The organism is Rathayibacter sp. AY1A7, assembly GCF_002930845.1.
In the GTDB taxonomy this organism is placed as follows: domain Bacteria; phylum Actinomycetota; class Actinomycetes; order Actinomycetales; family Microbacteriaceae; genus Rathayibacter.
In genome coordinates, this window is the sequence record NZ_PSTL01000001.1 from 1 (window position 1) to 56,844 (window position 56,844).

Consider the following 56,844-nt stretch of genomic DNA (forward strand, 5'->3'; position numbering starts at 1 on the left):
TCTCGTCGCAGAAGACGCGCAGCCGCACCTCGGCCGAGGATTCGGCCTCCAGGCGGCTCCGCATCCGCTCGCGGAAGCGCTCCTCGACCCGGGCCATCGCGCCGGCCAGCAGCGCCTGCTTCGTCGGGAAGTGGTGCTGGACGGCCCCCACCGAGACGCCGGCCTCGGCCGCGACGGTGCGGATGCTGAGGTGCTCCGCCCCGCGGGTCGAGAGGACGGCGACGACCGCCGAGAGGATGTCGCTCCTGCTCTCGCGCCGATCCGGCATGGCGTCCCTCTCGTTCGACTGCTCGAGCAGGCTACGCTCTCGGACATGACCAATACGACCGTATTGCCGCCCCGTGCCGAAGCCGGCCGCCGCATCGCGACCCTGGACGTCGTCCGCGGTGTCGCGATCATCGGGACCCTCGGCACGAACATCTGGATCTTCTCCCACCCCTGGGGGATGCTCGGACTGCTCTCCGTTCCGGTGACGCCCGAGACCTCCTCCTCCGCCGGGACTGCGCAGCTCCTGCTGATGGCGCTGGCGCAGGGCAAGTTCCTCGCCCTCCTCTCCCTCGCCTTCGGGGTGGGCCTCGCGATCCAGCACGCCTCCGCGGTCCGGCGCGGGACGCGCTGGCCGGGCCGCTACCTCTGGCGCGCGACGCTCCTCCTCCTGGACGGCGCGGTCAACTACGTGCTGATCGCGGAGTTCGACGTCCTCATGGGATACGCCGTCACCGGAGCGGTCGTCGCCTGGCTGCTGCTCACCCGGCCGACGACGCAGCGCCGCGTGATCCTCGTCTGCGGCGCTCTGCACGTCGTCCTGATCTCGGCGCTCGTGGCGCTCGTGGCGGCGAGCCCGGACGGTGCCGGGCAGGGGCCGGCCGGCCGGAGCCCCTACGCGGACGCGTCGTTCCTCGGCCTCGCCCTCTTCCGGCTGCAGAACGCGGGCGTCTTCCGTGCGGAGCCGGTGCTCATCGGGCTCCTCAGCCTCGCGATGTTCCTCCTCGGCGCGCGCCTCCATCGGGCGGGGGTCCTCGCCGCCGAGGGCGCGTCACTCCGCCGCCGCCTGATGGTCCTCGGCGCCCTCGCCCTCCCCGTCGACCTCGCGCTGGGCATCGGGGGGAGCGCCGCCGGTCTGCTCGCCGAGCGCTACCTCGTCGCGCCCCTGGTCGGGCTCGGCCTGCTCGCGGCCCTCGCCGAGGCCTGCCTCCGCCGGGGCGCCGAGGGCTGGGCGGCACGACGGGCGCGGGAGGTCGGCCGGGTCGCCCTGAGCGCCTACCTCCTGCAGAACCTGCTCGGCGGCGCCCTCTTCTACGGCTGGGGACTCGGGCTGGCGGTGACCGCCGCGCAGTGGCGCGTCCCGGCGACCGTCGGAGCGTTCCTGCTCATCGCGGCGGTCGTCGTGCTCGCGGCGCACCTGTGGCTGCGCCGGTTCGAGCTCGGTCCGGTGGAGTGGCTCTGGAAGCGGGGCGAGCGGATCGGTGTCCGCGCGCCCCGCTGACCGGAGGGGGACCTACGCGAGGAGCTCCGCGACGCCGGTGCGCAGGGCGGCGAGGCGGGACGAGACGGCCGACCGGCGGGCGTCGGCGTCGGAGTCGTGCGACCAGGCGTCGAGGTAGAGCTTGACCTTCGGCTCCGTGCCGCTCGGGCGCGCGATGAGACGGGCACCGTCCAGGGAGAAGCGGAGCGCGTCGGTCGGGGGCAGCGCGCCGCCCTCGGCGAGCAGGTCCTCGCTCCGCTCGACGGCGAGCCCGCCGATCGCGGTCGGAGGCGTCGCGCGCAGTCCGGCCATGATCCGGCCGATCTCGGAGAGGTCGGTGACGCGGAGCGAGATCTGCTCCGATCCGAAGAGCCCGAACCGCTCGGCGAACGACTCCAGCTCGTCGTCGATCGTGCGCTCCTCGGCGGCGAGCGCGCTCGCGAGGGAGAGGAAGGCGAGCGCGGCCGAGACGCCGTCCTTGTCGCGGACCGTCCCGGGGTTCACCAGGTAGCCGAGTGCCTCCTCGTAGCCGAAGACGAGGTCGGGGACGCGCGAGATCCACTTGAAGCCCGTGAGCGTCTCGGCGAAGTCGAGGCCGTAGTCGGCCGCCACGGCACCGAGGGCGGGGGAGGACACGATCGAGCAGGCGAGCGCTCCTCCGGTGCGGCCCTCGCGGCGGACCTGCTCGGCGGCGCGCCAGCCGAGCAGCGCTCCGACCTCGTTGCCGGTGAGGCGCCGGAAGCCCTCCGGGGCGGAGGCGTCGGGCACGGCGGCGGCGAAGCGGTCGGCGTCTGGGTCGTTGGCCACGATCAGCTGCGCGCGACCGGAGCGCGCGGTCGAGAAGGCGAGGTCGAGGGCGCCCGCCTCCTCCGGGTTGGGGAACGCGACCGTGGGGAACGCCGCGTCGGGCTCGATCTGCTCGACCACGACGGCCGGCTCGTCGAATCCCGCCGCGGAGAGCACCCGGTGCGCCGTCTCCCAGCCGACCCCGTGCATCGCCGTGTAGACGATGCGCAGCGGAGCGGACTGGCGGCCGACGGCTGCCGTCGCCTCGATGTAGGCGGCGACCACGGACTCGTCCGCGAGCCGGTACTCGCCGCGCGGCAGCTCCGGAACGCGCCGGTCCCGCGCGACCGCGAGGATCCGCTCGGCGATCTCGGAGTCGACCGGCGGCACGATCTGCGAGCCCTCGTCGGCGCCGCCGAGGTACACCTTGTAGCCGTTGTCCTGCGGCGGGTTGTGGCTCGCCGTGACCATCACTCCGGCGTCGGCGCCGAGGTGGCGCACGGCGAAGGCCAGCACGGGGGTGGGCAGGAGCCGGGGCAGCAGCACCGCGTCCACGCCGGCGCCCGCCATCAGCGCGGCGGAGTCCTCGGCGAAGACGCGCGAGTTCTTCCGGCCGTCGTAGCCGATCACGACCACGGGCCGCTGGACGCCCTGCGCCAGCAGGAAGTCGGCCAGGCCCACGGCGGCCTGCGAGACCAGCACGCGGTTCATCCGGTTGGATCCCGCCGCGATGGCGCCGCGCAGGCCCGCGGTGCCGAACGCCAGGCGGGCGCCGAAGCGGTCCTCGAGCTCGGCGCGGGCGGAGGCGTCCCCCGAGTCGGAGGCGGTTAGCAGGCCGACCAGCTCCTCCCGCGTCTCCGGGTCGGGGTCCTGGGCGAGCCAGGCCTCGGCGAGCTCCCGGACGTCGGCGCTCACAGGGCGCCCGTGATCCCGGCGAGCAGGCGGGCGAGGTCGTCCTCGGCGTCGCGGCCGGCCTCGAGCACCTCCTCGTGGCTGAGGGGGGTCTTCTGGATGCCGGCGGCGAGGTTCGTGATGAGCGACATGCCCAGCACCTCCATGCCCGCCTCGCGCGCGGCGATGGCCTCGAGGGCGGTCGACATGCCGACGATGTGGCCGCCGATGATCCTCGCCATCTGCACCTCGGCCGGGCTCTCGTAGTGCGGCCCGCGGAACTGCACGTACACGCCCTCGTCCAGCTCAGGACGCGTCCCCCGGGCGAGGTCGCGCAGGCGCGAGGAGTAGAGGTCGGTGAGGTCGACGAACGTCGCGCCCTCGAGCGGCGAGTCGGCGGTGAGGTTGATGTGGTCGCTGATCAGCACGGGGGTCCCGGGCGTCCAGTGCTCCTTGATGCCGCCCGCGCCGTTGGTGAGGATCATCACCGTCGCGCCCGTCGCGGCGGCGGCGCGGACGCTGTGCGCGACGCGGCGCACGCCGTAGCCCTCGTAGTAGTGGGTGCGGGCGCCGATGATCAGCGCGCGCCTGCCGGTGGGGAGCAGGACGGAGCGCAGGGTGCCGCCGTGCCCGTGCACGGCCGGCTTGGAGAAGCCGAGGATCTCGGTGGCCTCCACCGTCGCGGTCGTCTCGCCGATCGCGTCGGCGGCCTTGCCCCAGCCGCTGCCGAGGGTGAGGGCGATGTCGTGCTTCTCGACCCCTGTCGCCTCGGCGATCTGAGCGGCCGCGCGGGCCGCGATCTCGAAGGGATCGGCGTCGGGGGCCTCGAGGGGGTGCAGGGTCTGGTCGGACATCCTCCCACCCTACCGACGGGCTGCGCGGCGGCGGAGGGCGACTCCCGCGGCCGATCCGACACCCCGCGATTGGGCGAACACTCAGTGAGAGAGGACAATGGGAAGCATGGCTTACGAGTTCGAGCGCGCGCAGAGGATCGCTGTACTCGGAGGGGGGCCGGGCGGCTACGAAGCCGCCATCGCGGGAGCGCAGCTCGGCGCTGAGGTCACCCTGGTCGAGCGGGTCGGAGTGGGCGGCTCGGCCGTCATCACCGACGTCGTCCCGTCGAAGTCGCTCATCGCGACGGCGGAGGCCACCAACGCCATCGGCGAGGCCGCCGACCTGGGCGTGCAGTTCTTCACCCGCTCGGAGCAGAACAAGCCGGTGCGCCCGGACGTGGCGGTCAACCTGGCGACGGTGAACAAGCGCCTGCTCGGGCTCGCGCGCCAGCAGTCCGAGGACATGCGCGCGAACCTGGTGCACCACGGCGTGCGCATCGTCCAGGGGGACGGGCGCCTGGACGGCTCGAACGCCTTGATCGTCTCCACGGCGGCCGGCGGCGAGGGCATGGACTTCGACCGCATCGAGGCGGACACGATCGTGGTCTCGGTGGGCGCCAGCCCCCGTGTGCTCCCGACCGCGGCTCCCGACGGCGAGCGCATCCTCAGCTGGACCCAGCTCTACAACCTCAAGTCCGTCCCCGAGCACCTGATCGTGGTGGGCTCCGGCGTGACCGGCGCGGAGTTCGCCTCCGCCTACCGTGCGCTCGGCGCCCGCGTGACCCTCATCTCCTCCCGCGACCAGGTGCTGCCCGGCGAGGACGCCGACGCGGCCGCCGTGATCGAGAACGTCTTCAAGCGCAACGGCATGGTCGTGCTCTCGAAGTCGCGCGCCGACCGCGTCGAGCGGACCGAGAAGGGCGTGCAGGCCGTGCTCTCGGACGGACGTGTCGTCGAGGGCTCGCACTGCCTGATGGCCGTCGGCTCCGTGCCGAACACGGCGGGCATCGGCCTCGAGGACGCGGGGGTGCAGCTGACGGAGTCGGGGCACATCCGCGTCAACCGCGTCGCCCGCACCAGCGTCCCCTCGATCTACGCGGCCGGGGACTGCACCACGTTCCTCCCGCTCGCCTCCGTCGCCGCCATGCAGGGCCGCACCGGCGTGTTCCACGCCATGGGCGACGCCGTGAACCCGACCGAGGTGCGCAACGTCGCGGCGAACATCTTCACGCAGCCCGAGATCGCGACCGTCGGGTGGAGCCAGCGCGAGATCGAGGAGGGCATCGCGCAGGGCGAGATCTACAAGCTCCCGCTCGCCGCGAACCCGCGGGCAAAGATGATGGGCATCCGCGACGGCTTCGTCAAGCTGTTCGCGCGCACCGGCTCCGGCACCGTCATCGGAGGCGTCATCGTCGCTCCGAAGGCGAGCGAGCTGATCTTCCCGCTCGCCCTCGCCGTGGAGCACCGCCTGACCGTCGACCAGGTCGCGCGGGCTTTCACCGTCTACCCGAGCCTCACCGGCTCGATCTCGGACGCCGCGCGCGCCATGCACATCGTCACCTGACGCGCCCCTCCGCCGGGCCGCGCAGGGTGCGGTCCTTCATCGGCAGAGCGCGCGACCGGGTATTGCGTGCGAAGCGATTGTCGGCAGCGCGATGCGACCCGCTCGGCGGTACCCCTCACGTCGAGGAGCCGACCGCGCCGGGCCGCGCGGGGAGCGGCTTTTCATCGGCAGAGCGCGCGACCGGGAATCGCGTGCGAAGCGATTCACGGCAGCGCGACACGACCCGCTCTGCGGTATCCCTCACGTCGAGGAGCCGACCGCGCCGGGCCGCGCGGGGAGCGGCCCGGAACAACCTCAGACGATCTGGAGGAGCACGTGTCCCGCGGGGACGGTCGCTCCGGCCGTCGCGTCGAGGCCCTTCACGACGCCGTCCTTGTGGGCGGTGAGCGGCTGCTCCATCTTCATCGCCTCGAGGACGACGACCAGGTCGCCGGTGACGACCGTGTCGCCCTCGGCGACGGCGACCTTGACGATGGTGGCCTGCATGGGCGAGGCGACGGAGTCGCCCGTGACGGTGCTGACGGAGGAGGAGCCGCGGCGCTTCGGGGAGGCGGCAGCGGCCCCGCGGGCGGGTCCCGAGCCGACCAGGTCGCCGGGGAGAGTGACCTCGACGCGGCGCCCGTCGACCTCGACGACCACGTTCCGGCGGGCCGCCGGCTCGTCGGTCGCTCCGGGCTCGCCGCTCCAGGCCGGGATCGTGTTCTCGAACTCGGTCTCGATCCAGCGGGTGTAGATCGTGAAGGGCGCGCCGCCCTCGGGGGCGAAGGCCGGGTCCTCGACGATCGCGCGGTGGAAGGGGAGGACGGTCGGCAGTCCGGTGACCTCGAACTCGGCGAGGGCGCGGCGCGAGCGCTCCAGCGCCTGCTCGCGGCTGTCGCCGGTGACGATCAGCTTCGCGAGGAGCGAGTCGAAGGAGCCGGAGATCACGTCGCCGGCGACGACGCCGGAGTCGACGCGGACGCCGGGTCCGCCGGGGGCCTTGAAGACGTGCACCGGGCCCGGAGCGGGGAGGAAGCCGCGGCCCGCGTCCTCGCCGTTGATGCGGAACTCGAAGGAGTGGCCGCGGGGCTCCGGGTCGTCGTAGTCGAGCACGCCGCCCTCGGCGAGGCGGAACTGCTCGCGCACGAGGTCGATGCCGGTGATCTCCTCCGACACGGGGTGCTCGACCTGGAGGCGGGTGTTCACCTCGAGGAAGGACACCGTGCCGTCCTTGCCGATCAGGAACTCGCAGGTCCCGGCGCCGAGGTAGCCGACCTCCTGCAGGATCGCCTTCGAGGCGCGGTAGAGCTCGGTGTTCTGCGCGTCCGTCAGGAACGGCGCGGGCGCCTCCTCGACGAGCTTCTGGTGGCGGCGCTGGAGGGAGCAGTCGCGGGTGGAGACCACGACGACGTTGCCGTGCGCGTCGGCCAGGCACTGGGTCTCGACGTGGCGCGGCTGGTCGAGGTACTTCTCGACGAAGCACTCGCCGCGGCCGAAGGCGGCGACGGCCTCGCGCGTGGCGGAGGCGAACAGCTCCTCGACCTCGTCGCGCTCGCGGGCGACCTTGAGGCCGCGACCGCCGCCGCCGAAGGCCGCCTTGATCGCGACGGGGAGGCCGTACTGGTCCACGAACTCGAGCACCTCGGCGGCGCCGGAGACGGGGTTGAGGGTTCCCGGGGCGAGCGGCGCGCCGACCTTCTCGGCGACGTGGCGGGCCGAGACCTTGTCGCCGAGGCGCTCGATGGCCTCGGGGCCGGGGCCGATCCAGATCAGGCCGGCGTCGATGACGGCGCGGGCGAAGTCGGCGTTCTCGGCGAGGAAGCCGTAGCCGGGGTGCACGGCGTCGGCACCGGAGCGGCGCGCCACCGAGAGCAGCTTGTCGATGACGAGGTAGGTCTCGGCGCTGGTCGTCCCGCCGAGGGCGTAGGCCTCGTCGGCGAGGCGGCTGTGCACGGCGTCGCGGTCCTGGTCGGCGTAGACGGCCACGGAGGCGATCCCGCTGTCGCGGGCGGCGCGGATGACTCGGACGGCGATCTCGCCCCGGTTGGCGACGAGCACCTTCGTAATCTTCGGCATGGTCCCCAACCCTAGGGGGCGGCTCCGCCCGGCCCGGCGCGGCTCACCACAAAGAAGCGGAGGGCCTTCGTCGGTTCCTCACAAGGGCGGGACGGGCCTCAGCGGTTCCAGAGCGCGGTCCAGTCGACGCCGAGGCTCCGCACCAGAGTGCGGAGGGTCGGCACCGACATCCCGATCACCGTCGAGGGGTCGCCCTCGATCGCCGTGATGAAGCCGGCGCCGCGGCCGTCGATGGTGAAGGCTCCGGCCACCTCGAGGGGCTCGCCGGTGGCGACGTAGGCGTCGATCTCGGCGTCGTCGATGTCGTCGGCGAACGTGACGGCGGCGGAGGTGACCGCTCCGGCCTCGGCGACGATCCTCCCGCCGCGGTGGTCGACGAGCCAGTGGCCGGAGTGGAGGCGGCCGGTGCGTCCGCGCTGGGCGCGCCAGCGCTCCCGGGCCCGCTCGGGCTCGTGCGGCTTGCCGTGGACGACGCCGTCGAGGACGAACGCGGAGTCGCCGCCGAGCACCAGACCGTCGATGTCCGGGCGCAGGACGGCGTGCGCCTTGGCGCGGGCGAGCAGCGAGACGGTGGCGTCCGCGTCCAGCGCCGCGCCCCGCTCCTGCTCGGCCCGGGCGACGGCCGCGGGCTCGTCCACCTCGGAGGGGACGACGACGGGCTCGATCCCGGAGGCCCGCAGCAGCGCGAGGCGCGCGGGGGAGGTGGAGGCGAGGTAGAGGCGCACGAGGGCTCCCTGCGGCCGGGCCCACGCTGTGGGATGCTCGACGGATGGCACAGACCCCGTCCCGAGCATCCGCCCGCCCCGACGGGGCCGACGACGCACTCGGGACCGAGATCGAGCTCGACATTAGCAACGTCGCCCACGGCGGCGTGTTCGTCGCCCGGCACGAGGGCCGCGTCGTCTTCGTCCCGGACGTCCTCCCCGGCGAGCGCGTGCGGGCGCGGATCAGCGAGGTCCGGCACGACAGCTTCTGGCGTGCCGAGGCGCTCGAGGTGCTCGAGGCGTCCGAGCACCGGGTGGAGCACGTCTGGCCCGAGGCCGCCCTCGACCGCCGCCCGGAGGAGCGCGTCGGCGGCGCCGAGCTCGGCCACGCCGACCTGGCCTACCAGCGCGAGCTGAAGCGCCTCGTGCTCGTCGACTCCTTCTCCCGCTTCGCCCGTCGCGAGATCGAGGTGGAGGTCGCGCCGATCGGCGGGGACGACGCGTCCGGCGGCCTCGGCTGGCGCACGCGGAACCGCCTCCACGTCGACGACGACGGACGGGTCGGCCCCTACGCGGCACGCAGCCACCACGTCGTCACCGTGGAGTCGCTGCCCCTCGCGACCGCCGACTCCTCCCTGGCCGCACCGCTCGGCGAGCGCCTCGCTCCCGGCTCGGTGGTCGACCTCGTCGACGCGGCCGGGTCCGAGGGAGCCGCGGTGCTCGTGCACGACCCCTCCGACAAGCGCGCCCGCCGCGACCGCACGGTGGTGAGCGAGTTCGTCGCCGACCGCACCTTCTGGGTCGACCGCACCGGCTTCTGGCAGGTGCACCGCGGAGCCGCCGCGGCGCTCTTCGAGGCCGTGCAGGCCGCCGTCGACGCGGATGCGGCGGACCCGTCGGCCGCCAACCACGACCTCTACGGCGGGGTGGGCCTGCTCGCCGCGGCGCTGGCCGACCGCCTCGGCGCCGGAGTGCGCGTGACCAGCGTCGAGAGCGACTCCCGCGCCACCGAGCACGCGCTCGAGAACCTGGCCGACCAGGTCGGCGCCCGCGCGGTGACCGCCCGCGTCGACCGCTACCTCCGCGAGGTCGTCGCCCAGGCCGATGCGCGCGAGCGGGCGCGGTGGCGCGCGGCGACCGTGGTCCTCGACCCGCCGCGCTCGGGCGCCGGCCGAGCGGTCACCGACGCTCTGGCGGAGCTGCGGCCGGCGCAGCTCGTCTACGTCGCCTGCGACCCGGTCGCGCTCGCCCGCGACGTGGGCGCCCTGACCGGGGCCGGCTACGAGCTGGAGCGCCTCGAGGGCTTCGACCTCTTCCCGCACACCTCCCACGTGGAGGCCGTTGCGCGACTGGTCCGCCGAGAGGACTGACCGCGGGCCCGCGCCTGCGTACCATGGGCGGGATGGAGCCCCACGTCGACGCAGCCGAGGCCCCGCGCGTGCGCGTGGCGATCGTGGACGACCACGAGTCGGTGCGCCTGGGCGTGGCCGCCGCCGTCGAGAGCGCGGGGATGCAGGTGGTCGCCGCCGCCGAGACCGTCCAGGCCCTCGAGAGCACGATCGGCGGCGCCGAGATCGAGGTGCTCGTCCTCGACCTGTCCCTGAACGACGGCTCGAGCATCACCAGCAACGTCAAGTGGGGGCAGGTGCGCGGCTCCGCCGTCCTCGTCCACAGCATCGCCGACCGCGTCGTGGCCGTGCGGGAGGCGCTCGCCGCGGGAGCGGCCGGCGTCATCCCGAAGTCCTCGCCCATGTCGACGGTCGTCGCCGCGATCCGCACGGTCGCCCGCGGCGAGGTCCTCAACAATCTGGAGTGGGCCTCGGCCATCGACGCCGACGACGACTTCGCGCGGGCCGTGCTCGGTCGTCGCGAGCGCGACGTCCTGCACCTCTACGCCTCGGGGCTGCCGCTGAAGCTGGTGGCCGAGCGGCTGCAGATCTCGGTGTCGACGGCGAAGGAGTACCTCGACCGGATCCGCGACAAGTACGTCGAGATCGGCCGTCCCGCCCCGACGAAGGTCGATCTGCTGAGGCGCGCGGTGGAGGACGGCATCCTGCCGGGCATCGACCCGGACGACGGCGATGGCGGGCGCTGAGGCGCCGATCGCCCGCCGCAACACCGGGCGCGAGCGGATCGACCGGATCATCAGCACGGTCGTGTCGTTCTTCGGCTTCGGCTTCGGTGTGCAGACCGTCCCGCCGATCCTCGCCCAGCTGCCCCTGCTGCGCCCCGAGGTGGCCTGGCCGGTGCTGGTGCTGGTCTTCGGATCGCTCACCGCCGCCGTGGTCACCGCCGTGCTGCGGCGGGGCACGCGGATCACGGCCTTCCTGGTCGCGGTCGGCGTCCTCGTCGCCCTCCTGACCTGGCCGGCCGCCGTCGCCACCGGGGGCGCGGACCGCGAGACCCCGTGGATCTGGTATCTGCTGACCATCGGCACCGCCTTCTGCACGATCGCGGCTCCCCTCCGGATCGCGATCGCGTACGTGTCGGTGACGACCGTGCTGTTCGGGCTGCTGCGCGTCCTCCCCTCCGGCGGCGGGGCGGAGCCGACCCGCGCGATCCTCGACGCCGCCTACGTGGGCATCGTCGGCTTCGTGATGCTGGTGCTGATCACCGTGCTCCGGCAGTCGGCCGACCAGATCGATCGCGCGCAGACGACGGCCATGGAGCAGTACGAGGCGGCGATGCGCCAGCACGCCGGCGAGGTGGAGCGGGTCGAGGTCGACGCCCTGGTGCACGACAACGTGCTCGCGACGCTGCTCTCCGCCGCCTCCGCCGAGTCGCCGGCCGAGCGTGCGCTGGTCTCCTCGATGGCGCAGCGCACCCTCGCCGTGCTGCTGCCCGACCACGAGCCGGAGCCGCCCGAGGGGCTGGTCCCGCTCGAGCTCCTGCAACGCCAGCTCGCCCACGCGGCGTCCACCTTCGGGACCGAGATCGCAGTCGCGACGGCCGACGGAGTGGATCCGCGCGCGACGACGCTGCCGCGCCCGGTGGCCGAGGCGCTGCTCGGCGCGGTCTGGCAGGCGCTCGCCAACAGCGTTCAGCACGCGGGTCCGAGCGGCAGCGTCCACCGCGCCGTGCACGGGCTGCTGGGCGACGGCGCGGTGGAGGTCGTGGTGGAGGACGACGGCCGCGGCTTCCGGCTCGCCGACGTCCCGCGCGAGCGGCTGGGCATCCGGCTCTCCATCCTCGAGCGGGTGCACAACGCGCGGGGATCGGCGCGGGTCGACTCGACTCCGGGCGAGGGCACCCGTGTCGTCCTCTCCTGGCGGGCGGACGCGGGAGGAGGGCCGTGATCGCCTACCCGCGCCCCCTGCTCCAGGCGCTCGGCGCCGGCTTCTCGCTGTACCACGTGGTGCTCGCCTTCTTCTCCTTCCGCATCTCCCCGGCCACGCCGGCCGACCTCGTCGCGGTCGCGCTGTACGTCGCGGCGACCGTCGTCGCCCTCTGGCCGGGAGCGACGACCCGGCTCGCCCTGCCCGTCGCGGTCGGGATGACCGCGGTCGCCGTCGCTCTGCCGCTGCTGGTCGCGCCCTCGCTCGATCCGGGTGCCTCCAACGGCTACTCCACCTGGTACATCGCCGCGGTCGGCACCCTCATGACGATCGTGTGCGCCCGCCGGCGCGCGGCCTGCGCCTGGGTCGGCGTCGGCTTCCTGATCGTGCACACCGTGTTCTGGGCCGGCCCGGCCGCGCTGGCCACTCTCGGCGTCGTCGGGGGGATCGCCTGGGTCGCGATCGCGCAGCTGCTCATCGTCGAGCTCGGGCGCGCGGGCTCCGAGGCGCGCGTGCTCGAGGCGGCCGAGCGCGCGGCCGCGTCGTGGCGGGCCGCGGAGGAGGCGCACCTCACGGAGCGCGAGGTCCGGCTGGAGCAGACCCGCGCCCTCGCCGCCGACATGCTGCTGCGCATCGCCGAGCCGGGACCGGGCCTCACCGACGAGGAGCGGCGCGAGTGCCGGCTGCTCGAGGCGGCCGTGCGCGACGAGATCCGCGGCCGGCGGCTGCTGGACGACGAGGTGCGGCGTCTCGTGCTCGACGCGCGGCGGCGGGGGGTGACCGTCTCGGTGCTCGACGACGGCGGCCTCGACCGCACCTCCGAGGGCGAGAGCCGACGGGTGCTGGGGGAGCTCGCCCAGGCTCTGAGCGGGATCCGCGAGGAGGTCGACCGCGTGGTGGTGCGCACCGCGTCGGCCGACTCGGCGTCAGCCGTCACGGTCGTGGGCCTGCGGACGGCCGGCGACGGCAGCGCGGGCGCCCTCGGCTCCGACGACGCGGGGGACGAGGTCGACGCCTGGGTCGAGATCCGGCGCGACGGCGTCGGCGGACGGGACGTCTGAGCGGCGGAGCGCGCGCGGGACGGCGCGGCCGTCCGCCTGCGCAGCGACCGGCGGCGACCCGCCCCGGAGGGCGTGCGGATGTCGGATCGGTGCCGCGGGCGGTACGCTCCGGCTCTCAGCACAGCTCAGGTCTCGGCGCGCCCGGTCTCTCGGAGCGGACCGATCGTCGGCGCGGCACGAGCGTGAGCAGAGCCGTCATGGGCAGAGCCCGTTGAGCGCAGAGCGCGTCAGGACGAAAGCCCGTTAACGGAGTGCGGCGGGCCGTCCACTCCTCCGAAGAGGGGGCCCGGCCCGCCGTCAAACCCCGAGTGAGGGTAACAACCCGAATATTACCCTCACTCGCCCCCAACACACCCGCCTGCTTACCCTGGTCGGCGAGTGATTGGCGGTGCCCCTTCCGAAGGAGGAGCACCGTACGTCCACTAGTGTGCTCGCTCCGCCAGGAGGCGCATAGTCAGCACTTTAGGGGACTAATCGGGGGACAAATTTCACGTTCCGCGTCGCGAATCGCTCGTTCCCCGACGGGCTGCGTCTGCGAATCCGCTCAGCCGGAGAAGGAGCGCCACGCTCCCGGTGCCGGCCGCAGCGGCCCGCGGACCGCCGCGGCGCGGTCGTTCCAGCCCCCGCTGAGCTCCTGCGGGGTCTCCGGCTCGGCCTCGGTGCGAGAGGTCAGTGCGGTGACGACGGCCGTGACGGCGGCGATCTCGGCGGCGTCGAGGCCGGGGGTGGAGATGACGACGGCGGGTGCGGAGTCGGAGGCGGTCATCCCGCGACGCTATCGCATGCCGTTCACGGCGCCGGTCGGCGGGGCATGGCTATGCTGACGCCGGATGCCGCCGGAGCGTCGTCCGTCCGTTGCGAACAGGAGCGTCCCCGCATGCCGACGTGGTTCCCGAGGAGCGGTGCCGCGGCGCTGCGCCCCCTGCGTCTGCTGGTCCGGAGGTCGCCGGCGGCCGTCTCGGTCGTCCTGGTCCTCCTGGCCGCGAGCGCGATCACGGGGACGCTCGTCGCCCCCGCGGGAGCCGAGACGACGGCCTGGTGGGCGGCGGGCCCGATGACGACCCTCGACGGCCGTCCGTGGACGGCGGCGACCGCCCTCCTGATCGCGGCGGACCCGCTGCAGCTGCTCCTGGACGTCGTGCTGGTGCTCCCGATGCTCCTCGCCGCGGAGCGCCGCCTCGGCTCGGCCCGCACCCTCCTCGCCTTCCTCGTGACAGGCGCCGTCGGGATCGTCGTCGGGTCCTCCGTGCAGTCGATCGGCGCTCTCGTCGGGGAGTGGTGGGCGGGCGACACCGTCGGCGACCACACCTTCGACCCGCTGATCGGCGCGGTCGGCGCCCTCATCGCCTCGACCGCCTTCATGGGCGCTCTGTGGCGTCGCCGGCTCCGGGTGACCGTCTTCGCCGTCGTGCTGATGTTCGTGCTCTACGCGGGCGACTCCGCCGACGCGTACCGGCTCCTCGCGGGCGGCGCGGGGCTCGTGCTCGGCGCGGTGCTCGCGCGGGGAGCGTCGGGGCTGCGTCCGCAGCGTCCGGCGCCGAGCTCGCACCGCGAGTCCCGGGGGCTGCTGGCGGCGGTCGTCGTCGTCACCGCGATCGGTCCGCTCGTCGCCGTCCTCTCCGACTCGGGCTACGGTCCGTTCTCGTTCCTCGGCCGACTGCTGCAGAGCGCCTTCACGGGGACGACGGACCTCGAGGATCCGTGCAGCCGCGCCCTCCGGCACTGCGCGCACCACGTGAAGCTGAGCCTGGTCGCCCCCGGGCCGATCCTGCTGACGTTCGTCCCGCTCGTCCTCCTGCTCGTCGCCGCCTACGGCCTGCGCTCCGGGCGCCGCTTGGGCCTGCTGCTGGCGGTCGGGGTGAACATCGCGATCGCGATCCTGGAGGTCTTCTCCCTCCAGCGCGCCGCCCGTCACCCCGAGTTCCTGTACTACGCCGAGTACCTGCTCTGGGTGGCGACGACGGTGCTGGTGCCGCTGGCCGTCGTGGCGATGCTCGTGATCGGGAGGAGGCACTTCCGCATCCGCGCGCCCCGTGCCGCCGCGAGGCTCTGGACGCGGGTCGTCGCCATCGCCTTCGTCGTGTCCCTCGGCGGCTACCTGGCTCTCTCGGCCGGCGTGCGCACGAGCTTCGAGCCGCTCCTGGGCCTCGGGAGGCTCCTCCTGGACGGGCTGCTGCGCTTCGTCCCGGTGAGCTTCCTCGGCGGCGCCGGACTGCTCGCCGTGCCGCGGGAGCCCGTTGCGCGGATCGTCTTCGAGTGGGTCGGCCCGGTGTTCTGGCTCGTGGTCGTCGTGGCGGTGGTCGCTCTGCTCCGGGCCACCGACGTGCAGCGGAACCGCGGCGACGAGGCGCGGTACCGCGCGCTCCTGTCCCTGCACGGCGCCGGCAGCCTCGGCCACCAGGGGACCTGGGAGGGCAACGCGCACTGGATCTCGGCCGACGGGACCGGCGGAGTCGCCTACCGGGTGATCGGCGGCGTGGCGATCACCCTCTCCGACCCCGCCTGCGCTCCCGAGCGGCGGGAGGACGTCGTGGCCGAGTTCGTGCGGTTCTGCGACGAGCGCAGCTGGACGCCCGTGTTCTACAGCATCCACGACGAGCTGCTCCCCGTCTTCGACCGGCTCGGCTGGTCGCGCCTCTCGGTCGGCGAGGAGACGATCATCGAGCTCTCCTCCTTCGAGCTCACCGGCAAGCGGTGGCAGAAGGTGCGCTACCCGCTCACGCGCGGCATCAAGCTGGGCATCGAGGCGCAGTGGACCAGCTGGCCCGAGCTCTCCCTCGGCATGGCCAACCAGATCGTCGACCTGTCGGAGCGCTGGGTCGCCGAGAAGGCGCTGCCCGAGATGGGCTTCACCCTCGGTGGCATCGACGAGGTCCGCGACCCCGACGTCGCCCTCCTGCTCGCGGTCGGACCGGACGGCGTGCTGCAGGGGGTGACGAGCTGGCTGCCCGTGCACCGGGAGGGTCGCGTGGTCGGCTGGACCCTCGACTTCATGCGCCGCTCCGACGACTCGATGCCCGGCATCATGGAGTTCCTGATCGCCTCCGCGGCGCTGCGCGTCAAGGAGGAGGGTGCCGAGTTCCTCTCGCTCTCGGGCGCACCGCTCGCCACCGCACCGGTCGAGGAGGGGGAGGAGCCTCCGGAGCCGACGGTCCTCTCGCGCCTGCTCGAGTTCCTCTCGCGGACGCTCGAGCCGGCCTACGGCTTCACGTCGCTGTTCCGCTTCAAGGCCAAGTTCCACCCGCGCTACGCGGGCCTCTGGATGACCTACCCCGACGCGCTGCAGCTGCCCCGGATCGGAGCCGCGCTGGGTCGCGCCTATCTGCCCGACCTCTCCGCCGCGCAGGCGCTGGCGTTCGCGCGGGTGGTCGGGGCGAAGCCGGAGGAGAAGCCGTCCGAGGCGTCCGCGGCGAAGCCGGATGCTCCGGCCGCGAAGGCAGGCGCTCCATCGGTGAAGGCGGGTGCTCCGACAGCCGAGCCGGACGGTCCTGGGGTGAAGGCGGGTGGTCCTGCGGTGAAGGCGGGTGCTCCGGCTGCGAGGGCGGATGCCCGGGAAGCGGAGCCCGATTCCGCGACAGGGAAGCCGGACGCTCCGGCCGCGGAGCCGGACGCTCCCGTCGTGCGGCCCGATGCTCCCGCGGAGTCCGCTGCCCGACAGACCGGCCCCGGCTCCTCCGACTGATCGTTCCGCCCCTCCGCCCCGTGAGGAGGTGGGCGCAGCGGAACGCCGCGGCACGGACGGTCTCCCGTCTCCTGCCGCGGCGTCCGAGCGAGCCGGGTCAGAGCGGGATGTTGCCGTGCTTCTTCGCGGGCAGGTTGGCGCGCTTGGTGCGCAGCGCACGCAGCGCCTTGATGACGGAGACACGCGTCGCCGAGGGCTCGATCACGCCGTCGAGCTCGCCGCGCTCGGCCGCGAGGAACGGGCTCGCGACGTTGTAGGTGTACTCGTTCGCCAGGCGCGTCCGGACGGCTGCGACGTCCTCGCCGGCCTCCTCCGCCTTGCGGATCTCGTTGCGGTAGAGGATGTTCACCGCGCCCTGGCCGCCCATGACGGCGATCTCGGCGGTCGGCCACGCGAGGTTGATGTCGGCTCCCAGCTGCTTGGACCCCATCACGATGTACGCGCCGCCGTAGGCCTTGCGCAGGATGACCGTGACCAGCGGCACGGTCGCCTCGGCGTAGGCGTAGAGCAGCTTCGCGCCGCGGCGGATGACGCCGGTCCACTCCTGGTCGGTGCCGGGCAGGTAGCCCGGGACGTCGACCAGGGTCAGGATCGGCAGCGAGAACGCGTCGCAGAAGCGGACGAAGCGGGACGCCTTCTCGCCCGCCTCGATGTTCAGCGTGCCCGCCATGGCGCTCGGCTGGTTCGCGATGATGCCGACGGAGCGGCCCTCGACGCGGCCGAAGCCGATCACGATGTTCGGCGCGAACAGCGGCTGCACCTCGAGGAAGTCGCCCTCGTCGACGATGTGCTCGATGACGGCGCGCATGTCGTACGGCTGGTTCGGGCTGTCCGGGATGACCGTGTCGAGGAAGCGGTCCGCGTCGGTCGTCTCGAGGTCGACCTCGGTCTCGAAGACGGGGACCGGCGACAGGTTGTTGTCCGGGAGGAAGGAGAGGAGCGTTCGCGCGTAGTCGAGCGCGTCGTTCTCGTCGCTCGCGAGGTAGTGCGAGACGCCCGAGATCTTGTTGTGGGTCAGCGCACCGCCGAGCTCCTCCATGCCGACGTCCTCGCCGGTGACGGTCTTGATCACGTCGGGCCCGGTGACGAACATCTGGCTGGTCTTGTCGACCATGATCACGAAGTCGGTCAGGGCGGGGGAGTAGACCGCGCCTCCCGCGGCCGGGCCGCAGATGATCGAGATCTGGGGGATCACGCCGCTCGCCGCGGTGTTGCGGCGGAAGATCTCGCCGTACTTGCCGAGGGCGACCACGCCCTCCTGGATCCGTGCTCCGCCGGAGTCGAGGATGCCGATGATCGGGACGCCGGTCTTCAGGGCGAGGTCCATCACCTTGATGATCTTCTCGCCGGCCACCTCGCCGAGCGAGCCGCCGAAGATCGTGAAGTCCTGCGAGTACACGGCGACCTGGCGGCCGTGGATGGTGCCGGTCCCGGTGACGACGGCGTCGCCGTAGGGGCGCTTCTTCTCCATGCCGAAGGCGTGGGTGCGGTGGCGCACGAACTCGTCCAGCTCGACGAACGAGCCCGGGTCGAGGAGGGTGTCGATCCGCTCCCGTGCGGTCATCTTGCCCTTGGCGTGCTGCTTCTCGATCGCCGCCTCGCCACTGGCCGTGACGGCCTCGTGGTAGCGGTTCCTGAGGTCCGCGATCTTCCCCGCGGTCGTGTACAGATCGGGCGCGGGACGTTCGGTGTTCGCGGTCACCCGCTCACCCTACCGGCGGGGCGGACGCCTCCTCTTGTCGCACTCGCACAGGGAGGGCCGCTCCCGACGGGAGGATCCGGACAAGGGCGGGCCGTCGCGCGCGGCGCTCGGAGCGGCCTCGCGGGAGCCGCCGCTACCGTGGCGGCATGCTCCTCCCGCTCTCCTCCGCCGTCTCCCCCCGCGTCCTCGCGCTCGAGTCGGCGGGGTCGACGAACGACGAGCTCCGCGAGCGGGCGGCCGCCGACCCCGCCGCGTGGCCGCACCTCTCCGTCGTCGCCACCGGCGACCAGCGAGCCGGGCGCGGCCGGCTGGGGCGCGTCTGGCAGGCGCCCGCGGGCCGCACGCTCGCGGCCTCGACTCTGGTCGACGCCTCCGCCCTCGGCGCCGAGGCCTCCGGCTGGCTGCCGCTCGTGGCCGGCGCCGCTCTCGCCCGGGCCCTCGCACCCCTCGTCGACGGGGACGTCGCCGTCAAGTGGCCCAACGACGTCCTGATCGACGGCCGGAAGGTCGCGGGGATCCTCGCCGAGCGACTGCCGGACGGACGGGTCGTCGTCGGCACCGGCGTGAACCTGCTGCTGACGGAGGCGGAGCTGCCGGTCCCGACCGCCACCTCGCTCGCCCTCGCCGGAGCGCGGACGACGAGCGCCGACGAGGTGCTCGCCGCATTCCTGACCGAATTCCAGGGGCTGCTGGCTCCGCTGCTCGCCCAGGGCGACGCCGAGGCCTCCGGAGCGGCCGTCGCCGTCCGCGCCTCTTGCGGCACCCTCGGCACGCGCGTCCGTCTCGAACTGCCCGACGGCACGCAGGAGGAGGGGACCGCCTCCGCACTCGCCCCGGACGGCTCGCTCCTGCTCGAGCAGGGCGGTGCGCTGCGCTCGTTCCCGGCCGGCGACGTCACGCACCTGCGCTCCTGATGGCCAGGACCGACCCCGCCGACCGCGAGCTGGCGCGGCTGACTCCGCGCGCCCGCCGGGCGGTCGCACCGGTCGTCGGCCTCCTCCTGCTCACCTGGACGGGCTTCTACTTCGCCGCGCAGTTCGAGCTCGCCCTGCAGCGCTGGATCATCGGGCTCGGCACCGCACTTCTGGTGCTTCTCCTCTGCGCTCCCGGGATCGCGGGCTGGGCGAGCGTGCGCTACCGCGTCACCGCCTCCGGCCTCAGCGCGCGCCGGGGCGTGGCGTCGATCCGGCGGGCCGAGGTGGTCTTCGATCGGAGGATGGAGGTCGCGGTCGAGCGCTCCCTCGGCCAGCGCCTCGCCCGGTGCGGGGACGTCCGGATCCTGCAGGCGGGAGCCGAGGTGTTCGTGCTGCGGGACCTGCCGGATCCGGAGCTCACGGCCGACCTGCTGCGGGAGGCGATCGGCGCGGCTCCCGTTCTCGAGCCGGAGTGGCCGCCGCCCGCGTGAGCGCGTCGGGGCCTCGGTAGCATGGAGCCGCCCCGCGCCAGCGGGCGGAGACGGAGGAGCGCCATGCGCGTCGGCGTGATCGGGGGCGGCCAGCTCGCCCGGATGATGATCCCCGCGGCGGTGGAGCTCGGCATCGAGATCGCCGTGCTCGCCGAGAGCGAGGGCGCCCCGGCGGGGCTCGCCGCGACACGGGTCGGCGACTACCGCGACGAGGCGACCGTGCTCGCCTTCGCCGAGACCGTGGACGTGGTGACGTTCGACCACGAGCACGTTCCCCAGCCGATCCTCCGCGAGCTCGTCGCCCGCGGCGTCGCCGTGCACCCCGGCCCCGACGCCCTGCTGTTCGCCCAGGACAAGCTGATGATGCGACGCCGCCTGACCGAGCTCGGCGTGCCCGTGCCCGAGTGGGCCGAGGTCTCCTCCGCCGAGGAGCTGGGGGCGTTCCTGGCCGAGCACGGCGGCAGCGCCGTGGTGAAGACCGCGCGCGGCGGCTACGACGGCAAGGGCGTTCGCGTGGTGCGCGGCGCCCACGAGGCGGACGACTGGTTCACCGCCCTCGCCGAGGACGGCCGGGGCGGCTCGCTCCTGGTCGAGGAGCTGGTGGGCTTCCGCCGCGAGCTCGCGCAGCTCGTCGCCCGGCGTCCCTCCGGCGAGAGCATCCTCTGGCCGGTGGTGGAGTCCGTGCAGCGCGACGGCGTCTGCGCCGAGGTGATCGCTCCGGCCCCCGCGTCCGCCGGCCGGCTCGCAGCCGCCGCGGCCGAGATCGCGCAGACGATCGCCGACAGCCTGGGGGTCACCGGCGTCCTGGCCGTCGAGCTGTTCGAGACGACGGACGACCGGATCCTGGTCAACGAGCTGGCCATGCGCCCGCACAACAGCGGCCACTGGACGATGGACGGATCGACCACGTCGCAGTTCGAGCAGCACCTGCGCGCGGTCCTCGACCTGCCGCTCGGCGCGACGGGCTGCCGCGACCCGTGGACCGTGATGGTCAACGTGCTCGGCGGCCCGGTGGGGGAGTCGCTGACCGACCGCTACCCGCGGGTGCTCGCCGATCACCCGGGTGTGAAGGTGCACAACTACGGCAAGGAGCCGCGACCGGGCCGCAAGGTCGGGCACGTGAACGCCGGCGGCGACGACCTCGACCTCGTGGTCTACGAGGCTCGCGCGGCGGCGGCCGTTCTCACGGACTGACCCGTACGATGGTCGCCGTGACGAGCCTGCCGACCTCCCCGACCCCTGCCGGAGCCCTCTCGTGAGCGCGGACGCGCTCGTGAACGGGCCCGCGCCGCTCGTCGGCGTCGTGATGGGGTCGGACTCGGACTGGTCCGTCATGCAGGCGGCGTCCACCGTCCTCGCCGAGTTCGGCGTGGCGCACGAGGTCCGGGTCGTCTCCGCGCACCGCACCCCGGAGGCGATGATCGCGTACGGCCGCGAGGCCCGCGGCCGCGGCCTGAAGGTCGTCATCGCCGGGGCGGGCGGAGCCGCCCACCTCCCCGGCATGCTCGCCGCCGTGACCTCGCTCCCCGTCGTCGGAGTGCCGGTCCCGCTCGCCCGACTCGACGGGCTCGACTCCCTCCTCTCGATCGTACAGATGCCCGCGGGCGTCCCCGTCGCCACCGTCTCCATCGGCGGAGCGCGGAACGCCGGACTGCTCGCGGTGAAGATCCTCGCGACCGCGGACGACGCCCTCTCCGCAGCGCTCGACGCCTTCGCCGCCGACCTCGAGGTGCAGGTCGCCGCGAAGAACGACGCCCTGGTGGCGGGTCTGTGACGGCCGTCGCCCTGCCGCTGCGGCACCCGGACGTCGCCTCCCGCGCCTTCATGACGCGGCGGGCGTGGTGGCTGCTGATCGTCAACCTCCTGGTGCCCGGGTCCGCTCAGGTCCTGGCGGGCAACCGCCGGCTCGGGCGCCTGGGGCTCGGCTTCACCCTCGGGCTCTGGGTCGCCCTCCTGGTCGCGGTGCTCCTCTACTTCGTCTTCCCGACCGGCCTCTACACGCTCGCGACCTTCGACCTCTCGATGCTCGCGCTCCAGGCCGCGCTCGTCGTCTACGGGGTGGTCTGGGCCGTGCTGACGCTCGACACCCTCCGCCTGATCCGCGTCGTCCGGGTGCGCCCGCGGATGCGCGGCGTGCTCGCTTTCGCGACGATCGCGCTGATGGCGGTCTCGGTCGGCACCACCGCCTACGGCACCTACCTGCTCGGCGTGACACGGGGGACGCTGTCGTCGATCTTCGGCGGCGGAGCGATAGAGCAGCCGATCGACGGCCGCTACAACGTGATGCTCCTCGGCGGCGACGCGGGGGAGGACCGCGACGGTCTGCGCCCCGACAGCATCTCGGTGGTCAGCATCGACGCGTCGAGCGGCAAGGCCTCGATCATCGGCGTCTCGCGCGAGTTCGTCGACTTCCCGTTCCCCGAGACCAGCCCGATGCACGAGCTCTATCCCGACGGCTACGACACCGACAACTGCGCCGTCGACGTCTGCAAGCTCAACTCGGTCTACACCGAGGTCGAGCTGAAGCATCCGGAGCTCTACCCCGACGCCGTCGACCACGGCAGCGAGCCCGGCATCGAGGCGATGCGCGACGCGGTCGAGGGCATCCTCGATCTGAGGATCCAGTACTACGCGCTGATCGACATGGAGGGCTTCGCCCAGCTGATCGACGCGCTCGGCGGCATCGACATCGACTACGTGGCCGACGAGCCGCTGCCCCTGGGCGGGCTGCCCGACTCCGACGGCGTGATGCAGGGCGTGAACCAGTGGATCGATCCCGGGCACTGGCACTTCAACGGCGAGCAGGCCCTCGCCTACGCCCGCTCGCGCTACACCACGAGCGACTACGACCGGATGGCGCGCCAGCGGCAGGTGCAGGAGGCGCTGCTCGCCCAGTTCGAGCCGGGCAACGTCCTCGCCAAGTTCCAGGACGTCGCGTCCGCCGGGTCCCAGGTCATCAAGACGGACGTCCCGCAGGGGATGCTCGGCTACTTCGTGCAGCTGGGGCTCAAGACGAAGTCGCAGCCAGTGGATCCGATCGAGCTGGTCCCGCCGGCCGTCGACCCGGAGGACCCGGACTATGACGTCGTGCACTCGCTGGTGAGTGCCGGACTGTCGGGCGACTCCTCGCCGTAGACGGCCGGGTGCCGCACGCCTCAGAGGTCGGCGTGCAGCGCCCAGACGCGCTCCGCGGAGTCGCGCCAGCTGAAGGCGCGGGAGCGGTCGCGGCCGGCCACCGACATCCGCTCGCGCAGACCGGTGTCGGCGAGCACGCTGCTCATCGCGAGGGCGAGGCGGTCCGGATAGTCCTTCGCGTCGCCGCGCTCGACGGCGACGCCGGCGTCCGCGGCGACCTCCATCAGCGCGGGGTCGTCGGAGTGCACCACCGGCACTCCGAAGTGCATCGCCTCGAGCACGGGCAGGCCGAAGCCCTCGGCGATGCTCGGGTAGACGAAGAGGGTGGCCCGGGAGAGGACGACGGCGAGGTCGGCGTCGCTGAGGACTCCCAGGGCGCGCACGCGCGTCTCGTCGAGGCCCTGCTCGTCGGCGACGGAGGCCACGTCCAGGTCGCCCCAGCCGGTCGGGCCGACCAGGAGCAGCGGGATCGCCGGCTCGGACGCTCCTCCGAAGGCCGCGATCAGCGAGACCAGGCCCTTGCGCGGCTCCAGCGTGCCGACGCTCAGCACGTACTCCGGGGGGAGGCCCAGCGCCGTGGCGCGCTCGTCGGCGTCCTCCGGGACGACCAGGCCGGAGCCGACGGCTCCGCCGATCACGCGCAGTCGATCGCCGAAGTCCATCAGCTGGGAGAGCTGGTGGGCGACGGCGTGGGTGGGGACGACGACGGCGTCCGCGTGCTTGCGGGCGCGCTTGGCCATCGCCCGGTGCCACTTCGCGCCGTGGGGGGTGAGAGTCTCGGGATGCGTCCACGGCACCGTGTCGTGGATCGTGACGGCGATCTGCTCGCCCTCGCTTCCGTCGTGGCTGCGCAGCGGTGCGAAGAGGCTCGGGGCGTGCATCATGCCGCCGCCGGCCGGGATGGCGATCCCGTACTGCCAGGCGCGCGAGAGCTCGCGGCGCCCGAGCGGCAGCCGGTGGATGCGCGCGAGGCCGGGCAGGCGCAGGCGCAGCTCCTCCTCCTTCTCGGGCGGGTGGGCGGAGACGACGGCCTCCACCTCGCAGTCGCGGGGAGCCGTCGCGATCAGCTCGCGGGTGAGCTCCTCGGTGTAGCGGCCGATGCCGCCGGGCACGCGGGCGAGCATCTGGTCGACGACGACGCGGAGAGTGGTGGTCACGGGGTCACCGCCTCGAGGGGTGCGGCGGCGAGCGCGTCCTGCCAGGAGCGCAGCGGCGGCAGGCCCGCCCGGCTCCAGCCGTCGTGGCCGAGGACCGAGTAGGCCGGACGCGGAGCGGGGCGGACGAACGAGCCGCTGTCGGTCGGGCGCAGGCGCTCGGGATCCAGGCCCGCCTTGGCGAAGACGGCACGGGCGAAGCCGAGCCAGGTCGTCTCGCCGGAGCTGGTGCCGTGGTAGACGCCGGCCGGGGCCTCCGCGTCGACCAGCTCGATCAGGCGCGCGGCGAGGTCGGCGGTCCAGGTGGGCTGGCCGTGCTGGTCGTCGACCACGGTCAGCGTCTCGTGCGCGCCCGCCAGTCGCACCATCGTCTTAGCGAAGTTGCCGCCGTGCTCGCCGTAGAGCCAGGCCGTGCGGACGACGTACCCGCGCTCCGGGTTGGCCTCGAGCACCAGGCGCTCGCCCTCGGCCTTCGTGCGGCCGTAGGCCGAGATCGGATTCCGGGGGTGGTCCTCGGAGTAGGGGGTCGTCGCGGAGCCGTCGAAGACGTAGTCGGTGGAGACCTGCACGAGTGCGGCTCCCGTCTCGGCGGTGGCGAGGGCGAGGTTGCGCGCTCCGACGGCGTTGACGCGGTGCGCCTCCTCCTCGTCGGTCTCGGCGTCGTCGACGCGGGTGTACGCGGCGCAGTTCACCACGGCGTCGTGTCCCGCGACGGCGGCGCGCACGGCGTCGAGGTCGGTCACGTCGAGGTCGGAGCGGCCGAGGGCGGTGCTGGGGCGGGAGCCGAGCGCCGTGCGCAGGTCGGTGCCGAGCATGCCGGAGGCGCCCGTGATGAGGAAGGTCACCTCCTCATCATGCCCGAGCGGTCCGTCGGCCGACGGTCGGCGCTCCGGCACGCCGCCGGGTGGCGCAGAGAGGCGTCGCGGGCCCGTGACACGCCGTCGTTACACTGGCGACCGTGCAGATCCGAGAGCTCGACATCCCCGACGTCTACGAAGTGACTCCGCGCCAGTTCCCCGACGATCGCGGGGTCTTCTACGAGTTCTACCGCTTCGACCGCCTGGCCGAGAAGGTCGGGCACCCGCTCTCGCTCCGGCAGGGCAACACCTCCGTCTCGCGGCGCGGCACCGTCCGCGGCATCCACTTCGCGCAGATCCCGCCGTCGCAGGCCAAGTACGTCTCGTGCTTCTCCGGCGCGGTCCTCGACTACGTGATCGACGTGCGCGTCGGGTCGCCGACCTTCGGGCGCTGGGAGTCGATCCTGCTCGACGATGTCGACCGCCGCTCCGTCTACATCGCCGAGGGCGTCGCGCACGCCTTCGTGGCGCTGACCGAGGGCGCCGTGGTCTCGTACCTCGTGAACGCCACCTTCGACCCGGTGCGGGAGAAGGGGATCGACCCGCTCGACGAGCAGATCGGCCTGCGCTTCCCGGAGGAGGCCGGCGAGCTGCTCCTCTCGCCGAAGGACACCGACGCACCGACGCTGGCCGAGGCCGAGGCGCAGGGCCTGCTGCCGACCTGGGACGAGGCGCGGGCCTTCTACACGGAGCTCGACTCCGCTTCCTGACCGCCGATCCGGCGGACGGGCCGCCCAGGCGGCACGCCCGACCGGACCGGATCAGCTCTTCGAGCGCAGGCGCATCAGCGCGACCCGGGCGCCCAGCCCGGCGCGCACCGCCGCACGGATCGGCGCCTGGTACCAGGCCCCGTACTTCTGCGCGAGGTAGAGGTAGGCGCTGCGGTGGTGGACCGCGAGCATCCGCGCCGAGGCCAGGCGGGTGGAGTGCCCGCCGAGGTGGGAGACGACCGCGTCGGCGAGGTAGACGTTGGTCCACCCGCGCTGTCCGAGCGAGTCGCCCAGCTGGACGTCCTCGAAGTACATGAAGTAGCGGTCGTCGAACCCGCCGATCTCCTCGAAGGCCGTGCGGCGCACCATCACGCAGGCGCCGGAGAGCCAGCCCGCCTCCATCCGGCCGTGGCGGAGGGTCTCGACCGCGCGCGAGCGCCGGTAGGTCGCCGACCACGGGTTGCCGGGCCAGACGTGGGCGAAGACGGCGTGCCCGACGCCCGTGCCGAGCGAGGGCAGAGCGCGGGCGGAGGGGTAGATCGTGCCGTCGGAGTCGAGGATCCGGGGCCCGATCGAGCCGATCCGGTCGTCCGCCGTCGCGGCGGCGTAGAGGGCGTCGATCGAGCCGGGGAGGAAGACCGTGTCCGGGTTGGTCACCAGGATCCACTCGACCTCGGGCCCGAGGCGGTCGACCGCGTAGTTGACGGCCCGGCCGTAGCCGAGGTTCTGCCCGGTCTCGTGGAATTCGACCTGCGGCAGGCGCTCGACGACGCTGCGGACGGAGTCGTCCGTGGTCAGGTTGTCGACCACCACGATGCGCACGTCGTGCTCCGTCGCCTCCGGCACTGACTCGAGGCACGCGCGGAGGACCTCACCCGAGAAGTGGGTGACGACGACGACCGCGATGGGCAACGTCGAGCGGGCGATGGGAGCCTCCGGGTGGTGCGGCGTCGACGGGAGGAGTGCCCCGTCGGAAGAACTCGACGAGGCTAGCACGCGGCTCGAGCGGTGCCAGGGAGCCTGCGGCCCTCAGCGGACGATGTCGACGGGCTCGGTGCTGACGGCCACGGCGGCGGGGGAGACCGTCTCGATCGCGGGCAGCGCATCGTGCGCCGGACGGCGGAAGACGACGAACTTGTACATGCAGAAGTTCCACACCAGTCCCACGAGGACGGCGACGGCCTTGGCGATGTTGATCGCGAGGAAGGCGTTCTCGCCGGAGCTGGGGAGGAAGAGCAGCGAGTTGCCGAAGCGGGTGTCGAAGAAGACCTCGAAGCCGTAGATGATCGCCGACTGCAGGACCAGCGAGCTGAACCCGGTGACGAGGAAGAACTTCGCGAACGTGGCGACCGAGACCCTGCCCGGGTGGCGGAAGACGAAGAAGTGGTTCAGCGCGTACGAGATCGTGATGCCGACCAGGACGGAGAAGACGTTGGCGACGAGGGTCGGCAGACCGAGCAGGAGCACGAGCGTGTTGAGGATGAGGAAGTCGATCGCCGTGTTGGTGCAGCCCGCGATGAGGAAGCGGACCTTCTGCGATTCGAGGAGTCTCTTCATCTGCGGTGCTCTTTCCCGTCCCCCTCTGGCGTCGATGCCCGACCGTCGGGCTCCGACGGGCGTCCATCGGGGCAGGCGAACAAGGGGTGAACCGCCGTGCACTGTCGTCCATCGTAACCGTGGACCCCTGCCGGGCGGTCGAACAGCCGGTGCCATGTTCCTGAGAGAGTGCGCGGACGGGGCGGCGGGCCGCGGGGCGCGCTCGGAGGCTCGCGAGCACCGCCTCGTTATACTCGCAGGGCTCTCACCGGTCAGCCGGTGCACCGGAAGAACGGATCCTCCCCGCCTCATGCGCTCCCTCGCCGTCGTCGTCCCCACCTACAACGAAGTCGCGAACATCGCGACGGCGCTGCCGCGGGTCGCGCTCGCGGCGTCCCGCAACCCCGACTTCCACGTGACCGTCGCCGTCATCGACGACAGCTCCCCCGACGGCACCGCGGACCGCGCGCGCGAGCTCGCGGCCGAGCTCGGGTCCGACACCTTCGAGGTCCTCGTGCTCTCGCGCGAGAAGAAGGAGGGGCTCGGCGCGGCGTACATCTGGGCCTTCCAGCACCTCCTCGCGGCCGAGCGCCGCTACGACTACCTGCTGCAGATGGACGCCGACCTCTCGCACGACCCGGACTACATCGACGCCTTCCTCCGCGAGGTGCGCGCGGGCGCCGACTTCGTGGTCGCCTCCCGCTACATCGCCGGCGGGGGCACTCCCGACTGGACGCTCGACCGCAAGCTGCTGAGCGGTGGCGGCAACCTCTACACGCGCCTCTTCCTCGGCTCGAAGATCACCGACTGGACCGGCGGCTTCAACCTCTTCAGCGCGGACCTCCTGCGCACCCTCCACCTCGAGACGATCCGCGCAGCCGGCTACGGCTTCCAGATCGTGCTCAAGTACCGGGCGCTGCGCCGGGCCCGCGGAGTGAAGGAGATCCCGATCGTCTTCCTCGACCGCACGGTGGGCAACTCCAAGATCCCGAGCGACACCCTCCTGAAGAACCTCCTGCTCGTCCTGGCCATCCGGTTCGGCGGGAAGCACCGGTGACGGCGGGTCCGACGGGATCCCCTCGGACCCGGAGGGCCCTCCTCGAGCTCGCCGCCCTCGCCGTCGTCGTCAGCGGGACCCTGCTCGTGCTCGGATTCATGGTCGGCACGCCGTGGCGGCCGCTGCTCTTCCGCGACGGCGACTCGCTGGCGCTGCCGCTGATCCTGCAGTCCTTCGCCGAGGGCCGCCCGGCGGCGTGGGTGATGACGAGCCAGCTCTTCCTCTTCCCCGAGCTCCCCGTCTTCGGCGTCGCGTGGCTGCTGACCGGTGGCGATCCCGCGGCGGCGCTCGCGGTCAACGCCGTGCTCAACGTCGTCCTCCTCTACGGCGTGCTCCGGATGCTCGCGCGACGGCTCATCGCGGACCGGCACAGCCGGCTGCGGCCCGCCGCCGCGCTCGCCGGCATCGCCGTGCTGCTGGTGCTCTGCCTGACGGAGGGCCGCGCGCTCAACAACGAGGGGGCCCTGGCGACCACCTTCCTCCTCACGACCTACTACTACGGCGCGGTGCTTGCAGGCCTCGCCGGGCTCGCCGTCGCTCTGGGCGCGCTGCGCGAGCGCCGTCCGGCCGCGCGTCCGCTGCTCCTGGTCGGGGCGGCCGTCGCCGCGACGACCCTCTCCGATCCGCTCCTCCTGGTGCAGTTCGTCGGCCCCCTGCTGGTGGTCCACGTCGTGCTGCTGGTGCTCGCTCTCGCTGCTCCCCGAGCGGTGCTGATCGTCGCGGGCACGGTCCTCGGGGCCGCCGCGCTCGGAGCCGCGCTGCGGGTCCCGCTCGGCTTCCTGATCGGGACCGACGCCGGCGGGTACCTCCGGCTGCCGCTCGCCGGGACGGCCCTGGACGACCTGATCGTGCAGTTCCTGGTGCTGAAGGCGCCGCTGATCGGCAAGCTCGAGGTGGCGCTGCTGGGTCTGCTGCTGCTGGCGGCCCTCGCCGTCGTCGTGGCCGGTGTCGCCCGCCTGGCGCGGGGAGCCGCCCTCGATGAGGCGGCCCGTGCGCGCTTCGCGGTGTGCGCGTTCCTGCCGGCGCAGACGACGGTGCTCCTGGTGGTGCAGGTCTTCACCGGCAGCTCGGTCAGCCGCTACCTGATGCCGATCCCGGTGACCGCGACCGTGGTCGTGATCGCCCTGATCGGCGCCGCGGCGGCGCACCGGCGTGCTGCGGGCGCGCGGCTGGCGCCGGTCGTCCGCGTCGTCGCTCCGCTGGCCGCCGCAGGCCTCGTCGTCGCCGCCGTGCCGGCCACAACGGCGGTCGCCTCCGCGGCGGCCGAGGCGCGATCGGACCCGGACGCCGACTGCCTGGAGCGCTGGATCGACGGCCGCGAGCTCGCGGGCGTCGGCTCGTTCTGGTCCACGCGGCCGCTGGACCTCTACGGGCCGGCCTCGCTGCACGTCCAGCAGGTCAACTTCGACTTCACGGTGCAGCTGTGGATGAACAACCTGAGCGACTACCGCGACCGGCAGTACAGCTTCGTCCTGGCCGACCGCTCTCCCGACTGGGCGGGGCTCGCGCGCGGGACGCTCGGTGCCCCCTCCGATATCGTCGCCTGCGGGGGGTTCGACATCTACGACTACGCGGGCACCGACGGCGAGACCGAGCTGAACCGGATCGTCCAGACCAGCGTGGAGGAGCAGCGTCGTGAGCGCGGCTACTGACGTGCGCGGCCCGCGGACGGCGAGTCGGCGGCGCCGGACGCTCGTCGAGCTCGGGTGGGCCCTCGTCGCCGCCCTCGTCTCGGTCGTCGCCGCCGTGCTCGCGCTCGGGATCGGGCCGCAGGACCTGACGGCCCGATGGACCGTGGGCGGCGACGACCAGATCCTGCACTACACGCTCTTCACCAGCGCCACGCAGGCGTTCCCGTTCGACGGCAACGCGGCGCTCGGCTTCCCCGACGGGTTCAACGCCTTCTTCAGCGCGCAGTTCGACGTCGCCTCCGCCCTCGCCGTGTCGGTCCTGGCCCTCGTGGTGCGCGACGGGACGACGCTCCTGAACGTCTTCTACCTGGGCACGTTCGCGACGGTCGCCGTCACCGGCTACGTGTTCTTCCGCGCCCTCCGCACGCGGCCCTGGGTCGCGGCGTTCTCCGCGGTCCTGCTGTCGCTGCTGCCGTACCACTTCCTCCGGATCGGATTCGGCCACGCGTTCCTCGCCAACTACTGGGCGATCCCGCTCCTGGGCGTGATGGTGCTGATGGTCGCCGGACCGCGCACCGATCCTCTCCGAGCCTGGTCCGAGCGGGGCGCGACGCGGAGGAGCCGCGTACTGCGCTCCGTCGTCCCGGGAGTCGTGCTCGGGCTCCTGGTGGCGAGCACGGGCGGCTACTACTACGTCTTCGCGGTCCTGGTCCTCGGAGCGACCTGGGCGGTGAGCACGGCCGCCGGGCTCCTCTCCCGCGAGCGGCTGCGCGTGCTCGCGGTCTCGTCGGTGCCGATCCTCGCGCTCGGCGTGTTCGTCGGGCTCTCGCTGCTGCTGCTCTCGCTCGACTTCGGGGAGCGCTACAGCCCGTACTTCACGTCGCGGACCGTGGGGGAGTCGGAGGCCTACGCCGGCAAGCTCGTGCTGCTGGGCCTGCCCTGGTCGGGGACCGGGCTGCCGCAGGGGTACGGCCTGCTCAACACCTACGCGGGCCAGTCCGGCGTGGCGCCGACGACGGAGCCGCCCGGGTTCTCGATCCTCGCCAGCGTCGCGCTCCTGATCACGCTCGTGGCGCTCCCGATCTCCGCGCTCGGCGGCGGACGGGCGCTCCGTGCGACCGCGGTCGGCCGGTTCTTCTCGGACGCCCGCGTGCGCGTCCTCGCCGTGGCGACACTGGCCGCGCTCCTCTTCTACACGGTGACGGGCCTGGGCGTCGTGGTCTCGCTGGTGGCGGGGCCGACGATCCGTGCGTGGGCGCGGATGTCGATCGTCATCGCGGTCCTCGTCCTCGGCGTGCTCGCGCTCCTGCTCGATCGGATCACGGCCCGTGGCGGTGTCCGGATCCTCGTGGCGGCGCTGCTCGCCGCCGTCGCCGTCATCGATCAGCTGGCCGGAGTATCGGCCGCGGTGCCGATCGCTCCGACCGACGACTCCGAGATGCGCTCGTTCGTGGCGGAGGCCGACGCGCAGCTGGACGACGGCTGCGGAGTAGTGGAGCTCCCCCTGAAGAGCTTCCCCGACAGCGGGCGGATCGGAGCGCTCTCCGACTACGACGAGGCGCTGCCCTACCTCGCGACCGAGGAGGGACGCCTCCGCTGGAGCTACGGGGCGGTGGAGGGCACCTACGGCTGGGACGTCTGGGGCGACGTCGACGACCCCGCGGAGTTCGCCGACGCCGTGGCGGGCAGCGGCGCCTGCGCCGTCTACGTGGACACCGCCGGCTACACCGACGACCCCGACGGCTGGCGGGCCTACGTCGAGGCGGCGACGGGGGACGTCGAGCCCGAGGTCGCCTCCGCCTCCGGGCGCTGGCTGCTGTTCACGACCCGGCGCTGATCAGCGGTCGTCGAAGGCCAGCTCGAGCAGGCGCCGAGCGGTGCGGTCCCACCCCGGGATGGGCTCCGGTGCGAGTCGCCGGGGACGGCGCAGCGCCTCTCCGATCGCGGCCGACCACCCGGTGCGGTCCGCCGGGTCGATGAAGACGGCGGTGGACTCCCGCCCGGCGAGCGCGTCGCGGAGGCCGGGGATGTCTGCCGCGAGCACCGGAGTGCCGCAGGCGACGGCCTCGAGGGCGGGCAGGCCGAAGCCCTCGTGCCAGGAGGGCATGGCGACGGCGTCGGCCCCCGTGAGCAGGGCCGGCAGATCCTCGTCGGCGACGTAGGAGGAGGCGAAGCGCACGTCGGCTCCTGCGGCCACCGCGCGGGCGACGGCGGAGTGGACGTCCTCGTTGTCCCAGCCGTCCCCGCCCACCAGGAGCAGGGTGTGGTTCTCCGGCCGCTCGGCCTGCCGGTACGCGTCCACCAGGGTGACGAGGTTCTTGCGGCGCTCGATCGATCCGACGAAGAGCAGGTAGGACCCGAGCCCGTGCTCCGCGCGGACCCGCGCCACCTCCTCCTCGCCGCGGGCGTGGAAGAGGTCGGCGTCGATCGTGGTCGGCAGCACGCGGACGCGCTCGCGAGCGACGCGCAGAGCGCTCTCGACCTCGGCTGCGGAGGACGGGGTGCCGGTCAGGACCAGATCGCTGCGCCGGATCCACCGGGGCACCGACCGCGACAGCAGCTCTCGGCGCTCGCGAGGAACGAGCTCGGGCATCACAGCGAAGCAGACATCGTGCACGAAGGTGAGCGAGCGGGAGCGGGCGAGCGGCCAGCTCCGGAAGTTCGGGAAGAAGTAGGCGCCACGGCCGAGCAGGAGGTCGATCCCGGGCGCGGGCAGTCGGGTCAGTGCGCTCCACACCGGCCGGGGCAGCGGCACCGGTCGGACGCGCAGCGTACGGAAGCCGAAGCGCTCGAGCGAGCCGGCCTCGCTCGCCGGCACGACGAGGAGCACCTCGACGTCTGCGGCGGTCGCGTCGGTGTCCAGGGCGTGCAGCAGGCCGAGCAGGACGCGGCCGACCCCGGTCAGGCGCGGCGCCGCGAGGGCGGTCGCGTCGACCAGGAGGCGGCGGCGCCGCGCGGTCACGGCCTGCTGAGGCGGACGGTGGAGTCGATGTCGACGACGCCGTCGTGCACGGAGGCCCGCTCGACCGTGAAGGTCGCGGCGACCGGGATCCGCATGGTCTCGCCCTGCGAGAAGGTGGCCGAGGAGGCGTGCACGGCGTAGTTGCCGGCGCCGAGGTGCAGGTCGGGGAGGGTGAAGGTGACCGTCATCTCACCGTCGACCGCGCTCAGCGGCGTGCCGATGCGCTCGGTGTTCGTCCCGAAGACGCGCTGGCCGAGGGGCGTGTCGATGCCCATGCCGATGTTCCAGTCGTCGACCGGGCGGCTGGTGCGCACCGTGACGTCGAATTCGAGGGTCTCGCCGCTGCGGACGACCGTGCCGCCGTGCTCGATCGATCCGCCGCGCAGTCGGCAGCCCAGGATCTCGATGAGCTGGGGGGCGGGCTCGTCCGCGGCCTCGGCGGCCTCGGCCTCGCGCTCCTGGCGGGCGGCCCGACGGTCCTCGAAGCTCTCGCGGAGGACCTGGAGCCCCTCCGAGGTCTCGCCGTCGAAGACGACGGTGCCCTTCTCGAGGACGATGGTGCGGTCGCAGAGCTCGCCGACCTGCTCGAGCGAGTGGGTGACCAGCACGATGGTCTTCCCCGCGCGCTGGAAGGCGCGGATGCGGTCCATGCACTTGCGCTGGAACGGCTCGTCGCCGACGGCGAGCACCTCGTCGACCAGCAGCAGGTCGGGATCGGTGTGGATCGCGATAGCGAAGGCGAGCCGCACGTACATGCCCGACGAGTAGAACTTGACCTGGGTGTCGATGAACTCGGCGATCTCGGAGAAGTCGACGATCGAGTCGAACTTGCTGTCCAGCTCGCTGCGCGAGAGTCCGAGGATCGCGCCGTTGAGGTAGACGTTCTCGCGCCCGGTGAGGTCGGGGTGGAAGCCCGCTCCGAGCTCGAGGAGCGCGGCGAGGCGTCCGCGGCGCTCCACGGTGCCGGTCGTCGGCTGCACGATGCCGCCGATGAGCTTGAGGAGCGTGCTCTTGCCCGATCCGTTCGCGCCGATGAGGCCGACGGTCGAGCCCAGGGGGATCTCGAGGTCGACGTCGCGGAGTGCCCAGAACTCGTCGCGGTGCTTGCGCCCGCGGCCGAAGTTGACGATCCGCTCCTTGAACGACTTGTCCTTGCGGATGACGAAGCGCTTGGAGGCGTTGCGCACCCGGACGACGGTCGGGGTGCCGGAGGAGGCGGGCACGGACTCCTGCTTGCTGGTGAGGGTCACGATCAGATCTCCTGGGCGAAGTTGCCCTCGAGGCGGCGGAAGATCCGGTGGCCGATCCACACGAACACCAGCCCGACGACGAGGACGATGAGAAGGCGCAGCTCCATGTCCGGCGGCCACACCTGGGGGGCGATCTCGTTGCCGTCGATGATGCTGACGCGCGAGCCGTCTCCCCAGATCGCGCGCTGGAAGGCGAGGATCGCGTTAGAGATCGGGTTGATGAGGTAGAGCTGCTCGGCCCAGCCGTGGCCCGCTCCGGTGGAGGCGGCGACGACGAAGTTCCACGCGTAGACGATGGGGGAGAGCCAGAAGAAGATCTGCAGCCCGACCTCGACGAGGAACTGGACGTCGCGGAGGTAGACGTTGAGGGCCGAGAGGGCCAGGGCCAGCGCGAGGCCGTACACGAGCACGATCGCCAGCGCGGGCACGATGTAGAGGAGCTGGACGCCGAAGATCAGCGAGCCCGTGAGGACGGCTCCCGCGATCAGGACGACGAACTGCACACCGAAGTTGAAGAGGGCCGAGCCGATGGCCGCCACCGGGAAGATCTCCCGCGGCAGGTACACCTTCTTGATCAGTCCGCCGTTGCCGAGGATCGACGTGGTGCCCGCGGTCACGATCTCGCTGAACAGGCCCCAGAGGGTGAGCCCCGAGAAGACGAAGATCGCGAAGTTCGGGACGCCGCGAGAGGCCCCGAGGATCTGGCCGATCGCCACGTAGTAGATGAGGAGCATGATCAGCGGCCGGACGAGGCTCCAGACGAAGCCCAGGCTGCTGTCCTTGTAGCGCGACTTCAGCTCGCGCCCCACGAGCAGGCGGAGCAGCTCGCGGTGCCGCAGGATCTCGGCGAGGGAGGCGACGAAGCCGCCCGAGCCGCCGCCGACGGCCGACGTGGTGCCGGCGATCTGGAACGGCTCGTCGGCGATCGCGCGCGCGCGATCCACAGCTTTGCTGGGCATGGAACTCCAAGCTCTCGGCCTCCGCCGGGCGACGGACCGCATCATTATACGTGCGGCCCACCCTGGAGCCCCCTGGCTGGCGTGCCGGTGCGCGGCGCATGGCGGGTAGTCTTGCTCCCGCTCGCCGACTGAACGACACGAACGAGGTGTTCGCCATGCCCACGCAGCCATCCGACGTCCCCCTGGACCCGGCGCCGCAGAGCGCTGGGGACCCCGCCCCCGTCCTCGGCGGCACGGGCGAGGATGCTCCTCCCGCTCCCGACCCGAGCCTCGAATCGGCCGTCGGCGACGCCGCTCCCGCAGCCGTCCGGGCGGAGCCCGCGCGCACGTCCGGGGTTCCGGTGGAGCCCCGTCTCGCCGAGCCCGAGTCCCCGGACGATGAGCTCGCCCGCCTGCGCGCGCAGGTCGACTCCCTCCTCAACGACCCCTTCGACGAGTGGGTCGAGCGGATCCAGGTGGGCGGAGTGACCGCCTCCGGCTTCGAGCGCACCCTCTCCTGGCGGGTGACGAAGCCGCTCCGCCTGGTGCGCACCTTCCAGATCCGCGTCGAGCAGCTCGGGCTGTCGGGCGCCGTCGGCCACAGCGCGCGCTTCGTGAAGCGCCGCCTGTCCGGTCGGGCGCGATGAGCGACCGGTCGCAGGTCTCGGCCGCCGGCTCGGCCGCCGCGCGCGCCCACCGCACGGAGGCGATGCTGCAGCGCCTGGAGCAGATCGGCGCGCTCCTCTTCGACGAGGAGCGCCGCGCCTCGCTGCGCACCCGCGGGCCCGGCCCGTACCTCGACGAGGTGGCCCGAGAGATCCGCTCGCGCCAGGACGACGAGCTGACCTGGGTCGCGCTGGTGTCGTTCACGGCCGCGTACCCGACGAGCGAGCTGTTCGACTGGTTCCGCCGCGCCCTCGAGCTCGCCCCCGAGGAGGCGGCGCTGCGCATCTTCCTCGAGGCCGGCTCCCGCACCGCGACCGGGTTCGCCGATCTGGACGCCCGCGTCGAGGTCGTCACCGGGGCCGTCCTGATCGACGTCGACTTCCCCGCCCGCCACGGGCACAACACCGGCGTCCAGCGGGTCGTGCGCCAGACCGTGTCCCGCTGGGACGCCGAGCACGAGATCGTCCCGGTCGCCTGGGTACACGGATCGATGTCCTTCCGGCGGCTGAGCGCGATCGAGCACGACCGCGTCGTCGACTGGTCCTCCGCCGGGCGGCGCGACTGGGAGCACGGCGATCCGGAGCGCATCGAGTTCGTCGTGCCCTACCGCAGCGTCGTCGTCATCCCGTCGGTGCCCGACTACAACCAGTGCGGGCCGCTCGCGGCCCTCGCCGAGTACTCCGGCAACGAGGTCGTCGTCCTCGGCCACGACGCCATCCCCGTCGTCAGCGCCGATACGGTGCCGCCGGAGGAGACGGTGCGCTTCGTCAACTTCCTCTCCGTGGTCAAGCACGCCGAGCGCGTCGCCACGGTGAGCGCCGCGGCCGCGCTGGAGTTCGAGGGCTTCGTGCGAGCGCTCCCCGCTCAGGGCCTCACCGGCCCGACCGTCGTCCCGGTCCCGCTGCCCGTGGAGCTCCCGGACGGCCTGCGCTCCGAGGGCCGGAGCGCGTCCGGCCTGCCGCTCGTGCTCTGCGTCGGCAGCCAGGAGCCCCGCAAGAATCATCTCGCGGTGCTGCACGCCGCCGAGGTCCTCTGGCGCGAGGGCCTGCGGTTCCGCGTCCGCTTCATCGGCGGGGCCAACCCGTGGGCGCACCAGGTCTTCGATCCCCGCGTGCGCGAGCTGGTCGCCGCCGGGCGCCCGGTCGAGGTGCTCCGCGGAGCCGACGACGACGTCCTGATCGCGAGCTACCGGGAGGCGCTGTTCCTGGCGTTCCCGTCGCTGCACGAGGGGTACGGCCTGCCGGTCGCCGAGGCGCTGTCGATCGGGCTGCCCGTGCTGACCTCGCGCTACGGCAGCACGGCGCAGATCGCCGAGCACGGCGGATGCGTCCTGATCGACCCGGAGTCCGACGAGGAGATCACCGACGGCATGCGCCGCCTGCTGACGTCGCCGGAGCTCGTCGACGAGCTCCGCCTCGAGGCGGCCGAGCGGCCCGAGCGCACCTGGGACGACTACGCCCGGGAGCTGTGGGCCGCCCTGATCGGCCCCTCGGCCCTCATCGAGCACGAGGAGGCGCCCCGTGCGCTCTAAGCAGTACCTGGTCGACCGTCTCGCCACCCTGGTGCGCACCCTGGCCCCCGCCGTGGAGCCGCTGGGCAGCGTCGACGCCCTCACCGGACAGCTGAGCGTTCTGCTGCCCGCCCCCACCGACCGCGAGGTCTGGCTGGTGCTCGCCGTCCTCCGCGGCACGCTCCCGCGCCGGGAGGACGTCGTCGACGGCCGCCGCCGGGCCCGGCTGGACGGCACCGCCGGTCTGCTCACCCACGCCGCGTCCACCATCGCCTCGAACCGGGTCTTCGCCCGCTTCCACCACCCCGAGGTCGAGGTGGTCGTCGGCGCGGTCGTCGTCGACGTGCACCACACCGCGCGCACGGGGCTGGCCACGGGCATCCAGCGCGTGGTGCGCCAGAGCCTCGTCCGCTGGACGCGCGACCACGAGATCCTGCTCGCCGGCTGGGACTCGACCCACGAGTCGCTCGTCGTGCTCACCCCGGAGCAGAGCCGGAACGCCGTCTCGGGCGACGTGCCCGACGCCGCCGAGGACCGCTCCCGCGTGATCGTCCCGTGGCAGGGCACCTACCTCCTGCCCGAGCTCGCCGTGGAGGACGAGCGGACGTCGCGCGTCTCCGCCCTCGCCGAGTTCAGCGGCAACCGCACGGGCACCATCGGCTTCGACTGCGTGCCGGTCACCACCGCCGAGACGGCGAGCACGGGCATCAGCGCCGCGTTCTCGCGCACGCTCGTCGCCGTGTCGCACATGGACCGCATCGCGACCATCTCCGAGGCGGCCGCGACCGAGTACTCCGGCTGGCGCCACATGCTCGGCAGCGTCGGGATGCAGGGGCCGGACATCCGCCCGATCCTGCTGCCCTCGCAGCCGGAGAGCGTCTCGGACGAGGAGCTGGCCACCGCCGCGCGCTCGCTGGTGACCGGTGACCTCCCGCTCGTCGTCTGCGTCGGCAGCCACGAGCCGCGGAAGAACCACCTGGCGGTGCTCCAGGCCGCCGAGCTGCTCTGGCGCCGGGGCGTTCGCTTCAGCCTGGTCTTCATCGGCGGCAACGCCTGGAGCAGCGCCGAGTTCGAGTACCGACTCGAGGTCCTCGAGGGCCAGGGCCGTCCGGTCCGCTCGCTCTCCAAGATCACCGACGCGCTGCTCTGGAGCGCCTACCGCCTGGCCCGGTGCACCGTGTTCCCCTCGATCAACGAGGGCTACGGTCTCCCGATCGTGGAGTCGATCTCGGTCGGCACCCCGGTCGTGACCTCCGGATTCGGCAGCATGCACGAGGTCTCCGCCTCGGGCGGCGCGCTGTTCGTCGATCCGCACGACGACCACGACATCGCCGCGGCCCTCGAGCGGCTGCTGACCGATGACGAGCTGCACGCGCGGCTCTCGGCGGAGGCGCTCGCGATCGACGGCGGCACCTGGGACGAGTACGCCGCCCGCGTCTGGTCGTACCTCGTCGAGGGAGACGGCGTCGACGAGCGGGCCCGGGCCGAGCAGTCGGACGCGACCGCCTAGGCGTCCTCGATCCACCGCGTGCAGAAGGCCCCCGCTCCAGGAGCGAGGGCCTTCTGCACGCGGTGCGCGCGGCTCAGCGGGAGCGGCGCGCCAGCCCGAGGTCGTTCCGCACCATGCGGGCGACGATCTCCTCGAAGCCGACGGTGGGCGCCCAGCCGAGCACCTCGCGGGCCCGGGAGGAGTCGCCGCGCATCTCGGGTGCGTCCACGGGGCGCGCGAACCGCGGGTCGATCGTGACCCGCTGCTCCCAGTCGTCGACGCCGGCCGCGGTGAAGGCGGCACGGACGAAGTCGCGGACCGAGTGCGCGACTCCGGTCGCCACGACGTAGTCGCCCGCCTCCTCGGCGCGCGAGGCGCGCACGAGGGCGTCCACGTAGTCGGGGGCCCAGCCCCAGTCGCGGCGCGCGTCGAGATTGCCGAGCGAGAGCTCCGACTCGGCGCCCGTCGCGATCGCCGCGACACCGGCGGTGATCTTGCGGGTGACGAAGCCGAGCGGCCGACGCGGCGACTCGTGGTTGTAGAGGATGCCGGACGAGGCGTGCAGCCCGCGGCCGCGGTAGACCGCGACGAGGTGGTGCGCGAACGCCTTCGCGGCTCCGTAGGGCGAGACCGGGCGGATCGGGGTCCGCTCGGTCTGCGGGTTCTCGGTCGCGGCCCCGAAGATCTCGGAGGACGAGGCCTGGACGAAGCGGACCTCCCGGCCCGCCGACTCCTGGAGCGCCAGCGAGGCCTCCAGGAGCGCGGCGACCGCGGTGCCGGTCACTTCGGCCGTGAGCACGGGCTCCTTCCACGAGAGCGCGACGGAGGAGAGGCCGGCGAGGTGGAAGACCGTGTCCGGCTGCGCCTCCGCGACGATATGGCCGAGGCCGGAGGCGTCGCGGAGGTCGCCCTCGAAGGGGCGGACGGCGGCGGGAAGAGCGGCGTCGTCGGTCCCGCGCACGAGCGCGGAGACCTCCCAGCCGTCGGCGAGCAGGCGCTCGACGAGGTAGCCCCCGTCCTGACCGCTCGCTCCGGTGACGAGAGCGGCAGGCATGACTACTTGATCAGCGCGGACTGCTCGGCGAGGTCGTTCTCGACCATCATCGCCACGAGCTCGGGGAACGAGACCTTCGGCTCCCAGCCGAGGACGTCGCGCGCCTTCGCCGGGTCGCCGATCAGCAGGTCCACCTCGGCGGGACGCATGAACGCGGGGTTCTGGGTCACGTACGGGGTCCAGTCCTCGATGCCGACGTGGTTGAAGGCGATGTCGAGGTACTCGCGGATCTCGTGGGTCTCGCCGGTCGCGACCACGTAGTCGTCGCCCTCGGGCTGCTGCAGCATGCGCCACATCGCGTCGACGTAGTCGCCGGCGAAGCCCCAGTCGCGCTTCGCGTCGAGGTTGCCGAGCTCCAGCGTCTCCTGGAGGCCGAGCTTGATGCGGGCGACCGCGAGGCTGATCTTGCGGGTGACGAACTCCGGGCCGCGGCGGGGCGACTCGTGGTTGAAGAGGATGCCGGAGGAGGCGTGCATGCCGTACGACTCGCGGTAGTTGATGGTCATGTAGTGGCCGAAGACCTTGGCCACTCCGTAGGGCGAGCGCGGCCAGAGCAGCGTCTCCTCGCTCTGCGGGACCTGCTGGACCTTGCCGAACATCTCGGAGGAGGAGGCCTGGTAGAACTTCACGCGCGACATGTCGGAGCCGGCGTAGAGGCGGGTCGCCTCGAGGATGTTGAGGACGCCCTTGCCGGTCACGTCGGTGGTGAGCGACGCGTTCTCCCACGAGTAGGCGACGAACGAGATCGCACCGAGGTTGTAGACCTCGTCGGGCTGGGCGGCGGCGAGCACGCGCACCAGGCTCGACACGTCGGTCAGGTCGCCGGTGAGCAGGGTCACCTCGGGCACGGTGCGGCGGACCAGCTCGTACTTGGGGTTGTTCTGCCCGCGGACGAGCCCGAAGACCTCGTAGCCCTTCGAGAGGAGGAGCTCGGCGAGGTAGAGGCCGTCCTGGCCGGTGATTCCGGTGATCAAAGCGCGGGGCACGTGGTGGTCCAATTCGTCGGGGTCGATGACAGCGGGACACATACTACCCACGGGCACGGCCGGGCACCGGGAGCGGTGCGGCCCGCCGGTATCCTGGCCGGGCTTCGGACCGATTGGACGCCATGCCGGAACTCCGCCCCGTCACGCTCGCCGTGCTCACCGTCGACCCGGGCGGGATGGGCGGCGGCGAGACCTACGCGCGCGCGCTCACGCGCCTCCTGGCGCCGCGGCCGGGGGAGGAGGGGCCCGACGTGCAGGTGCTCGTCCCCGAGAACGCGCGCGGCTTCAGCGAGGGCCTGCCCGAGGTCGTGGCCGAGGGGGTCGTCAGCGGGGCGGGCCACCGCCGCCGGGCCGTGGGGATGCTCCAGGCGCTCCTGCGCACGCCGAGCCTGCGCCGGCGCCTGGGCCGGGACGCGGTGCTCTACTTCCCGTTCACGGTCCCGCTCCCGTGGCCGTCGCGGCGGCAGGGGCACGTGCAGATGCTGTTCGACCTGCAGCACCGCGACCTCCCGCACCTCTTCCCCCGCGTCGAGCGCGTCTTCCGCCGGCTCGCCTACGAGGCGACCGCTCGCCGCGCCGACGCGGTCATCACCATCAGCGCCTTCACCAAGGGGCGGATCGTCGAGCTGCTGGGCATCCCGGAGGAGCGGATCCACGTGTCGCATCTCGGCGTGGACACCCGGCGCTTCGTCGCGAATCTGGGGACACGCGAGGACTTCGTCTTCTACCCGGCGCGCGCCTGGCCGCACAAGAACCACGCCCGCCTGTTCGAGGCGGTGCGCCTGCTTCGGGAGGAGGGGCACGCCCTCCGCCTCGTGCTGACAGGAGGGGATCTGGACCGCCTCGGCCCACTGCCGGACTTCGTCGAGTGGCGCGGCCACGTCACTCCGGAGGAGCTCGCCGACCTCTACCGCCGAGCCGCGGTGCTGGCGTTCCCGAGCCTCTACGAGGGCTTCGGCCTCCCGCCGATCGAGGCGATGGCGTCGGGATGCCCGGTCGCCGCCTCCGACGCGGGCTCGCTCCTGGAGATCTGCGGGGACGCCGCGGTCTACGTCGATCCGCTCGAGCCGCGCTCGATCGCGGACGGGATCCTCGAGGCGATCGAGCGGACCGGCGAGCTCGGCCCGCTCGGCGTCGAGCGCGCCCGGTCCTTCAGCTGGGAGCGCTGCCGGGAGGAGCACCTCGCCGTGCTCCGCCAGGTGGCGCGGCGGCGCGGGCGCTGAGGAGTCCGGTCAGTCCCGCGGGTGCAGGAGCCGGCGCCAGCTCAGCCCCTGAGCCGCGCGCATCGCGCAGAGCACCACGAGCAGCCAGCCGGCGTCGAGCAGGATCGAGCTCTCGGCCAGCGCGGTGACCATCAGCACGGTCAGCACCAGCACCGGCCAGACGTGCACGACCGCCTTGCGCTCGGAGGCGATCAGCCAGGAGCGCCAGAGCGCGAGGCCGATCAGCACGACGAAGAGGACCACCCCGACCGCGCCGACCTGCAGGGCCACGTCGAAGAGCGCGTTGAGGCTCGACGAGTGCGGGCGGCCCGAGAGGTAGTCGATGGCGGTGAAGGGGTAGAGGTCGGGCCGCCAGTAGCCCACCCAGCCCCAGCCGACGATCGGAGCGAGGTCCGTGAAGCGCCAGACCTGCTGCCAGAGCCGCAGCCGGAACTCGAACTCGCTGCCCGCGTTCAGCAGCTCGATCACCCGGTAGCGCAGGAGCCACACGGTGAGGGAGGCCGCGGCGGCGACGCCGAGCACCGCGACCTGCCGCCGACGGCGGTGGGTGCCGTCGCCGTGGCGCACCCAGCGCAGGGCGAGGGCGACGACGACGGCCACGGCGAGCACGCCCGCGCTCACGGCGGAGCGCGTGAAGAGGAGGGTGACCGCGGCGAGGGCGATCGAGGCGACGGCCGGCCCGCGGGCGACGGAGCGGGTCATCAGCTCCACCGAGAACGTCACGATCGCCAGCAGGCAGACCAGCCCGAGCTGGTTGCGCGTGCCGACGAGTCCCTGAATCGGCCCGCCGACCGCGAGCAGGCCCTCCACGCCGAGGAAGCGCAGCGGCTGGTCGATCAGCACCCCCGAGAGCACCTCCACGGCCAGCGAGGCGATCAGCACGACCCGCAGCACGTCGCCGACCGAGCGGATGATCTGGATGATGTCGCGCGTGAGGCCGATTGCGATCGCCAGGAACGCCAGGGCGAACTGGTAGACGACACTCGAGACCGTGGCCCAGGTGTAGTCGCTCCACAGCACGCTGAGCGCGATCCAGCCGAGGAACACCAGGATGCTCGTGGGCAGCAGGCCCTCCCAGTCGAGCCGCCCGCGCCGCAGGACGAGCATGACCGCGGCGAGGGCGGTGAGCGTGGCGACGGCGGCGATGTAGCCGGGCCAGCCGAGGAGCCCGCGGACCGCCGGGGCGCAGAGGACGGTGACGAGAGTGGTCTGCGCGAGGGCCGCCGCGAACTGCGGGGACGCCGTCGCGTCGGCGAGGGGGAGCGGGGTCGCGGCGAGGACCTCGGGCGTCTCGGTCGCCGGTCGCTTGGTCTGCACCGCGAAGAGGACGAGGAGCAGCCAGCCTCCCTCGATCAGGATCCGGCTCTCGAACAGCGACTGCGCCAGGAGGGCGACCACGATCAGCAGCGGAGCGAGGCTGACGGCCGTGTAGGGGAGGGTCGAGGTCGCGTCGCGCCGCGGGCGGTCGACCGCGCGGAACCAGGAGCGCCACAGCGTCGAGACGGCGAGCGCCGCGAAGAGGACGAGGCCGACCGCTCCCAGCTGGAGGGCGACGTCGAGCCAGGCGTCGTGGGCCTGCAGGTAGAGCACGCCCTTGCGCTCGGCGAGGGTGTCGAACGGGGCGGCCCAGGGAGCCCAGTAGCTGACCCAGCCCCAGCCGAGGACCGGACGCTGCAGCGTGAGCGCGATCACCGAGTCCCAGATGTCGAGGCGGCCCGTGGCGTCCTCGCTCTTGCCGAGCAGGCCGAGGAGGGCGCCCCAGCCCGCGGCGCCTCCGGCGACGGCCGCCACCGCCAGCCCCGCGGCGGTCAGGTAGACGGGACGCCGGCGGGACTCGCCCCTCCGGCGAGCCCAGAGCGCGAACGCGGCCGCGAGGACGACGGCGACGAGGCAGAGGAGAACGGTCGCCGAGCGGGTGAGCAGGAGGGTCGCGACGAACAGGGCGACCCAGACCGCTCCCCACCGGCGCCGGATCGAGTGGGCCGCCAGCTCGATCGCGATCACGATCAGGCCGAGCAGGGCGAGGAAGCCGAGGAGGTTGCGGTTGCCGACGATCCCCTGGACGGGCTCGCCGGTGAAGAGGGCTGCCTGCGACCAGTAGAAGGCGTCGGGCGTCGGTCCGTCGGCGGGAGGCTCGACGCCGAACGGCAGGACGGGCTGCCGCACGACGACCGCGATCACGAGCTCGAAGAGGAGCGAGAGGCCGACGGAGAGGCGCAGGGCCCGTCCGAGAGCCGTGAGCAGTTCCCGGCTGCTCAGCGTGACGGCGAGGACGACGCCGCCGAGCGTCGTCGCGAGCTGCGCCGTGACTCCGATCGCGCTCGCTCCCGGATAGGCGGACCACAGCAGCGAGAGCACCGCGAGCCCGAGGAAGAGGACCAGCGACTTCGGCGTGCGGGCCCAGCGCAGGCGGGGGCGGGCGCGGACGAGCACGGCGATCGAGGCGCCCAGGAGCACCGCGACGACGACGCCCCAGCCCCACCATCCGGCGAGGTTCCGCAGCGACTGGCCGGCCAGCAGCACGGCCAGCACCGCCACCGCGAGCGCTCGGGGAGCGGCGGGGGCGGCGCGTCGGATCATGGCGACCAGTCTAGGGAGCGGGGGCGGCGCGGCGGCGTGCCGGGCGCGCCGCCGCACCCTCCCCGGCCGGGGAGGCTCAGACGAACGCAGCGGTGCCGGTGATCGAGCGGCCGACGATCAGCGTGTTCATCTCGCGGGTGCCCTCGTAGGAGTAGAGGGCCTCCGCGTCGGCGAAGAAGCGGGCGACGCCGTAGTCGAGGACGATGCCGTTGCCGCCCATCACCTCGCGGCACCAGGCGACGGTCTCGCGCATCCGGGCCGTCGCGAAGGCCTTCGCGAGGGCGGAGTGCTCGTCGCGCTGCTCGCCGGCGTCGAGCATCTCGGACACGCGGGTCGCCAGGGCGATGCTGGCCGTGATGTTGCCGATGCTCTTGACCAGGAGGTCCTGCACCAGCTGGTGCCCGACGAGCGGCTTGCCGAACTGCACGCGCTCCTTCGCGTAGCGCAGCGCCGCGTCGTAGGCGCCGATCGCGACGCCGATGGCCTGCCAGGCGACCTCGGCGCGGGTGAGCCGGAGCACCTTCGCGGTGTCGCGGAACGAGTTCGCGCCCTGCAGGCGCAGCGACTCCGGGACGCGGACGCCCTCGAGCACGATGTCGGCGTTCTGCACCGTGCGCAGGCTCTGCTTGCGCGCGATGGCGGTGGCGCGGTAGCCCGGCGTCGAGGTGGGGACGAGGAAGCCCTTCACCTGGCCGTCCTCCGCGTCCTTCGCCCAGATCACGGTCACGTCGCTGAAGGTCGCGTTGCCGATCCAGCGCTTCTCGCCGTCGAGGATCCAGTCGTCGCCGTCCCGGCGGGCGGTGGTGCGCAGGCCCTGGGCGGAGTCGGAGCCGGAGTGCGGCTCGGTGAGCCCGAAGGCGCCGACGACCTCGCCCGAGGCGAGCTTCGGCAGCCACTCGGCGCGCTGCTCCTCGGAGCCGGCGACGCCGACCGTTCCCATCACCAGGCCGTTCTGCACGCCCACGTAGGTCGCGATGCCCGCGTCCACCCGGCCCAGCTCGAGCGCCACCCAGCCGCGGAACACGGCGGAGTTCTCGATCGCGCGGGTCTCGGGCCAGGAGAGGCCGATGACGCCGGTGGCGTGGATCGCGGGGATCAGCTGCCGCGGGAACTCCGCGCGCTCCCAGTACTCGTCGGCGATCGGCCGCACCTGCTCCTCGAGGAACGCGCGGACGCCGACCAGCAGCTCCTTCTCGGCGGGCGTGAGCGCCGCCTCGAACCCGTAGAAGTCGGCCCCCAGGGTCTCGAAGGTCGTGCTGTCCATGCTCTGTGCTCCCTCGCTCGTCGGATGCGGCACGGCGACCGCTCCGACGGCGACAGTGCTGCGACTCCCAGCGTACGAAGCGCGCCTGCGAGTGCCGCGTCCTCTGGCGGAGAGCACCAACAGGCGGGCCCTCCTCCCGGGCCCGCGTTGTGGATCCTGCTAGCGTCGCAGCGGAGCGGCCCCGGCGCGTCCGGCTGAGCGGCTCGGACCCACCCCTCGGACGGAAGGCCAGCGCTCCCGTGTTCATCCCGATCGGCAACACCCCCCGCGACTACGCCTGGGGCTCGCTCACCGGCATCTCGGAGGCCCTCGGCACCGCGCCCTCCGGCGCCCCCGAGGCCGAGCTCTGGCTCGGCGCGCACCCGGGCTCGCCCGCGCGCATCCTCGACCCCGCCTCGGTCGGCGCCGGCACGCTCGCCGAGTGGATCGCCGAGCACCCCGAGGCGGCGCTCGCCGGAGTGGAGGGGTCGGTCGATCCGGTCTCGGGCGCTCCCCGTCTGCCGTTCCTGCTCAAGATCCTCGCGGCGGGCGGGCCGCTGTCGCTCCAGGCCCACCCCTCGTCCGAGCGGGCCCGGCGCCGGTTCGTCGAGGAGGAGGAGGAGGCCGGCATCCCGCGGGACGCCGCCGATCGCAACTACAAGGACCCGTTCCACAAGCCCGAGCTGATCTACGCGCTCAGCGAGACCTTCGACGCGCTCTGCGGCTTCCGTGAGCCGGCGGACGCCCGGGCGCTGCTCGCCGAGCTGGCCGGGCGCGCCCCGGCGGAGGAGGCGGCCGCGATCGCGCGGTTCGCCCGGACGCTCGAGGGCGAGCCCTCGGAGGTCCTCCGCGGCGCCGTGTCGTGGCTGCTCGCCGACGGCGACCGTGCCGAGGTCGCCGCGCTGGTGTCCGCGGTCGTCGCGGCGTCCGCGGGCGACGACCGCCTCGAGACGACCACGGTCCGGGACCTGGCCGAGAGCTACCCGGGCGACCCCGGAATCGTGCTCTCGCTCCTGCTCAACCGCGTCCGCCTCGCCCGCGGCGAGGTGCTCTACCTGCCCGCAGGCAACATCCACGCCTACCTCGCGGGCACGGGCGTGGAGCTGATGGCCGCCTCCGACAACGTGCTGCGCGGGGGCCTCACGCCCAAGCACATCGACGTGCCCGAGCTGGTGAGCGTGCTCGAGTTCTCGCCGCTGCCCGTGCCCTACCTCCCGGCCGAGCAGGCCGGACCGGGCGTGCGCGTCTACCGTCCGGACGTCCCCGACTTCGTGCTCGCCGTCGTGCAGCCGGCGTCGGAGGAGCCGGCCCGCGTCGCCCTGCACGGGCCCGCCATCGCGATCGCGACCGAGGGCTCGTTCTCGCTCGAGGGCGCCGAGGGCTCGGTCCGCGTCGAGCGCGGCGGCAGCGTGTTCGTGACCCCGTCGGAGGACACTCTCGCCGTCACCGGACGGGGCACGCTCTTCGTCGCGACGGTCTGATCCCTCCAGCGATCCCGGTGCCGGCCGCTCAGGCGGCGAACGTGCGGCGGTAGGCCGCCGGCGTGGTCCGCAGGACGCGCGTGAAGTGGTGGCGCATCACCGCAGCCGTGCCGAAGCCGACCCGCGCGGCGACCGCCTCGAGGGTCAGCTCCGTCTCCTCCAGCAGCACCTGCGCCCGGAGGAGGCGCTGGCGGGTGAGCCAGGCGAGCGGAGTCGTGCCGAGGTCGGCCCGGAAGCGGCGCGCGAAGGTGCGGGGGGCCATCAGGGCGCGACGGGCCAGCGCCTCGATCGAGAGGTCCTCGTCGAGGTGCTCCAGCATCCACTCGGTGACCTCGGCCAGCGAGTCCGCGCGCGCCTCGGGAACGGGGGTCCGCAGGTACTGCGCCTGCCCGCCGTGGCGCTGCGGGGGCACGACCATCCGCCGGGCGACGACGCTCGCCGCCGTCGCGCCCAGCTCCTCGCGCACCACGTGCAGCGCCGCGTCGATGCCGGCCGCGGTGCCCGCGCTCGTCACGATGCGCCCCTCCTGCACGTAGAGGACCTCGGGGTCCACCGTGACGGAGGGGAAGCGCCGGGCGAGCTCCGCGGCGTGCATCCAGTGGGTGGTCGCGCGCCGGCCGTCGAGCAGGCCCGCCTGTGCCAGGGTGAAGGCCCCGCTGCAGACGCTGAGGATCCACGCGCCGCGCTCGTGAGCCTCGCGGAGGAGGTCGAGGACCCGCTCGTCGGCGGGCCCGCGGCCGTGGGCGGGGACGGCGATCAGGTCCGCGTCCCGGGCCGCGTCGAGACCATCGGCGATCAGCAGGTCGAATCCGAGGCTCGTCCGGACGCGGCCCGGATCGGGAGTGGCGATCCGGAAGTCGAGGGCGGGCCCTCCGTCGGCGCCGCGGTCGATCCCGAACACCTCGCAGACGACCCCGAACTCGAACGGCGCGAGGCCGGGCAGGGCGAGGAGGGCGACGGAGCGGAGCACGGCGGCAGGATATCGCGTCCCGTCGTCATCCGGCCTTTCCACGCCGTCGATCCCCGCCGCTAGGGTGTCTTCCGGCGCGCGGAGTCGCGGGCCCGCACCGAGGAGGATCCACATGGCATGGCTGGTCACCGGGGGAGCCGGGTACATCGGGGCGCACGTGGTGCGCGCGTTCTCGGAGCAGGGCATCGACCCCGTCGTCCTCGACGACCTCTCCTCGGGGCACGCGTCGTTCGTGCCCGAGGGCGTCCCGTTCCACCAGGGCTCGATCCTCGACGAGGCCCTGCTCGACCGCGTGCTCGCCGAGCACGACATCGAGGGCGTCGTCCACGTCGCCGGGTTCAAGTACGCCGGAGTCTCGGTGCAGCGCCCCCTGCACACGTACGAGCAGAACGTCACCGGCACCATGCGCGTGCTGGCGGCGATGGAGCGCGCCGGGGTCTCCTCGATCGTCTTCTCCTCGAGCGCTGCCGTCTACGGCGCGGTCGACGTCGAGATCGTCACCGAGGACACCCCCAAGAGCCCGGAGTCGCCCTACGGCGAGTCGAAGCTGATCGGCGAGTGGCTGCTCGCGGACGCGGGGCGGGCGCACGGCGTCCGGCACGCCTCCCTGCGCTACTTCAACGTCGTCGGGTCCGGCTACCCGGACGTCTACGACACCAGCCCCCACAACCTCTTCCCCCTCGTCTTCGAGGCTCTGCTGGACGGCCGCACGCCCCGGATCAACGGCGACGACTACCCGACGCCGGACGGCACCTGCGTCCGCGACTACATCCACGTCGCCGACCTGGCGCTCGCGCACGTCGCCGCGGCGCGCCGCCTGGCCGCCGGCGAGCCGATCGACCCGGTCTACAACCTGGGCAGCGGATCCGGGGCCTCCGTCGGGGAGATCATGCGCGCGATCGCCGACAGCACCGGCATCGCCTTCACGCCCGAGGTCGCCCCGCGGCGGCCGGGCGATCCGCCCCGCATCGTCGCCTCCGGCGCGACAGCGGCCCGCGACCTGGGCTGGGAGATGCGGCACACGGTCGCCGAGATGGTGGAGAGCGCCTGGCGCGCACGGAGCGCCGCGACCGCCTGATCGGATCTCACGTTCGCGACACGCCGGTGTGTCGTGAACCCTCCACGGCGGGTTGAGGGTTTATGGTCCGCGACTTGACCTGAGCGAATGACACCGCTGTAATTACCTAGGCAGCGGCTCCGGGAGGAGCGGCCGCCGATCATCGGTTCGCAGGCGGGGTAGGAGACGGCATGACGCTTCCGGAACAGCACTCCGGAGTCCCCGAGGACTGGTTCGTCGATCCGGTCCGTCTGGGCGTGCCCGGGGTCCGACCCGGGATCGACACCGCGACCGAGGCGCCGGGGGGCGCGCTCTCCTGGCAGGTCGACTCGTTGTGCGCGCAGACCGATCCCGAGGCCTTCTTCCCCGAGAAGGGCGGCTCGACCCGCGACGCCAAGAAGATCTGCACCTCGTGCGAGGTCCGGGCCCAGTGCCTCGAGTACGCGCTCGAGAACGACGAGCGGTTCGGCATCTGGGGCGGCCTCTCCGAGCGCGAGCGCCGGAAGCTGCGCCGCCGGGCCTAGTCCCCTCCTCGCCGCGACCCGACCGACGGGGCGGCGAGCCGCAGGCGGACGGCGCGGCGGCATCGCTTAGGGTGGTCCGCGATGTATCCACGAGTCACCGCCGTCCTCGTCGCGCGCAACGGCGCGGCCTATCTGGAACGAACCCTGGCGGCCCTGCGGGCGCAGACCCGTCAGCCCGACGCGACGGTGTTCGTCGACGGAGGCTCGAAGGACACGACCGACGAGCTCCTCGCGTCCTGGGGTCCGACGCAGCTCGTGCAGGTCGCCGAGCACCTCCCCTTCGGCCAGGCCGTGGCCCGCGCTGTCCGCGTGATGCAGCCGCCGGCCGGAGAGGACGAGTGGCTGTGGCTGCTCGCGCAGGACTCCGCCCCCGAGCCCGGCGCCCTCGCGGCGCTGCTGGGAGCCGTCGAGGTCGCCCCCTCCGTCGCGGTCGCCGGCCCCAAGATCATGGACTGGACGCGCTCCGGCTACATCCGCAGCTACGGCGAGTCGATCACCAAGCACGGCACGACCGTCCACCTCGTCGAGGACGAGCTCGACCAGGGCCAGCACGACTCCACGCCCGACGTCCTGGCCGTCGCCGCCGGCGGCATGCTCGTGCGCCACTCCCTCTGGGAGGAGCTCGGCGGCTTCGACCCCGGCCTGCCGGTCGTCGACGACGCGCTCGACTTCTCGATCCGCACCCGGCTCGCCGGGCACAGGGTCAGCCGCGTGCCGGACGCCCGCGTCACCACCGCCCGCATCGGGCTGCAGCGCCCCGACGGCCGCCGCATCGACAGCGGGGAGCGGCGCCGCGCACGCCAGCACCGCACCGCGCAGCTGCACCGCCGGCTCGCCTACGCGCCCGTCGCGCTCCTCCTCCTGCACTGGCTCTCGCTCGTCCCGCTGGCGATCGGCCGCGCGGTCGTGCGCCTGCTGCGCAAGCAGCCCGGGCTGGTCGGAGGGGAGCTGCTGGCGGCCCTCGTCGTCGCCTTCGGGGGGACGAAGGTGCTGCGGGCCCGCACCGTTCTCCGCTCGTCGAAGAACGTGGGCTGGAAGGCGATCGCGCCGCTCCGCATCCCGCTGGACGTGGTGCGGCAGCTGCGCTCGGTGCGCCACGACGCCGTGCGCGTGCAGGCCGGGCGGGACCGCCATCCGCTGCACTTCTTCCAGGGCGGGGGAGTGTGGGTCGTCCTCATCGCCGCGCTCGCCGGCCTGGTGCTCTACACGCCGCTCCTCGCTGCTCCCGCGCTCAGCGGCGGCGGTCTGCTGACGCTCTCGCCGACCGTCGGCGAGCTCTGGCGCAACGCGGCCTACGGCTGGCGCGACCTCGGCTCAGGGTTCATCGGCGCGGCGGACCCGTTCGCCGCCGTCCTCGCCGTGCTCGGCTCGCTGACCTTCTGGTCGCCCAGCTACTCGATGGTGCTGCTCTACCTCGTCGCGCTCCCCGCTGCCGCCCTCGGCGCCTGGCTGATGATCGCGCGGCTCACCCCGCGCGCGACCGCCCGCGCCGCCGGAGCCCTCGTCTACATCCTCGCTCCCGCCTTCTTCGCCGCGCAGGCCGACGGGCGCCCCGCCCCGCTGCTGGTGCACGTGCTGCTTCCCTGGCTCTTCTTCGCCGGGTTCGGCGCGTACCGCTCCTGGTCCGCCTCCGCGAGCGCCTCGATCCTGGCTGCGGCCGTCGTCGCGTGCGCGCCGGTGCTGGCCGTGCCGCTCCTGGTGATCTGGCTCGTCGTCGTCGCCACCTCGGGGCGGCGGATCGGCCGCTTCCTCGGCCTGCCGATCCCCGCGGCCGTCCTCCTCTTCCCGCTGGTGGTCGCCCGCGCACCGCGGGGCGACTGGCTCGGCGTCCTCGCAGATCCGGGCGTCCCGCTGCCCTCCGCGCAGTCGGACCTCGTCGCGCTGCTCGCCGGCTTCCCGGCCGGTCTGCCCGACGGATGGCTCGCGTTCCTCGGCGGTCTGGGGATCGGCGCCTCCGCCGCCCCGCTGGTCACGGCCGTGCTCGTCGTGCCGCTGATCGTCGCGGCGCTGGCCGCCCTCCTCCTCCCGAACAACCTCTCGGCCCTCGGCGGAGTCGGCGTGGCGGCGGCGGGTCTCGTGACCGCCTCGCTCGCCCAGGGCGTGCAGGTCGCGACCACCGGCTCCGAGGCGGTCTCCGTCTGGAGCGGTACCGGTCTCAGCCTCTACTGGCTCGGCCTGGTGATCGGCGCGTCGCTCTCGCTCGCCGCCGTGCGCTCCGTGCGCGTGGTGCCGGCGCTCGTCGTCACGGCCGCGGCAGCAGCACTGGTCGGTCCGCTCGCGGTGGCCTTCCCGTCTGGCGCCGGCACGTCCGTGTCGACCACGTCGGACCGCTCGCTCCCCGCCTACGTGGCGGCCGAGGCCCGGAACGACCCGCGGGTGGGCACGATCGTGCTCGTCCCGCAGGCGGACGGCGGCGTCCTCGCCCGGCTGGAGCGCGGAGCGGGCGCGACCCTCGACCAGCAGTCGACCCTCGCGAACACCGGCGCCGAGAGCACGGACGCGATCGACGAGCTGGCGGGCAACCTCGTCTCGCGGACGGGCTACGACGTCCCCTCCGCGCTCGAGAGCCTCAGCGTGCGCTTCGTCGTGCTGACCGAGCCGGCCGGCACCCAGGTCGGCGACGCGGCCGCCGCCGTGCGCGCGCGGGCGGCCGTCTCCCTCGACGGCAACGCGGCGTTCTCGGCCGTCGGCGACACCCGCTACGGGCTCCTCTGGACGGCCGTCGACACGGAGGGGGCCCGCACCGAGGCCGCTCCGTCCGGCGTGGTCGGACCCTTCGGGATCGCCTACACGATCGCCCTCCTCCTCGTCTTCGTCGTCGCCCTCCTGCTGGCGGTGCCCACCGGGCTCTCCCTCGAGCGGGGCCGCTCCAGCGGCGCGGTCGCCGGGATCGACGACGAGCCGGGCGAGGCCACCGGCCAGTTCGACGACGGGAACGACGATGTCTGACCCCGCCGACCAGGAGAAGCAGATGCCCGAGTCCTCCGCCCGCCGCTCCCGCGCGGAGCGCCGCGCCGATCGCTCCGCGGCCTCGACGCCCGATCGCGCACCCTCGGCCGCCCGTCGGCGCCGGACGGCCCTGCGCGGTGCGGTGGGCGCGGCCGGAGTCGTGATCGCCGCGGCCGCCGTGGTCGTGCCCCAGCTCCTCCCGTCCCCCCTGGTCTCGAGCGCCGCGGAGGGCGTCGTCGTGACGCCCGTCGCGGCCGACAGCTCGCTGGTCTGCGGCGGCGATCTGATCGACGCCGGAGAGCCGGAGCAGCTGCGCGCCCTCGACGGCGCGGCGACCGCGGTCCGGCCCGAGGGCTCCACCTCGGACCCCACGGTCCTCGACGAGGACGACGTCGCGGCACCGGGCACCGGCATCACCGGTCTGAGCGTGCCCGCGGGCTCCGACCCCGCTCCCGGTGGAGCCACCGTCCAGGCCATCGGCACGGACACCCTCTCCGGACTGTCCGCCCGCGCCTGCGCCGAGCCCTCGGCCGACAGCTGGCTCGTGGCCGGCTCGACCGACGTCGGGCGCACCGCCGTGCTGATCCTGGCGAACCCGAGCGAGGTCGCCTCCACCGTCGACCTCACGCTCTTCTCCGAGACCGGCACCGTCCAGGCCACCGGCGCCACGGGCATCGTCGTTCCGGCCGGAGCGGTCCGCGCGCTCCCGCTCGCAGGGCTCGCCCCCGGGGTCGTCCAGCCCGTCGTGCACGTGACCGCACGGGGCGGCGAGGTCGCCGCGAGCATGCAGAGCAGCGCCATCTCCGGGCTCACCCCGGAGGGCGTCGAGACCACCGGCCCCTCCGCCGGCCCGGACACGCTCGCCGTGATCGCCGGCTTCACCGTCACGTCGCCTCCGGCCGAGACCGCGAGCGACGACGGCAGCGGCGGCGCGGGCAGCCCCGTGCTGCGCATCCTCACCCCCGGCGACGCCGACAGCACGGTCTCGGTCGAGGTCACCAACGAGGACCCGAGCGGGTCGGGCGCCTCCACCCAGGTCGTCGTCCCCGCCGGCCTCGTCGGCGAGGTCCCGCTCACGGGCCTGGCGGACGGCTCCTACCGCATCGTCCTGCGGGCCGATCAGCCGATCGTCGCGGCGGGGCGGACGACCTCGACCGGCTCGGCCGGCACGGACTTCGCCTGGTTCGCCTCCGGCACCGCGACCACGACGCCCTTCGGCGTCGCCGGCACGGGCGAGGGCGACGCGCGACTGCACCTGGTCAACGGCAGCGACTCGACCGCCTCGGTCGAGATCGAGGCCCCGGGCGGCACCCGCACGCTCGAGCTCGGCCCGTTCGCGGCTCTCGCGACCCCGCTGGACGGCGACGGCGCGGTCGTCAGCAGCACCCAGCCCGTGCAGGCCTCGGTCTCGATCGCGCGCGACGGGCGGATCGCCTCGTACACGATCGTCCCGCCGGGACCGCTCTCCTCGCCGATCACGGTCTACTCGCACTGAGACGCGGGGCGGCGGCGCCTCGGCGGTGCCGGCGCCTCAGAGCTGCCGGCGCCTCAGGGGTGCCGGTAGCGGTCCGGGGAGATGTCCCACGGGTCGCGGCCGAGCAGCTCCGCGACGGCGCGGAACACGTAGCTCTCGATCAGCATGCGCTGGTGCCACTCGTCGCGGCGGTGCAGCTTCGCCAGGCGCTCGATCGGCACGCGGTAGAGCGTGATGCGGCGCGCGGCGTGGTCGACGCGCCACCGCGCGATGCCCGTGCCCTGCAGCCGGTCGGGGTCGACGTCGGGAGTCGCCGCGACGTCGACGCGGATGCCGGCGAGCTCCTCCGGCCAGGTGCCGCGGAGGTAGTCGAAGGCCGAGCCGATCGTCGCCTCGAAGAAGTCGGAGCGGGTCTGCAGCAGGGGGAGGTGCGGACCGGTAATCGGCCCTCGTGCGCCGCGGCCGTGCCGGTCGCGGGAGCCTCCGCGCGACCCGCTCGTCGGGCGAGCGGCGGAACGACGAGCACGGGGCATGGCTCCAGCCTATTGCTACTGTGGGCGGCGATGACCGGACGGCACTGCTCGCGGACGGGCTGCCGTGCGCAGGCCGTCGTCACGCTGACCTACGACTACCGCGACTCGCTGGTGGCGGTCGGGCCGCTGAGTCCTGCGCCGGATCCGCACGGCTACGACCTCTGCGCCGAGCACGACCGGCGGCTCCTCGTCCCGCGCGGCTGGGAGACCGTCCGCTACGGCGCGGGGCCCGCCTAGGCCGCTGCCGCGCGCGTCAGGGCCGCTCGGGGAAGCCGCGCGGCGTGCTCGAGAGCACGGGGGCCAGCCGCTCGAGGCGCTGGTCGGACAGGAGCAGGGCGCGCTCCTCCCGCGCCCGGCGGAGTGCGGCCACGGCGAGGAGGAAGTCCTCCGCGGGCGCGGCGGGCAGCGGGGAGACGTGGACCGCGGTCTCGTCGGCCAGCGCGGCGGCGAGCTGCGAGCGCGACGGCTCCGTCATGCCGTGGCGCTGACGGAGGAACTGCGCCAGTCGGCGCGCCAGGGCGTCGGGGAGGCGCGCGGTGTCCGCCGTGACGGCCCAGCCCCGCAGCGGCTCCGGGATCTCGACGACCAGCGGCTCCGCGCGGGGAACGCGCTCGAGCTGGCTGTGCGTGCCCGCGAGGACGTCGCCGAGACGGCGCGATCGGCGCGAGAGGAGGCCGACGACCGCGGCGAGCCCGCCGAAGGTCATCAGGATCTCGAGGACGCCGGTGAGGCCGCGCACGAGGGCGTGCCGGAAGCCGATGGAACCGCCGTCGTCGCGGACGACGCGAGCGCCGACGGTGAGCTTCCCGAGCGAGCGGCCGCGACTGGCCGTCTCGACGGTGACCGGCACGATCACCACGGCGATGACGAGGGCCGCGATCGCCACGGCGGCCGAGGCGGCGGGGTCCAGGCCGCCGTCCCCGGAGAGGGAGGAGACCAGCAGGAATAGGCCCAGCGCGAGCAGGAGCTCCGCGATCAGGTCGATGATCGCGCCGACCGCGCGGAGCACGAAGGAGGTGACGGGCACCTCGAGCGCGATCGCCTCGCCGGTGATCAGGTCGGCGTCGTCGAACTCGGTGCGCTGCTCCTCCACGGTGCTCCTCCCGGATGCTCGGCCTCGGCGGCGTGCCTGGCTATCCTGTCAGGAGATGGACATCGACGCTCTCTCGGCCGCCCGCACTGCGCAGTGGACCCGCCTCGACGAGCTCTCGCGCAGGCGCCGCCTGACCGGAGCCGAGGCGGACGAGCTGATCGAGCGCTACCAGGCGGCATCCGCGGACCTCGCCACGATCTCCTCCACCGCCGGATCGACGGCCGTCGGCACGCGGCTCGCCGTCTCGCTCTCGCGGGCTCGGGGACGCCTGACCGGCACGCGAGACGAGCCGCTCGCCGCGGTCTCCCGCTTCGTCGTCCTCTCGCTCCCGGCCGCTCTGCACCGGCTGCGCTGGCTGACGCTCGCCGTCGCCCTCGCGACCGCGGTGGTGGCGACGCTCTACGCGCTCTGGATCCTCGGCGACCCGCGCCTGCTCGCCGCGCTGGGCGACGACGAGGAGCTGCGGCGCTTCGCCCGGGGCGACTTCATCGACTACTACTCCGAGAACCCCGCCGCCTCGTTCGCCGGGCAGGTCTGGACCAACAACGCCTGGATCGCGGCGCAGTGCGTGGCCTTCGGGATCGTCGGCGTCTACGTGCCGTACATCCTGCTGCAGAACGCGCAGAACCTCGGCACGTCGATCGCGGTGATGTTCCACGTGGGGGAGGGCGACACGTTCTTCCTCTACATCGCGCCGCACGGCCAGCTCGAGCTGACGGCCGTGTTCGTCGCCGCGGCCGCGGGCCTGCGGATCTTCTGGGCCTGGATCGCTCCCGGCGCGCGCACCCGCGGCCAGGCGCTCGCCGAGGACGCGCGGAGCCTGTTCACGGTGGCGATCGGCCTGGTCTTCGTGCTGCTCGTCTCGGGCGTGATCGAGGGGTTCGTCACTCCGGCGCCCTGGCCCTGGTGGCTCAAGATCGGGATCGGGGCGCTCGCCCTCGGCGCGTTCCTCTTCTACATGATCGTCGTCGGCGGGCGCGCGGTGCGGGCGGGGGAGACGGGCGACCTCGACCGGTTCGAGGCCGGGTCGCGGAGCATCGCGGCCGGCTGAGCCGAGCCGGACGAGCGCGGACGTCGGAGCGGGGCCGTCGATCAGCGCTCCCGGGACCGACGACGGCCCCTCTCGCAGGTCAGAGCCGTCCGGCCGCCTTGAGCGCGAGGTAGCGGTCCGCGAGCGCCGGCGGGAGCGCGGAGGGGCTGCCGAGCACGACGTCCCCGCCGAGACGGCGGACGGCGGCCGAGAGCCGGTCGACGTCCGCGAGCGAGCGCTCCGCGGCGGCGGCGGAGTAGACCGCGGGCCGGTCGCTCCGGTCCTCCGCCATCCGCTGCAGCTCGGGGTCGAGCGCGCAGGCGACCACG

The 56,844-nt window shown here is 73.4% G+C and carries 49 protein-coding genes (1 of these 49 only partly in view); 27 read left to right on the forward strand and 22 right to left on the reverse strand.

Annotated elements, in window-relative coordinates; genetic code table 11:
* On the reverse strand, nt 1-268 hold a 268-nt coding region (locus C5B95_RS00005; RefSeq protein ID WP_146076458.1), incomplete at its 3' end, for a TetR/AcrR family transcriptional regulator.
* A gap of 45 nt (nt 269-313) precedes the next feature.
* Here C5B95_RS00005 and C5B95_RS00010 point away from each other — a divergent pair.
* Nucleotides 314-1,486 carry a DUF418 domain-containing protein gene (locus C5B95_RS00010; protein WP_104266837.1) on the forward strand — a complete coding sequence of 391 codons (1,173 nt, stop codon included), beginning with the start codon at nt 314-316 and terminating at the stop codon, nt 1,484-1,486.
* A gap of 12 nt (nt 1,487-1,498) precedes the next feature.
* Here the strand turns inward: C5B95_RS00010 and C5B95_RS00015 are convergent, their stop codons facing one another.
* Both C5B95_RS00015 and C5B95_RS00020 read right to left on the reverse strand, forming a co-directional pair.
* Complete coding sequence (locus C5B95_RS00015; RefSeq protein WP_104223173.1) at nt 1,499-3,166, reverse strand: phospho-sugar mutase; 1,668 nt, start codon at nt 3,164-3,166, stop codon at nt 1,499-1,501.
* The gene (locus tag C5B95_RS00020; protein ID WP_104348208.1) at nt 3,163-3,996 is read right to left on the reverse strand and encodes a purine-nucleoside phosphorylase; all 834 of its coding nucleotides are present in this window, start codon (nt 3,994-3,996) and stop codon (nt 3,163-3,165) included. Before C5B95_RS00020 ends, C5B95_RS00015 begins: the two co-directional genes overlap by 4 nt.
* A gap of 106 nt (nt 3,997-4,102) precedes the next feature.
* Between C5B95_RS00020 and C5B95_RS00025 the strand changes: the two genes are divergently transcribed.
* Nucleotides 4,103-5,539 (forward strand): NAD(P)H-quinone dehydrogenase, encoded by a 1,437-nt coding sequence (locus C5B95_RS00025; protein WP_104223171.1) that lies wholly within the window; start codon nt 4,103-4,105, stop codon nt 5,537-5,539.
* Nucleotides 5,540-5,833: 294 nt separating this feature from the next.
* Here the strand turns inward: C5B95_RS00025 and C5B95_RS00030 are convergent, their stop codons facing one another.
* Together C5B95_RS00030 and C5B95_RS00035 are read right to left on the reverse strand one after the other, a co-directional pair.
* The gene (locus C5B95_RS00030; protein WP_104262420.1) at nt 5,834-7,594 is read right to left on the reverse strand and encodes a biotin carboxylase N-terminal domain-containing protein; all 1,761 of its coding nucleotides are present in this window, start codon (nt 7,592-7,594) and stop codon (nt 5,834-5,836) included.
* A gap of 98 nt (nt 7,595-7,692) precedes the next feature.
* On the reverse strand, nt 7,693-8,319 hold the full coding sequence (locus C5B95_RS00035; protein WP_181027094.1) for a nucleoside triphosphate pyrophosphatase: 627 nt from the start codon (nt 8,317-8,319) through the stop codon (nt 7,693-7,695).
* A gap of 44 nt (nt 8,320-8,363) precedes the next feature.
* On the opposite strand from C5B95_RS00035, the gene C5B95_RS00040 reads away from it, so the two are divergent.
* Genes C5B95_RS00040 through C5B95_RS00055 form a run of 4 tightly spaced genes read left to right on the forward strand, consistent with a single transcriptional unit; the run spans nt 8,364 to nt 12,634 of the window.
* On the forward strand, nt 8,364-9,668 hold the full coding sequence (locus C5B95_RS00040; RefSeq protein ID WP_146076459.1) for a class I SAM-dependent RNA methyltransferase: 1,305 nt from the start codon (nt 8,364-8,366) through the stop codon (nt 9,666-9,668).
* Between the two features lie 23 nt (nt 9,669-9,691).
* Nucleotides 9,692-10,393 carry a response regulator transcription factor gene (locus tag C5B95_RS00045; RefSeq protein ID WP_104223169.1) on the forward strand — a complete coding sequence of 234 codons (702 nt, stop codon included), beginning with the start codon at nt 9,692-9,694 and terminating at the stop codon, nt 10,391-10,393.
* Nucleotides 10,380-11,594 carry a sensor histidine kinase gene (locus C5B95_RS00050; protein ID WP_104348209.1) on the forward strand — a complete coding sequence of 405 codons (1,215 nt, stop codon included), beginning with the start codon at nt 10,380-10,382 and terminating at the stop codon, nt 11,592-11,594. The genes C5B95_RS00045 and C5B95_RS00050 overlap by 14 nt, the downstream gene beginning before the upstream one ends.
* On the forward strand, nt 11,591-12,634 hold the full coding sequence (locus tag C5B95_RS00055; RefSeq protein ID WP_104225461.1) for a hypothetical protein: 1,044 nt from the start codon (nt 11,591-11,593) through the stop codon (nt 12,632-12,634). The genes C5B95_RS00050 and C5B95_RS00055 overlap by 4 nt, the downstream gene beginning before the upstream one ends.
* 544 nt (nt 12,635-13,178) lie before the next feature.
* Here the strand turns inward: C5B95_RS00055 and C5B95_RS00060 are convergent.
* A complete protein-coding gene (locus tag C5B95_RS00060) occupies nt 13,179-13,400 on the reverse strand; it encodes an acyl-CoA carboxylase subunit epsilon (RefSeq protein ID WP_104223166.1) in 222 nt (73 codons plus the stop codon).
* 111 nt (nt 13,401-13,511) lie between these two features.
* On the opposite strand from C5B95_RS00060, the gene C5B95_RS00065 reads away from it, so the two are divergent.
* Nucleotides 13,512-16,316 (forward strand): bifunctional lysylphosphatidylglycerol flippase/synthetase MprF, encoded by a 2,805-nt coding sequence (locus tag C5B95_RS00065; RefSeq protein ID WP_181067959.1) that lies wholly within the window; start codon nt 13,512-13,514, stop codon nt 16,314-16,316.
* A 97-nt stretch (nt 16,317-16,413) separates the two neighbouring features.
* Here the strand turns inward: C5B95_RS00065 and C5B95_RS00070 are convergent, their stop codons facing one another.
* A complete protein-coding gene (locus C5B95_RS00070; protein ID WP_104223164.1) occupies nt 16,414-18,018 on the reverse strand; it encodes an acyl-CoA carboxylase subunit beta in 1,605 nt (534 codons plus the stop codon).
* A gap of 146 nt (nt 18,019-18,164) precedes the next feature.
* Here C5B95_RS00070 and C5B95_RS00075 point away from each other — a divergent pair, with 146 nt between their 5' ends.
* The 5 genes from C5B95_RS00075 (at nt 18,165) to C5B95_RS00095 (ending at nt 22,558) form a co-directional block, all read left to right on the forward strand.
* A complete protein-coding gene (locus C5B95_RS00075) occupies nt 18,165-18,932 on the forward strand; it encodes a biotin--[acetyl-CoA-carboxylase] ligase (RefSeq protein WP_104348211.1) in 768 nt (255 codons plus the stop codon).
* Nucleotides 18,932-19,423 carry a PH domain-containing protein gene (locus C5B95_RS00080; protein WP_104291608.1) on the forward strand — a complete coding sequence of 164 codons (492 nt, stop codon included), beginning with the start codon at nt 18,932-18,934 and terminating at the stop codon, nt 19,421-19,423. Before C5B95_RS00075 ends, C5B95_RS00080 begins: the two co-directional genes overlap by 1 nt.
* Before the next feature lie 63 nt (nt 19,424-19,486).
* On the forward strand, nt 19,487-20,617 hold the full coding sequence (locus C5B95_RS00085) for a 5-(carboxyamino)imidazole ribonucleotide synthase (RefSeq protein WP_104291607.1): 1,131 nt from the start codon (nt 19,487-19,489) through the stop codon (nt 20,615-20,617).
* 112 nt (nt 20,618-20,729) lie between these two features.
* Nucleotides 20,730-21,197, forward strand: coding sequence for a 5-(carboxyamino)imidazole ribonucleotide mutase (purE, locus tag C5B95_RS00090; RefSeq protein ID WP_104225651.1), 468 nt, complete (start codon nt 20,730-20,732; stop codon nt 21,195-21,197).
* On the forward strand, nt 21,194-22,558 hold the full coding sequence (locus C5B95_RS00095; RefSeq protein WP_258059719.1) for an LCP family protein: 1,365 nt from the start codon (nt 21,194-21,196) through the stop codon (nt 22,556-22,558). Before purE ends, C5B95_RS00095 begins: the two co-directional genes overlap by 4 nt.
* Nucleotides 22,559-22,578: 20 nt before the next feature.
* On the opposite strand, the gene C5B95_RS00100 is transcribed toward C5B95_RS00095, so the two are convergent.
* The gene (locus C5B95_RS00100) at nt 22,579-23,715 is read right to left on the reverse strand and encodes a glycosyltransferase family 1 protein (RefSeq protein WP_258059720.1); all 1,137 of its coding nucleotides are present in this window, start codon (nt 23,713-23,715) and stop codon (nt 22,579-22,581) included.
* Nucleotides 23,712-24,557: a dTDP-4-dehydrorhamnose reductase gene (gene rfbD / locus C5B95_RS00105; protein WP_104348212.1), complete on the reverse strand. Its 846-nt coding sequence runs from the start codon at nt 24,555-24,557 to the stop codon at nt 23,712-23,714. Before rfbD ends, C5B95_RS00100 begins: the two co-directional genes overlap by 4 nt.
* Before the next feature lie 113 nt (nt 24,558-24,670).
* On the opposite strand from rfbD, the gene C5B95_RS00110 reads away from it, so the two are divergent.
* Nucleotides 24,671-25,279, forward strand: a complete 609-nt coding sequence (locus C5B95_RS00110; protein ID WP_104232821.1) for a dTDP-4-dehydrorhamnose 3,5-epimerase family protein — start codon at nt 24,671-24,673, stop codon at nt 25,277-25,279.
* 51 nt (nt 25,280-25,330) lie between these two features.
* Here the strand turns inward: C5B95_RS00110 and C5B95_RS00115 are convergent, their stop codons facing one another.
* Together C5B95_RS00115 and C5B95_RS00120 are read right to left on the reverse strand one after the other, a co-directional pair.
* Complete coding sequence (locus C5B95_RS00115) at nt 25,331-26,191, reverse strand: glycosyltransferase family 2 protein (RefSeq protein ID WP_244229466.1); 861 nt, start codon at nt 26,189-26,191, stop codon at nt 25,331-25,333.
* A gap of 117 nt (nt 26,192-26,308) precedes the next feature.
* Complete coding sequence (locus C5B95_RS00120) at nt 26,309-26,836, reverse strand: GtrA family protein (protein WP_104223158.1); 528 nt, start codon at nt 26,834-26,836, stop codon at nt 26,309-26,311.
* Between the two features lie 289 nt (nt 26,837-27,125).
* Between C5B95_RS00120 and C5B95_RS00125 the strand changes: the two genes are divergently transcribed.
* The 3 genes from C5B95_RS00125 to C5B95_RS00135 are packed head-to-tail and all read left to right on the forward strand — an operon-like array spanning nt 27,126 to nt 31,340.
* On the forward strand, nt 27,126-27,872 hold the full coding sequence (locus C5B95_RS00125) for a polyprenol monophosphomannose synthase (protein ID WP_104223157.1): 747 nt from the start codon (nt 27,126-27,128) through the stop codon (nt 27,870-27,872).
* Complete coding sequence (locus C5B95_RS00130) at nt 27,869-29,524, forward strand: hypothetical protein (protein WP_104348213.1); 1,656 nt, start codon at nt 27,869-27,871, stop codon at nt 29,522-29,524. The genes C5B95_RS00125 and C5B95_RS00130 overlap by 4 nt, the downstream gene beginning before the upstream one ends.
* Entirely contained in the window at nt 29,508-31,340 is a 1,833-nt protein-coding gene (locus C5B95_RS00135) for a hypothetical protein (protein WP_146076460.1), read from the forward strand. The genes C5B95_RS00130 and C5B95_RS00135 overlap by 17 nt, the downstream gene beginning before the upstream one ends.
* Here the strand turns inward: C5B95_RS00135 and C5B95_RS00140 are convergent, their stop codons facing one another.
* From C5B95_RS00140 to C5B95_RS00150, 3 genes are read right to left on the reverse strand one after another with little or no spacing between them, the layout of a single operon-like run.
* Nucleotides 31,341-32,465: a glycosyltransferase family 1 protein gene (locus C5B95_RS00140; protein ID WP_104348215.1), complete on the reverse strand. Its 1,125-nt coding sequence runs from the start codon at nt 32,463-32,465 to the stop codon at nt 31,341-31,343.
* Entirely contained in the window at nt 32,462-33,715 is a 1,254-nt protein-coding gene (locus C5B95_RS00145) for an ABC transporter ATP-binding protein (RefSeq protein ID WP_244229465.1), read from the reverse strand. Before C5B95_RS00145 ends, C5B95_RS00140 begins: the two co-directional genes overlap by 4 nt.
* Nucleotides 33,716-33,717: 2 nt before the next feature.
* Nucleotides 33,718-34,674, reverse strand: coding sequence for an ABC transporter permease (locus C5B95_RS00150; RefSeq protein ID WP_104223153.1), 957 nt, complete (start codon nt 34,672-34,674; stop codon nt 33,718-33,720).
* A gap of 155 nt (nt 34,675-34,829) precedes the next feature.
* Here C5B95_RS00150 and C5B95_RS00155 point away from each other — a divergent pair, with 155 nt between their 5' ends.
* The 3 genes from C5B95_RS00155 to C5B95_RS00165 are packed head-to-tail and all read left to right on the forward strand — an operon-like array spanning nt 34,830 to nt 38,339.
* Complete coding sequence (locus C5B95_RS00155; protein ID WP_104348216.1) at nt 34,830-35,300, forward strand: hypothetical protein; 471 nt, start codon at nt 34,830-34,832, stop codon at nt 35,298-35,300.
* Complete coding sequence (locus C5B95_RS00160) at nt 35,297-36,850, forward strand: glycosyltransferase (protein ID WP_104348217.1); 1,554 nt, start codon at nt 35,297-35,299, stop codon at nt 36,848-36,850. The genes C5B95_RS00155 and C5B95_RS00160 overlap by 4 nt, the downstream gene beginning before the upstream one ends.
* Entirely contained in the window at nt 36,840-38,339 is a 1,500-nt protein-coding gene (locus C5B95_RS00165; RefSeq protein ID WP_104348218.1) for a glycosyltransferase family 1 protein, read from the forward strand. The genes C5B95_RS00160 and C5B95_RS00165 overlap by 11 nt, the downstream gene beginning before the upstream one ends.
* Before the next feature lie 73 nt (nt 38,340-38,412).
* Here the strand turns inward: C5B95_RS00165 and C5B95_RS00170 are convergent, their stop codons facing one another.
* Together C5B95_RS00170 and C5B95_RS00175 are read right to left on the reverse strand one after the other, a co-directional pair.
* Complete coding sequence (locus tag C5B95_RS00170; RefSeq protein WP_104348219.1) at nt 38,413-39,372, reverse strand: GDP-mannose 4,6-dehydratase; 960 nt, start codon at nt 39,370-39,372, stop codon at nt 38,413-38,415.
* A gap of 2 nt (nt 39,373-39,374) precedes the next feature.
* Entirely contained in the window at nt 39,375-40,358 is a 984-nt protein-coding gene (locus C5B95_RS00175) for a GDP-mannose 4,6-dehydratase (RefSeq protein WP_104275317.1), read from the reverse strand.
* A 122-nt stretch (nt 40,359-40,480) separates the two neighbouring features.
* On the opposite strand from C5B95_RS00175, the gene C5B95_RS00180 reads away from it, so the two are divergent.
* The gene (locus tag C5B95_RS00180) at nt 40,481-41,581 is read left to right on the forward strand and encodes a glycosyltransferase family 1 protein (RefSeq protein ID WP_104348220.1); all 1,101 of its coding nucleotides are present in this window, start codon (nt 40,481-40,483) and stop codon (nt 41,579-41,581) included.
* 9 nt (nt 41,582-41,590) lie between these two features.
* Here C5B95_RS00180 and C5B95_RS00185 read toward each other — a convergent pair whose 3' ends face one another.
* Nucleotides 41,591-44,161, reverse strand: a complete 2,571-nt coding sequence (locus C5B95_RS00185) for an O-antigen ligase (RefSeq protein WP_104348221.1) — start codon at nt 44,159-44,161, stop codon at nt 41,591-41,593.
* Between the two features lie 76 nt (nt 44,162-44,237).
* Nucleotides 44,238-45,425: an acyl-CoA dehydrogenase family protein gene (locus tag C5B95_RS00190; RefSeq protein ID WP_104266819.1), complete on the reverse strand. Its 1,188-nt coding sequence runs from the start codon at nt 45,423-45,425 to the stop codon at nt 44,238-44,240.
* A 239-nt stretch (nt 45,426-45,664) separates the two neighbouring features.
* Here C5B95_RS00190 and manA point away from each other — a divergent pair, with 239 nt between their 5' ends.
* On the forward strand, nt 45,665-46,885 hold the full coding sequence (manA, locus tag C5B95_RS00195; protein ID WP_104348222.1) for a mannose-6-phosphate isomerase, class I: 1,221 nt from the start codon (nt 45,665-45,667) through the stop codon (nt 46,883-46,885).
* Between the two features lie 28 nt (nt 46,886-46,913).
* Here the strand turns inward: manA and C5B95_RS00200 are convergent, their stop codons facing one another.
* Entirely contained in the window at nt 46,914-47,855 is a 942-nt protein-coding gene (locus tag C5B95_RS00200; RefSeq protein ID WP_104348223.1) for a GlxA family transcriptional regulator, read from the reverse strand.
* Between the two features lie 112 nt (nt 47,856-47,967).
* On the opposite strand from C5B95_RS00200, the gene galE reads away from it, so the two are divergent.
* The 4 genes from galE (at nt 47,968) to C5B95_RS00220 (ending at nt 53,880) form a co-directional block, all read left to right on the forward strand.
* Complete coding sequence (gene galE, locus C5B95_RS00205) at nt 47,968-48,933, forward strand: UDP-glucose 4-epimerase GalE (RefSeq protein WP_104232806.1); 966 nt, start codon at nt 47,968-47,970, stop codon at nt 48,931-48,933.
* Between the two features lie 170 nt (nt 48,934-49,103).
* Nucleotides 49,104-49,436, forward strand: coding sequence for a WhiB family transcriptional regulator (locus tag C5B95_RS00210; RefSeq protein ID WP_104224145.1), 333 nt, complete (start codon nt 49,104-49,106; stop codon nt 49,434-49,436).
* A gap of 81 nt (nt 49,437-49,517) precedes the next feature.
* A complete protein-coding gene (locus C5B95_RS00215) occupies nt 49,518-52,385 on the forward strand; it encodes a glycosyltransferase family 2 protein (protein ID WP_104348224.1) in 2,868 nt (955 codons plus the stop codon).
* A complete protein-coding gene (locus tag C5B95_RS00220; RefSeq protein WP_146076461.1) occupies nt 52,378-53,880 on the forward strand; it encodes a DUF5719 family protein in 1,503 nt (500 codons plus the stop codon). The genes C5B95_RS00215 and C5B95_RS00220 overlap by 8 nt, the downstream gene beginning before the upstream one ends.
* A 53-nt stretch (nt 53,881-53,933) precedes the next feature.
* Here C5B95_RS00220 and C5B95_RS00225 read toward each other — a convergent pair whose 3' ends face one another.
* Nucleotides 53,934-54,392 carry a metallopeptidase family protein gene (locus C5B95_RS00225; RefSeq protein ID WP_104224142.1) on the reverse strand — a complete coding sequence of 153 codons (459 nt, stop codon included), beginning with the start codon at nt 54,390-54,392 and terminating at the stop codon, nt 53,934-53,936.
* Nucleotides 54,393-54,422: 30 nt separating this feature from the next.
* Here C5B95_RS00225 and C5B95_RS00230 point away from each other — a divergent pair, with 30 nt between their 5' ends.
* The gene (locus tag C5B95_RS00230; protein WP_104224141.1) at nt 54,423-54,629 is read left to right on the forward strand and encodes a DUF3499 family protein; all 207 of its coding nucleotides are present in this window, start codon (nt 54,423-54,425) and stop codon (nt 54,627-54,629) included.
* A 16-nt stretch (nt 54,630-54,645) separates the two neighbouring features.
* Here the strand turns inward: C5B95_RS00230 and C5B95_RS00235 are convergent, their stop codons facing one another.
* Nucleotides 54,646-55,485 carry an RDD family protein gene (locus C5B95_RS00235; RefSeq protein ID WP_244230605.1) on the reverse strand — a complete coding sequence of 280 codons (840 nt, stop codon included), beginning with the start codon at nt 55,483-55,485 and terminating at the stop codon, nt 54,646-54,648.
* A gap of 55 nt (nt 55,486-55,540) precedes the next feature.
* Between C5B95_RS00235 and C5B95_RS00240 the strand changes: the two genes are divergently transcribed.
* A complete protein-coding gene (locus tag C5B95_RS00240; protein WP_104224139.1) occupies nt 55,541-56,536 on the forward strand; it encodes a stage II sporulation protein M in 996 nt (331 codons plus the stop codon).
* Nucleotides 56,537-56,615: 79 nt separating this feature from the next.
* On the opposite strand, the gene C5B95_RS00245 is transcribed toward C5B95_RS00240, so the two are convergent.
* A protein-coding gene (locus C5B95_RS00245) for a DUF58 domain-containing protein (RefSeq protein WP_104348226.1) crosses the window boundary here: on the reverse strand, nt 56,616-56,844 show its 3' portion. The gene runs 1,079 nt beyond the window's last position; 229 of the gene's 1,308 nt are visible here — the last part of the coding sequence; its start codon lies off the right edge, out of view — the gene reads right to left on this strand; the stop codon is at nt 56,616-56,618.

Coding starts and splice junctions, on each gene's coding strand:
- C5B95_RS00010 (WP_104266837.1), top strand. CDS start 314: ATGACCAATACGACCGTATTGCCGCCCCGTGCCGAAGCCGGCCGCCGC.
- C5B95_RS00020 (WP_104348208.1), bottom strand. CDS start 3,996: ATGTCCGACCAGACCCTGCACCCCCTCGAGGCCCCCGACGCCGATCCC.
- C5B95_RS00025 (WP_104223171.1), top strand. CDS start 4,103: ATGGCTTACGAGTTCGAGCGCGCGCAGAGGATCGCTGTACTCGGAGGG.
- C5B95_RS00030 (WP_104262420.1), bottom strand. CDS start 7,594: ATGCCGAAGATTACGAAGGTGCTCGTCGCCAACCGGGGCGAGATCGCC.
- C5B95_RS00040 (WP_146076459.1), top strand. CDS start 8,364: ATGGCACAGACCCCGTCCCGAGCATCCGCCCGCCCCGACGGGGCCGAC.
- C5B95_RS00045 (WP_104223169.1), top strand. CDS start 9,692: ATGGGCGGGATGGAGCCCCACGTCGACGCAGCCGAGGCCCCGCGCGTG.
- C5B95_RS00050 (WP_104348209.1), top strand. CDS start 10,380: ATGGCGGGCGCTGAGGCGCCGATCGCCCGCCGCAACACCGGGCGCGAG.
- C5B95_RS00060 (WP_104223166.1), bottom strand. CDS start 13,400: ATGACCGCCTCCGACTCCGCACCCGCCGTCGTCATCTCCACCCCCGGC.
- C5B95_RS00065 (WP_181067959.1), top strand. CDS start 13,512: ATGCCGACGTGGTTCCCGAGGAGCGGTGCCGCGGCGCTGCGCCCCCTG.
- C5B95_RS00075 (WP_104348211.1), top strand. CDS start 18,165: ATGCTCCTCCCGCTCTCCTCCGCCGTCTCCCCCCGCGTCCTCGCGCTC.
- C5B95_RS00080 (WP_104291608.1), top strand. CDS start 18,932: ATGGCCAGGACCGACCCCGCCGACCGCGAGCTGGCGCGGCTGACTCCG.
- C5B95_RS00085 (WP_104291607.1), top strand. CDS start 19,487: ATGCGCGTCGGCGTGATCGGGGGCGGCCAGCTCGCCCGGATGATGATC.
- purE (WP_104225651.1), top strand. CDS start 20,730: ATGGGGTCGGACTCGGACTGGTCCGTCATGCAGGCGGCGTCCACCGTC.
- C5B95_RS00120 (WP_104223158.1), bottom strand. CDS start 26,836: ATGAAGAGACTCCTCGAATCGCAGAAGGTCCGCTTCCTCATCGCGGGC.
- C5B95_RS00125 (WP_104223157.1), top strand. CDS start 27,126: ATGCGCTCCCTCGCCGTCGTCGTCCCCACCTACAACGAAGTCGCGAAC.
- C5B95_RS00150 (WP_104223153.1), bottom strand. CDS start 34,674: ATGCCCAGCAAAGCTGTGGATCGCGCGCGCGCGATCGCCGACGAGCCG.
- C5B95_RS00155 (WP_104348216.1), top strand. CDS start 34,830: ATGCCCACGCAGCCATCCGACGTCCCCCTGGACCCGGCGCCGCAGAGC.
- C5B95_RS00160 (WP_104348217.1), top strand. CDS start 35,297: ATGAGCGACCGGTCGCAGGTCTCGGCCGCCGGCTCGGCCGCCGCGCGC.
- C5B95_RS00170 (WP_104348219.1), bottom strand. CDS start 39,372: ATGCCTGCCGCTCTCGTCACCGGAGCGAGCGGTCAGGACGGGGGCTAC.
- C5B95_RS00180 (WP_104348220.1), top strand. CDS start 40,481: ATGCCGGAACTCCGCCCCGTCACGCTCGCCGTGCTCACCGTCGACCCG.
- C5B95_RS00185 (WP_104348221.1), bottom strand. CDS start 44,161: ATGATCCGACGCGCCGCCCCCGCCGCTCCCCGAGCGCTCGCGGTGGCG.
- C5B95_RS00190 (WP_104266819.1), bottom strand. CDS start 45,425: ATGGACAGCACGACCTTCGAGACCCTGGGGGCCGACTTCTACGGGTTC.
- galE (WP_104232806.1), top strand. CDS start 47,968: ATGGCATGGCTGGTCACCGGGGGAGCCGGGTACATCGGGGCGCACGTG.
- C5B95_RS00210 (WP_104224145.1), top strand. CDS start 49,104: ATGACGCTTCCGGAACAGCACTCCGGAGTCCCCGAGGACTGGTTCGTC.
- C5B95_RS00215 (WP_104348224.1), top strand. CDS start 49,518: ATGTATCCACGAGTCACCGCCGTCCTCGTCGCGCGCAACGGCGCGGCC.
- C5B95_RS00220 (WP_146076461.1), top strand. CDS start 52,378: ATGTCTGACCCCGCCGACCAGGAGAAGCAGATGCCCGAGTCCTCCGCC.
- C5B95_RS00225 (WP_104224142.1), bottom strand. CDS start 54,392: ATGCCCCGTGCTCGTCGTTCCGCCGCTCGCCCGACGAGCGGGTCGCGC.
- C5B95_RS00230 (WP_104224141.1), top strand. CDS start 54,423: ATGACCGGACGGCACTGCTCGCGGACGGGCTGCCGTGCGCAGGCCGTC.
- C5B95_RS00240 (WP_104224139.1), top strand. CDS start 55,541: ATGGACATCGACGCTCTCTCGGCCGCCCGCACTGCGCAGTGGACCCGC.